The organism is Maridesulfovibrio sp. (assembly GCF_963677005.1).
Taxonomy (GTDB): Bacteria; Desulfobacterota; Desulfovibrionia; order Desulfovibrionales; family Desulfovibrionaceae; genus Maridesulfovibrio.
The window spans coordinates 800514-858184 of record NZ_OY781616.1 but is presented as its reverse complement, the minus strand read 5'-3'; the positions used below and the strand labels follow the sequence as shown (position 1 = coordinate 858184).

Genomic DNA, 57671 nt, shown 5'->3' with positions numbered 1-57671 from the left:
ATCAGTGCCTTACCAATTCCCCTTCGCCTGAAGTCCGGGTGCACCCCGAGATTCAGGACTTCCATTTCATCCAAAACTGTAGAATAGGCCAGATAACCGACGAGCATTCCGTCCTTCTCGCAACCTAGCACCCGGAATGCCTTTCTCTCAAGTCCCAGCTTGAACTGATCTTCCGACCACTGGTAGGCAAAGCAGGATGCCTCCAGAGCCCTGAGTTGAGAGATATGTTCTATACCCAATTCCAAAATTTTATGCATGCCGGTGGTGACTTCCATGTTCTTCATAAATATAGTGAGGCGATGACGCATGCGTTGCGAGGATCGTTTCAAATCGACTAAAACCCATTACACCCGATTCCGGCAAATTGAAAGAACACCTGATGTATAAAACAAATACAGACTCAAAAAAAGCTAAAAAACAAATAAGTCTTATCGAAGTCGTAGACAGCAGCGACCTACCTCTGACCAGCATGGAAATAAAGGAAGTACACCGTCAGTCACTGCCCCACCGATCAGTTATAGTTCTCGTTTACGATGCCGATGAAAAACTCTACCTGCAGAAAAGAAGTGCGTCCAAAAGGCTATATGCCGGACGCTGGGACGTTTCCGCCGCAGGACACGTATATGCAGGTGAAGCCAGATTCGATGCGGCCCTTCGCGAACTGAAAAATGAGCTGGGCATCACGACCGGCGGACTCCGCAAGCTGAAAACTATAAACGCAAGCGCGGAAACCGGTTACGAATTCATCAGTATCTATATTCTGGAAAAAACAACTGCCGCCCCGGTTCCCAACCCGGATGAAGTCGAATCCGGATATTTCTATTCAAAAGATGAACTGGAATGGCTTATCGGGGAATACAGGGAACTGCTCACCCCGGCGCTTGTTTTTCTCCATGACCAGGGATTGCTGTACTCGTTCAGATAGAATCTGCAGCGGATTTCAACAGCACGCTCAGCTTTTCATGAAGTCCGGGTCCGGCGGCAAGAATATCTGGAGCAAACAGGTCAAACCCGCCACCATCGTAACGGGAAATACGCCCTCCGGCCTCTTCCACCAGCAGCCACCCGGCAGCCATGTCCCACGGCTTCAGACTGCTCTCGTAATACCCGTCATACCTTCCGCAGGCCAAATAGGCCAGGTCAAGCGCGGCAGCACCTGGACGTCTCACTCCCTGAGTGGCCAACAGCACGCGACGCAGTGCGGCACCGATGAAATCCACATGCTCCTCGATGGCGTAAGGAAATCCGGTGGCAATCAGGGAATCCTCAAGATTCTCGCATTCGGAAACATGAATGGGGTTTCCGTTCATGAAAGCTCCCTCTCCTCTTATCGCGGTGAAAATTTCACCCAGCAGCGGCAGATTCACTATTCCGAGAACGACCTGCCCGTTTTCCCAGAGCGCGACAGAGGTAGCCACAAAAGGAAGACCGTGCGCAAAATTAGTGGTTCCGTCCACCGGATCAATTATCCATGTCTGAGCGGAAAGAGGAGCGTTTCCGGATGATTCCTCGGCTAGAAAGGTACTGTTCGGCAAGATTTCTGAAAGTTCTGCTTTAAGAAATCCCTCAACAGCAAGATCCGTTTCGGTAACAAGATCAATCCTGCCTTTGTGCCTAATCTGGCGGGGTTTGCGGGAGTTCTCACGGATGATTTCTCCGGCCTCGAGAACTGCTTTAACGGCCTTTTCAAGTAAATTTTTCATAACAGCGGCTAGTTGATGTATACCTTTTCGAAGCCCTTGTCCTTCTGCAGACTCATACCCGTTCCGCGGACAACCGTTGTAAGCGGGTCATCGTCAATAATGACTTTGAGGGAGCTTTCCCGGTTGATAAGAACATCAAGCCCCTTGAGCAAGGCTCCGCCGCCTGCAAGGAGCAGTCCGTTATCGGCAATATCAGCCACAAGTTCCGGCTGTGTCCGCTCCAGAGCGACGCGCACAGAATGTACGATTGCCGCGACCGGGTCGGCTATGGCTTCCCTTATCTGGGCATCGTTGACCTCAATAGATTTCGGCTTGCCGTCTATAAGGTTACGGCCGGAAACGGTCATGGTCAGCGGCTCGGGAAGCTCTATTGCCGAACCGATCTGTATCTTGACCTTTTCCGCGGTATTTTCACCGATCAGCAGTTTGAACTCATCCTGAACGTAACGCATGATCGCGGTATTCATTTCGTCCCCGGCAACCCGGACCGACTGGCTGTGAGCAATTGATGAAAGAGTGATCACCGCCACTTCGGTGGTTCCGCCGCCGATGTCGACAACCATGTTGCCCTCTGGCAGATCAATACCCAGCCCGGCTCCGATTGCCGCAGCCATGGGCTCCTCAATGAGCCGGACTTCGCGTGCGCCGGCCTGTTGCCCGGATTCTATAACCGCCCTCTTCTCAACCTGTGTTATCCCGGTCGGAACGCAGATAACAATCTTCGGCTTGACGAGGTTTCTGCCCTTTATCGCCTTCTTGATGAAGTAGGCGATCATCTTCTTGGTAACTTCAAAATCGGCTATTACACCGTCCTTCATGGGACGTATGGCTCTTATCTTATCCGGGGTTCTGCCCAGATATTCCTTGGCTTCCTTACCCACCGCTATAACCGACTCATCGCGGGCATCAAGCGCTACAACCGAAGGTTCATTAAGAATAATACCGTCTTTGGGGGTATATAATAAGGTGTTGGCTGTTCCGAGATCCATGGCAAGATCCTTGCCCAGAAAACTCATTAATTTAGCCCAGATCATGTTAACCTGCCTATCTGTCGTTTATCAGAACCGGATTTGATTTGGCCGGACTCACCTTTTGCAGCGCGCTCCGAGCCTCGGCCAGTTTACTTTTCAGTGATAGATTCTCAAGAAATTGATTCAGGTATTCAGATACCATAAACAGAAAATCCTTCAAGTCATCATCGATCCTTTTCGGATTTTCATTGGCAAGGACCAGAACTCCGCGTGTCTTGCGCTGAAAAAACAGCGGCATGCAGATAACACTCAAAAAATCGCGGGTTGTCGCACTTGCGCCCAGCAGACTGCTTGAGGCCTGCCCGACTCCGTTTTCCTCAATGAAAATAGGTTCATTGTTTTTATATACCCAACCGACAAGTCCGCTGCCCAGCGGGTATTCCATGGTCTTGGAATCACCCCTGAGCAGTATCTGGCTGTTTTCCCCTTCCACATAGAAAGAAGTTCCGCGTGGGTCCAGCACGGTAAGAAAGACATGGGAAAAGCCGCTGCTTTCAGCTGTCATGTCCAGAAGATTATTAAGGAAGGAATTCCACTTGGGCTGTCTCTTCCTCAAATCGTGCAGCAGCTTCAAGGTTATGAAATACTCGTTTTTACGGCCATCGGCGGCCACGGACCGGATGCAGGAAAGCATGGACGTAATCAGCTTCCCGAACTGGGAAAGAATCTTCAGATCTTTTGTACTGAAGGAATAAGTGCGTTTGCTGTCAAGACAGATGGCCCCCATGGACTGCTCCAGAGGAGTGCCCATGAACGCCTTTACCTTTTCCTCCACTCTTGTTTCATAATAGCCGAGAGTGGTGGAACCCTTGCGATCCATGTTGTTTATGAAAAGCGGCTCGTTCTTGCCGACAACTATACCCGCAAGGCTTTTCTTCTGCAACGGTGTTCCGGTCTTTGAAACATCGTCACCAAGACTGAAATAATTGGCAAGAGAGTATCCGTGCTGACCGTCCGGCAGATACAATACTACTGTATGAGCCTCGAACACATTGCAAACAATGCTTAAAATGTTAATCAGAATTTCATTTCTGGGCATGGTCTATTTGGTCCTGCATTCAATAAAGTAGTCGATATTCCGGTTATATGTTTTTTCCTGCTCAGCGGTGAAATAGCAGGCGGGAAGCTGGTCCTTCCCACGGTGATACGCTACGCATTCGCAGCAGTTTCCATGTCTTGAACAATTCGAATAGGTGCACGGGCAGTTGTTTTTTCCGCTGTTCTGGCGAGCACAGAGACCATCACTCATATATGAAAATCCTCATCTATTTTTAATTGAATATATCTTTTTTCCGGCAAATGGAAATCCGTATCATTCTTATTTCAAAGAAGCTGGACGGTCAACAAGTAGAAGATTTGACCGAAGTTATTTTTTACCAGACCATTTTTTGCTCTACATGGTCAATCTTCAGCAATTCTGAAATATTCATGCTGGCAAAGTCTGACATGCTCATGATCATCATTTGATTACTGTTTTCTGAAAAAAACATGCACATTCTATACAAAATCTAGAAAATTTGTGTTGTAATTAGTCGCAGTTCGGGATATCCATAAACATTGAAAGATGATATTATACGGTTGAGAATCAGCCGGTCGGGGGACATTGATCCGGTGCAAAACCGGAAAGCAGGATGGAAATATGTGGCAGGATGCGTTTTCCAAGTACACGGGTGTTGCCTGTGATCCGGAAGCAGAAAACCGTGAAGAGAAATATAATCTCAATTCTCTTGAAGGTTTACGGTTGTTTCTGGATCACGTCCACATTAAAAACTGCCTGCTTCGTCCCTACTTTGAACAAAAGAAGGAATACCCTCTTGTAGATTCCAGGGAATTGCTTCCTTCCTTTGAAGTTGATTTATACGAGTACAAAAAACTACCCGGCTTCAGCATGGTCGCCCTTGAGCGGCCGCTGAACTATTTTCAGGAAATATTCCAGTTCGACATCCTGCACAATCCTCGGCTTCTTGATCAGGCGGCCACGCCTGATGCATGCCCCCTTTTTGAATCCATCCGCAGGGCCAACATCGAAACCTTTGAAAGCAGGCTCCCTAAAAGATCACACAAGGATTTTCAGGAAGAATACGACGACATCGATATTTCGGACATTGATAATTACGAAAAGATAATTCCCTACCTGCTGGAAATAGAGCGTGCTCACGTAATGGCCAGGGACAATTCCGGGAAATTCTACCTTTCCGGGGTATTCGGTTCTTTCCCTTCCGACCTTGATACCGAACTCAAGCGCTTCGGCATCCAGATCGGCAAATTCAAGCCGGGCGACAACCTGCTCTACGAATACAACAGGCTGTTTGTGTACAACTATCTGATGGAACTGCACGGATTCCCCATTGTTTCGGAGCGGCGCACCTCCTCAGCCCTTTTTGCGCGCAGACTGTTCCGGATGGGTGAAAAATTCATGGTCCGGGTTCTCGGTCAATCGGACAGGACCATTACCTCACTGTTTTCCCACCACAACGCCAAGCATTATCCACGGGTGGAAAAAATCGCTCTGGTACAGGTCAGCCCGGAAAACAAGGAAACCATAGCCGAGCTTAAAAAAGGCGGATTCTTCGTTGATGAAAAACGTCTGGTGGTAATCCTCAAAGTCAAATACCGCCAGCACAAGTTCAACCTTGAAAACGTCCGTGAAGACAGAGCCCTTTCGGTCTACCGTCAGGAAGTAATCCATCCTTTGACAGGAGAATTCTCAACCAGCTTCAATGTGATCAAGGATCCTTCAAGCATGACCCTGTTGCTCAACGACATTGTACGCGGAGAGTATAACGGGTCCATTGTCTACAAACGCAATGAAATTATTGAAGATACCGAGACTCATGAAAAAAGGCTCAAATTTCTGTTCGCCTGGCTTTCAAAACATCAGCGCAGGATAATCGGCTATTCCGACGAATTTTACTCCGGTGTTGTCAAGGTTATGGACAGCTACCTGCTTGCACCGGATAATTACGATCCTTTCAACGAGCTTTCAGACATCTATCAGGAAGTCTGGTCCAAATACAGTTACATCCAGCAGGCCCGCAAACTCAAAACACTTGAAGACCTGAAGGAAAGGAAGTATCGGGGTAAAACCATTTCATACCTTGAAATGCTTAAGCTGATGATCGGAATCCTTAACGATCTCAAATTTGAAATCGTAAACTATTTTGACAGGCTGGTTGAAACCACCTTGAAGATAGGCGATCGGGTGCTCAATGATTCCTACCTGCGTAAAAAATATGTTCTGAAACATGATGAAGAACTGACCGAATACGGAATGAAAATAAAGAAACTGTACGGCAGACTGGTTGTCATACTTGATGAATTCAGGTCCATCCGCAAAAGCCGTTCCCTTTATGAAGACGGGACCAGCATAAGCGGACTGGTGTAAATAACGGATTTGTTATCCGTGCAGGGGCACGGTTACATCCACGATTATACGGAGTTAAAAAAATGTCAGCATTGCGCACAACGCCTCTTACCGAATGGCACCGCGAAAACGGAGCCAAGCTTGTTCCCTTTGCAGGATTCGAAATGCCTGTGCAGTACAAGGGAATTATAGTCGAACATAAACAGACTCGCGAAAAAACCGGTGTTTTCGATATCAGCCACATGGGCGAGTTCAAACTTTACGGCAAGGGCGCCAAAAACGCTCTGAACAAGCTGGTGACCCAGAACCTGGACACCCTGGCTCCGGGCAAGTGCCGCTACGGTTTTCTGCCGAACGACAAAGGCGGAGTTCTCGACGATCTGATCATCTACTGCCTCGGGGAAGATTCATACATGCTGGTTGTAAACGGAGCCTGTGAAGAATCCGACTTCAACTGGATTGACTCGCACCTGCCGGACGGCCTTGATTTCGATAACGTATCCTATGAAACCGCAAAAATAGACCTGCAGGGCCCCATGGCTCTGGATGTTCTGGAATCCGTTTTCGGCCGCGATTTCAAGCATCTTAAATATTTCAATTTCGAAGAAACAGAATTCGATGGGTACGGACTGATCGTCAGCCGGACCGGATATACCGGTGAACTCGGTTATGAATTCTATCTTCCCGCAGACAAGGCTCTCTCCCTGTGGGAAAAACTGGTCGCGGATGAACGCGTGGAGCCCATCGGACTCGGCGCCCGTGACACCCTGCGTCTTGAATGCGGCTACCCCCTCTACGGGCAGGATCTGGATACCGAGCATAATCCCCGTGAAGGCGGTTACGGTTTTCTGCTTCCTGCTGATGCCTACACAGATGTAAAGGAAATACTCATTCCCTTGAGCATTGAAGGTCGCCGTTCCGCTCGTCATGGAGACAAGGTCCTGCTTGACGGCAAAGAGGTGGGCGTTGTTACCAGCGGTTCTTTCTCCCCGACCCTCGGCTACTCCATCGCCCTGGCTTATGTAGCTGCCGATGCAGCCGAAGCCGAAGTCTTCACCGTACAGGGAGCAAAAACCAGCCTTGAAGCCAAGAAAAGCGAACTTCCTTTCTATAAGGAAGGAACCGCCCGTAAAAAAATTGCTTAGTGTTATGACTGAATTCTGACTTCAACAAACCCCGTCGCAAGTTACCGCGGCGGGGTTTGTTTTTGGCTCTGAATGGAGGATGTATCATGTCCGTGAAATTGCTTTTGTCCGCTTTAGCGTGCATCCTGCTGCTTTCCCAGCCGGTTTTCGTTCAGGCCGGATTCATGCCCTACGGCAGAATTTTCAAGGCCACGCAGGACGACAGATCGTACATCACCCAGGCCCATGACAGCAGGCTGCAGCTTACCCTCCATAAAACCCTTCTTTTGGATAACCCGTCAACACTTCTTGAAATCAGCAGTTATGTATTTCTGGGGCACGGTTTTCTGGTGGGAGAAGTCGGCAGCGAAGCAGAGCGCGAAAATCTGATTAATAAAGCGAAAACTATCTCAGAACTTTCAGGGCTCAGCTACTTTCTCCCACTGAAAAGCGAAACGGAAAACAAGACCGGTTCTACCCTTGAAATAAAATTGAAGGGAATTTTCGAACCGGACTACCCCGCTTCCAAACTGACCATAAAAGTTGTTCAGGACACGGTGGTTGTTATGGGCGTTCTTCAGTCCGATGAGCAGGAGCAGGTTTGCGACAAAATCAGACAGATCTCAGGTTCAGATAAGATAATCAATTTTCTGCAGGCCCCGAAGTCGGGCGAGACAAAAAGAAAACGCATACGGCCCTTACGCAATCTTTTTGAGTAATCCGTAAACAGACAAGTACGCCAGATTGACCTATACAAGACCCCCGGATATCATTTCCGAATGAACAAGCTTTAAACAAAACCAGGCCTACCGGTATCTGCACTGCCGCTTTCCGTCTTTCGGAAGGAGAGCAGAAAATATAAGTATTCAACCATGAATATTGAGGTTTTGTTATGTTTAATGCACTAAAAAGAATTGATTCCCGCCCCCTGCCCTTTGAAATATATTCCTCCCCGGACCTGTGGACCGATGACCACATTTCCGCTCAAATGCTCAAGTATCACTTGAACCATACTGTAGACGCGGCCTCTCGCAACCATGAATTCATTTTAAAATCAACTAATTGGATAACAGATCATTTCAATCTCGGACCCGGTAAAAAAATTGCTGATTTCGGGTGCGGCCCGGGTCTGTACGCAACTGCTTTGGCGGAAACCGGAGCAGAAGTAACCGGTATTGATTTTTCCGCCAGCTCCATTGCCTATGCTCGCAAGGTTGCGGAAAATAGGTCTTTAAAGATCAATTATGTCACCACAGACTATCTGAATTACACCACAGACAAGAAATTCGACCTCATACTAATGATAATGTGCGACTTCTGCGTACTGAGTCCGAAACAACGCAGGTCCATGCTGCACAAATTCCACTCCATGCTGAATCCGGGAGGATGCGTCCTGCTGGACGTCTTCTCGATAAACGCATTTACCGGTCTGGAAGAAAAACAGATGTTCGGAAAAAATCTTATGGATGGATTCTGGTCCCCCGGAGAATATTACGGGTTCATGCACAGGTTCAAATATCATGATGAAAAGGTAATTGTTGAAAAATATACTATCGTAGAGGAAAGACGCACGCGCGAGATTTTCAACTGGTTTCAGTATTATCATTCTGAACAACTGACCGAGGAATTCCGCCTTGGAGGATTCTCCAGATCCGTTTTATACGCTGATGTGGCAGGATCTTTGTTCCAAAACGAGAGTAATGAATTTGCGGTTTGTGCATATAAGTAGCTTAAATAATTAAGCAGAGGCATTCTGAGCATATCAGGATGCCTCTGTATAAGCGCTAGCGACGCATATTATGTCTATTTGCCCAGAATTATTAAATTTACCGACATAATCAAACAGACGTTCATAAAATTAATGTTTTATTCAAGCATGTTAAGTAAGCACGACCTTTCCTGCCTTTAACATTAACAACGCAACTCAATTCTTCCCGCCTTATTTTGACAATTCAGACATAAACATCAATTTAGTTTAAGAAATAAGCACGTTAAGGCGTTCATATCTCATTGTGCAAAGAATGACATAAATCGAATTGTGCCATTAACACAACAAGCCGTCTTTTTTTTCAATATCTTCCACCTGCGGATAGTTTGACTCAGGAAGAATGGGATAGACAGATAACACTCTGCCGATCTTTTTCTCCTGAAGGGAAAGAAGCTGATTTGGAAACAGTCAACCATGTCTTGTAAACAGGTCAGAAATGAAAAGCTCTGAACAGACTGCTGGGGAAAAGTTATTTCAGCTGCCCTTCAACGGCCTGGGCATTTCTTTGAAAACATGTGCGGAAGTAGCCGGTAAAATGGTGGCTGTTTATGCCACGGCGGCTGTTACCACCAATCCGGTCCCTGTAATTACGACCGAACATGTTTTCACCGGGTTTTCCGGTTACGAACTGCTTTTGGCTTTAGGGCGTGAAATTCGTGGAAGGTAAATGAACAAAATTTTAGGAGCGATGATGAACATTAATCGTAGAGATTTTGTGAAAATGACGACAGCTGCGGCAGCCGGAATTGCCGTAGCGCCTGCGTTCGGAGGCCTTGGGAAAGCCTTTGCGAACACGGCAGAGGAAAGGGCCAAGCAATTGAGTCCCAAGTGGACAAAACAGACCACATCCGTATGCGCATTCTGCTCGGTAGGCTGCGGACTGCTGGTCAACACTTCGCTTGAGACCAAACGGGCCCTGAACGTGGAAGGAAACCCCGATCACCCCATCAACGAGGGTGCCCTCTGCGCCAAGGGAGCAGCCACCATTCAGATGTCGGAAAACCCCAAAAGGCCCGGCAAGTTCCTGTACCGCGCACCGTACAGTGAAAAATGGGAAGAAAAGGACTGGGATTTCTGCAAGAAACGCATCGCAAGACTCATCAAGAAATCACGCGATGAAAGCTTTGAAGTCAAAAACGCCAAGGGTCAGGTTGTTAACCGTACTATGGGAATAGCCTCTCTCGGTTCCGCTGCGCTGGATAACGAAGAATGTTACGCCATGCACAGCTTTATGCGTTCACTCGGCCTGGTCTATGTAGAACACCAGGCGCGTATCTGACACAGCGCAACTGTTGCGGCTCTGGTAGAGTCGTTCGGACGCGGCGCGATGACCAACCACTGGAATGACCTTCAGAACAGTGATTGTATTCTGATAATGGGCAGCAACGCTGCCGAAAACCACCCCATTTCCTTCAAGTGGGCTGTAAAGGCGCAGAAACGCGGAGCAAAAATTATCCACGTTGACCCGCGCTTTACCCGTACTTCCGCTAGATCGGACGCATACGTTCCCTTGCGTTCCGGTACCGATATCGCTGTTCTCGGCGGTATGATCAATTACATCATCAACAACAAGCGTTACTTCCATCAGTATATGGTGGACTACACCAACGCATCCTTTATCGTGGGCAAGGATTACGGATTCAAGGACGGCCTGTTTTCCGGCTTTGATCACAAGGCCAACGCCTACGACAGTTCCAAGTGGGCCTTCGAACTGGATGACAAGGGCATTCCCAAGCAGGATAAAACCCTGCAGGACCCCAACTGCGTATTCCAGATTCTTAAAAAGCACTATTCCCGGTACACACCTGAAAAAGTATCCTCCATCTCGGGTGTGCCCCTGAAAGATCTTGATCTGCTCTACAAGACTTACTCGGCAACCGGAAAGCCCGACAAGGCTGGAACAATCATGTACGCCATGGGCTGGACCCAGCATTCAGTCGGCGTTCAGAACATCCGTGCCATGGCCATGATCCAGCTGATGCTCGGAAACATCGGCATTGCCGGCGGCGGTGTCAACGCTCTGCGCGGCGAATGTAACGTTCAGGGTTCAACCGACTACGCCCTGCTCTACCACATCCTGCCCGGCTACCTCAAAACGCCCCTGGCAGGACAGGACACCCTTGAGCAGTACAACAAGACCTACACCCCGGTCAGCCATGATCCGGAAAGTGCCAACTGGTGGCAGAACTATCCCAAGTACTCCGCCAGCCTGATCAAGGCCATGTACTCCGATGACACTCCGGAACAGGGTTATAACTACCTGCCGCGCCTTGATAACCACAAGGCCAGCGTATACTCCTGGATTCCGCTGATCGACCGCATGTATCGCGGCAAGTTCACCGGCGGACTGATCTGGGGAATGAACCCGGCCTGTTCAAGTTCCGATTCATTCAAGACCCGTACGGCAATCTCCAAACTGGACTGGATGGTCAACGTCAACCTGTTCCGCTGCGAAACCAGTGACTTCTGGAACGGCCCCGGAATGGATCCCAAAAAGGTCAAGACTGAAACCTTCTTCATCCCCTGTGCTTCTTCCATTGAAAAGGAAGGCTCCGTGTCCAACTCCGGACGCTGGATGCAGTGGCGCTACAAGGGGCCGGACACCTTTGAAGATGTGAAGACCGACGGTCACTACTTCCACGAAATATGGGAAGAACTGAAAGAACTGTATGAGAAGGAAGGCGGTGCATACCCCGAACCGATCACCCATCTCAGCTTCGAAAACATGTGTGAAGAAGACGAGCACGGGCACATGCAGTTCAGCGCACAGAAAACAGCCAAGCTCTGCAACGGCTGGTTCACCCGCGATGTTGAAATCAAGGGCAAGAAGTTCAAGAAAGGACAGCAGGTTCCGAGCTTCGCATACCTGCAGGCGGACGGTTCCACGACCTCCGGCAACTGGCTCTACTGCAACTCGGTAACCGATGCCGGCAACATGGCCGAGCGCCAGGACGCCACCCAGACCAAGGAACAGGCCAACATCGGACTCTTCCCCAACTGGACATGGTGCTGGCCGGTCAACCGTCGCATCCTCTACAACAGAGCTTCCGTTGACCAGAAAGGAAAACCATGGAACCCGGCAAAGGCTGTTATCAGCTGGAACGGCTCCAAGTGGGTCGGCGACGTACCCGATGGCGGATGGAAACCGGGAACCAAGCATCCCTTCATCATGCGCAAGAACGGTTACGGACAGTTGTTCGGTCCCGGACGGGCTGACGGTCCCCTGCCGGAATACTACGAACCGCTGGAATGCCCGGTCAAGGATCATCCGTTCTCCAAAACCCTGCACAACCCGACTGCGGTACAGATCAAGAGTGAAGAAAAAGCCGTATGTGATCCCAGGTATCCCTTTGTCGGCACGACCTATCGAATCACTGAACACTGGCAGACAGGTTCCATGACTCGTTGGCAATCCTGGCTGGTCGAGGCCGAACCTCAGATGTTCGTGGAAATCAGCCCGCAACTGGCCGAACTTCGCGGCATTGAAAACGGCGAAAGAATTATCCTCGAAAGCGTACGTGGATCACTCTGGGCCATCGCAATGGTTACTGAACGAATTCAACCATACAACATCAACGGATCTCAGGTTCACATGGTCGGCATGCCCTGGCATTACGGATGGATCACTCCTATAGACGGTGGTGATTCCGCGAACATCGTAACCCCCAACGTTGGTGATCCGAATACCGGAATTCCCGAATACAAAGCCTTCATGGTCAATATTCGCAAGATGAAGGAGGGTGAAATCTAATGTCAGGTAAAAGCTTCTTCGTAGACCTCACCCTTTGTACCGCCTGCCGAGGATGTCAGGTTGCCTGCAAGCAGTGGAAAAAACTGCCAGCCGAGCATACCCGTAACGTCGGTTCTCACCAGAACCCGCAGGACCTGTCCTTCAACACCATCCGTCTCGTGCGCTTCAATGAAGCCCGCGATGAAGACGGCAAACTGAACTGGCTGTTTTTCCCTGAACAGTGCCGCCACTGTCTTGAACCTCCCTGCAAGTACATCGCAAACATGTACGCACCGGGGGCCGTGGTCCAGGACCCCAAGACCGGCGCAGTGGTAATGACCGACAAGGCCGTTATCCGCAAGGGAAAACTCGAAAGCTGGGAACTGTGTCCATACAACATTCCGCGTCAGGACCCGAAAACCGGAATGTGGGACAAGTGCGACATGTGTATCGACCGGGTGGAAATGGGAATGCTTCCGGCATGCGTCCAGAGCTGCCCCACCGGAACAATGAACTTCGGCGACCGTGAAGACATGCTCAAGCTTGCCTACGAACGCCTGGCTGAAGTCAAAAAGACAAAACCGCACGCCTACCTCGCCGATCCCGAGGATGTGCGTGTGATCTACCTCTGCGAATCAAAACCCGAGAACTACCACAAAACACTGGTAGCCTCGGCTGGACAGCGTGAGGCTATAATGGCCCGCCGGGCAACCCCGGCCAAAAGTTCGAGACGCGGCTTCCTCGCAGCCGTAACCGGACAGAAAAACGAAGCCTAGCAGGCAGGGAGAAATAAGATGAAAAAATTATTGATCGTATGCCTGTGCTGCATGGGCATCATGTTTGTGGCACTGGGCGCCGGTGCCAAGGAAGAATTCACCGCCCCGGACGATGATCTTGTCATCAATTTCATCAAGGGTAAAAGTGACCGCAACCTTGGCGTGACTTTCAACCATTCAAGCCACTCCGGCTACGAATGTTCCGACTGTCACCACAACATGAAAAAGACGGGCGAGCCCACAAGCTGCGCAACCTGTCATGACAACTTCGAACCCGTGCCGACCAAAGGCTATAAGTCCTACTTCAAGGCAATGCACTACAAGCGCAACAACCAGAAGCGGCCTTCATGCCTCGGCTGTCACGTAAGAGAGTTCGGCAATGACAAGGAAATGACCGGGTGCATCAATTCCGCCTGTCATCCTGAAGGAATCAAGTAACCGAAAACAGTCTACATTCTAGTCCCGGGCCCTCCGGGTCCGGGAACTCCGTGAAAAACCCCGCCCTTGAAAAAGAGCGGGGTTTTTCTTTGCTATTCCGAGGTCCCTCCGGGGGGCCTACCGGCAGTCCCTCCGGGGGCCAGAGAAACTTTTTGGAAAAAGTTTCTCTGGACTCTTCAAAAACTTTTAATATGCTTCGCGTTAGCAAAATATAAGACATCAAACTATTAGGGTTTCCAAAGGGGATTATCCCCTTTGGCCGTCGGAGCCAAAATCAGATCATCAAAAGCGCGAAGCGCATCAAATTACGATCAGTCCGGTCAGAGACCGGCCCTATTCGTTTACAGTATTGTCCTCTACTTCCACTCCTTTCGGAGGGGAGAACACGAATTGATCATCTGATACTTCCGGATCGATTTTGATATTATTCATGGAAACCTCATTTCCGTTTCCATAAAAATCAACCACAAGCACCTTGGTAAGCATTTTTTTTGCCGGATCAACCCAAACGTAAGCCAGAACAAGTCCGGTCTCCGGTTCAAGCGGTATGAGTTTCAGCTTTATGAGTCCATTATCATCGCCCTGATTCTCAACTGCAAAATCCTCCTCAAGCCGGGCCTGTCCGGAAATAAACTTGAGCATTGTCTTGGAATTGAAAAGCTGTTTTGTTCTGTACTTGAGTGCCAGTTGGTCTTCCGGGAAATAATCCCAAACAACGGACTCACCGACAATAAGCAATTCCTTTTCGGGTGTTATAGAATCCCAACGCAGCAAAGAAGGCTGCTTGAAAGTTATCTTTCCGGTCCGAACCTCCTGTTCCTTGCTTGCAGCATTGGTCAAAGTCTGGGTAAAATCAGCCTCGAAGGTTTTGATGGAATCATATGTTTTCTGAATTTCCGCAGTCAGTTCATCTGCACATGCAAAAGAACAGAAGGACAGAAATAATGAAATCGTCAATATCAAAATCCTGAAACGCATTTTTCTCCTCGTGGATTTATTGTTTATCTGCAAAATATTCTTAACTCTTTTGGATGGATTATGAAAGAACAACCTGTGTCACAGATAACCCGCCGCCTCATTGAAGCCGAATTGTACGGTCAGATGTATGAAACAATGACCAAAATTCTTGGGCAGCAACAAGCTTTGGAAATCATAGAAAAAAACCTTCACGATGCAGCTGTCGTAGCGGGAAAGGGGTTTGCCGCATTAGTCCCGGTTCCAAATCTGGAACACTTTTCCACTGTTGTGGAACTCTGGAAAAAAGGCGATGCGATTGAAGTCGAAAATCTTTCGATAGATGGAAACCGGCTGACAATCAAGGTTGTGCGCTGCAGCTATCAGGAATCATACCGCGAAATGGGACTCCCGGAAGAACTCTGCCGGATCCTCTCCTGTTGCCGGGATGAACCGTTTGCCAAAGGATACAGCGAAAGGCTGAGCATGGAACGGAGCACCACTCTTGCCGAAGGCGGGAGTTGTTGTCCATTTGAATTTTATTGGGAATAGGTCTTGGATTAGGTAATAACCATGCTTGATTAATCACAGATTATGACATCCACAGGCCCGTGAGGCGGATAGAATTAATTCAAGTCTCAGGGCCGTAGACAACATATATGAACAGACCTTTTGTCAGTTTTGACGGAATCAGACCGCCACGGACATATTCGCACCAAGAGCAACCCCGCTACCACCAGGAAGAGCGCGTGCATCAAGGCTGTCAGCGGGTGATCAGCAAGATATCCTGATGATTGCGGGCCTGCCGTCCGCACCATGTTCCGTAACGGATTTCCTGAATTTTAAAATCGAATTGCTCAAATATATTACGCACAAAATGTTCATCATACCCTACGGCATCCATAGGGTCTTTGGGATCGGAGGTATAAAAAATCCCGTATTTATGAAAATCATGAACACTTTTTCCTTCGTCCATCAATCGGCGTGATTCTTCGTTGACGAGAAAAAATGTTACGAAAATCCCCCCACCGCTGTTCAGCACCCTGTCAATTTCCTTGACGTAATTAAGGATATCGTCCGGCATCATGTGCGTGAAAACGGAATTGAGCATCACCAGATCAAAGCTGTCATCTCCATAGGGAAAAACTAATTCTGACGCTTTGGTCTGCGCATACGGATTGTAAGTGGAGTTATAGATATCCACCAATTGGAAATTGAAATTCGGAAATTCCGGGGTGATGTTCTCGGAGCACCAATTCACCCCGACAGGAAAGGTATCAAAGCCTTCATACCCCCCTTTCTCGGTCAGATACTCGAGCAGCGGAAAGGCGAGACGGCCTATTCCGCACCCGATATCAAGCACCATCCCATCCGGGGTCAAGCCGAGCTTGTCCCGGCACAGGCCGATCATTCTTCCGCCGATACCTTTAAAATCTCCACCGCCGAAGCAGATATGCAGATCTGCAGGCGGCTCGGGGACATTGGCTATATTGCGCAAGAAGTCCTCCCGTTAAATCTTGTTAAGGCAGTCCTCGCAGACTTCGCCGTCATCCTGATCTGCACCGGATGATTTTTCAAGGATCATATCCACAGTCGCGTCGAAACGATCAGCCGGAAGATATCCGAGCACGGGAACCCCGTTTATGAGAAAAGTCGGGGTGGCATCAAGACCGAATTTTTCCGCTTCACGCCCGTCCTTTACAAGCCTCTGTGTTATAACCGGGCTTTCAAGATTCTGCTGCAGCTTTTGCGGATCGATCTTCAGTTCGGAAATGATCTGCCCCAAAACCTTTCCGTCCTTGTCCTGATAAAGTTCCTTCTGCTTTTCAAATGCCATATCATGGAATTTATATGCAAGCTCTGTATCGATCATGGCTACGGCTTCAAACACAGCCGCCAATTCTCTGGAATTCTTATGCAGGGGAAGGTGCTTGAAAACTAGTTTGTACTTTTCTGGGTGCTCGGCAACGAGCTTGCGTACGACCTTCGCGCCCTTGCTGCAGTACGGGCAGAGAAAATCACTGTATTCAACTACAGTAACAGTTGCCTCCGGCTTTCCCAAAAACACACGATCCTTGATATCCGGCGTGTATGGATTTTTAATCGCGGATTCAAATTTCTCTTTGCGTCTTGCTTTTTCCCGTTCGTTGACGCCCTTCTCTACAATCTCCAGAACATCAATACTGTTTTCGCGCATGGCTTGCAGAACTATCTGAGGATTTTCTCTTATAGCCTTTGCTATCTGCTCCGAAAGGCCCTGTCTGCTTACACAACCGCCGAGAAGAAATACAACTGTAAGAACGCAGATGGCTTGTTTTATCATGCTTATACCCATAATTCTGACAATGATTTAAAGAAAAAAACCTCCACGGGGAACACCCTGGAGGTTTTAAAACACTCGTCTAAAAAACTATTACTCATCAAACCCGGAAACATCCTGATATGTTGCATCTCGGTTGTCTACCTTCTCCACAAAATCGGAGGAGATAAGATCCGGGTCCATAGTGGGCGCCGAAGGCCCGCCGAAAGGCGAGGTAACTATGTCATACATACCGGAAACCATACGGCCTGTTCCGTATGCCAAGCCTACAAAAATACCGCCAAGGTATCCTGCGGCCTGTTCAGCAGGCTCGTTTGATTCTGCTGCGAGGTTGACCGGCTGGTTTACTATTTCCAGAGGAGCACTGAATATATTGGTCATCCCCCTTCCCAGCTTACGCGGAGCCCTGTCCGCATATGAATCCTCACGCCCGACATAATTGTTTGAACTCATGGAGCATCCGCCGAGCAGCATGGAAACCAGCGCAAGGATAATTAAAAAAATATATATCTGCTTTTTGGTTTTTATCATTTCATCTCCTGTCACGTTCAATATATGCCCTCGCACCTATTGTATGTCAAGGATAACGGCCCGATGCACTGTCGGATTCGGCCCGGACAAAAGAAAAAGCCGCTCCAGAGGAACGGCTTTATCATTTTTATACGGGCAGGCTTTTACCAGTTCTTTGTGCGCTGTTCCTGAAGGGCGGCTTCCTGCTCTTCGAAGGTAGCAAAACCGGCATGGTGCATTGCATCTTCAACCGTTCTGCTCCAGTTCCAGGCCGAGTAAATGACCGGCTTGTGGAATGTTCCCCGGAAGGTGTCCATCTCCTGACGGTAGAATTGTTCCTTGGGGGTATCAATATTGTCGCGAAGCTGCTCGTTGAGCCTTCTTATTTCACCTTCGTACCAGTCTTCGAGATCTTCGGGAGTCTTGTACTTCTTGATGATGTGGCTGTATCCGTTATCTTCCATCAGCGAAGCCAGACGCTCGAAATGGCGGGCGCGTATCCACTGCCCAAGCTCACTGACTTTGATGTTTTCAGCTTCCACGGCAGCCATATCCAGCTTGGTCTGCAGGTAGGTATCCGGCACAACGGAAGCCGAAACAATGCCTGCTATGCAGACTACTCCGCGCAGAATCACGCTGTTGGAGACTCCCTGACCGCAGAAACCGATCTTTTTACCGAATTTCTGTCCGGTAAAGATAGCGGAAAGGATAGCCCAGACAACTGCCGGGTCCTCTTCATCATATATATGCTGCAGGGCGGAGTTATCACGGTCGGTTCCGAGAACCAGCTGAGTCATGTCATTGGAACCGATGGAGAACCCGTCCACTTCCCTGATGAATTCCTTGCTGAGAATTGCGTTGCTTGGAATTTCGGCCATGAGGATCAGTTTAAGACCGTCCTTGCCGGATTCAAGATTGTGTACCTGAGACAGGTAGCGCTTCATGCTGCGCGCTTCTTCAATGGTCCGGACAAAAGGCAGCATAATATGCAGATTCTTACCGCCGAATACCCCGCGAGCCAGTTTAAAGGCTTCCAGTTCCCAGTCGTGCACGTTTCTGGAAACACCGCGATATCCGAGCATGGGGTTGTCTTCATGATGCTCGAAAAGCAATCCGCCGAGCAGGTTGTGATACTCGTTGGTCTTGAAGTCGGTGGTTCTGTACACGATATCCTTTCCGTAGAAGGCCATGGCAAAAAGTGCCAACCCCTGGGAAAGGGTCTGAATGTAGTTTTCCTTACCGGTCCGCAGTCCGCGGGACCTGATTATATCCGAAATGCGCTGCCTGAGAGTTGTGACTTCGTCCATTTCGGACTTAAGCCCCATCTTAAGAGCGACTTCTTCCCTCAAAGCCCTGATCTTCTCAATGTATTCCAGAACAATGGGGTTATTCTTTGCCTTTTCAAGAATTTCAGGAAGTTCATCTATGGATTCAGAACGCTTGTAAATGAATTTTGAATCGGCATATTCGTCGGCCAGCACTCCGACTATAGCCCTCACATGTTCTTCAACCTTGACTGAAGTTTTGAGGGTGTAAAGACTTTCGGTAGCATGCTCAAGGTAGTGGTCAAGTTTCTTGTCCAGTTCCCTCAGCTTGCGGTGCATGGCCAGAACCTCTTCGGTTCCGCGGGCAGTGTTGGCATTGGCAAGGGAATCCATTTCTTCGGTAAGACCGGTCACGGCACCGACATATTCCCTTAATTTCACGTTGAGAGTGATCAGGCCGGAATCAAGCTGCGATTTCATTACCGCAGTAAGGCGTCCGTCCAGTTCATCCAGCTTGTCCTGCACCAGCCTATCCAGAGAACCGTTGTCGTATGCTTCAAGCGCAAGCGGATGCACCCCGACGTTGCCAAGCATGAACTCGGCACGGAGCAGCCCCACTTCGAAATCGGGAACGTCCCTGAGCCTGGAAAGGAACAGCGACTGTCCCACATCGGCAAGGATAAGCCCGACTTTGGTCTTGGTGGCGGGAAGCTTTGAGGTATCAATGGTTCCGCCAACCTCGGTGAGGGGCAGAAGTCCGCGGTAGACCTTTCCGCGGGAACCGTCGACGGTTATTTCCTGTCCGTCAAGGGAGCGCAGAATTTCAAGACGCTGAATACCGATAATTGCCGGGATTCCCAGCTCACGGGAGGTAATCGCAGCATGGCTGGTATCTCCGCCAACATCGGCAAGAATGCCTGCGGCGATACGCATGCCCGGAACCATATCCGGATCGGTACGCTCGGCAGCGAGAATGTCACCCTTGTGAACTTTGTTCAGTTCAAGAGCCGAACGCAGATATTTGACAGTTCCCTGCCCGGCTCCGCGTGAAGCTCCGTTCCCTTCCAGAAGGACTTCTGCGGTAGACAGAGCTTTCGGGGAAACCTCAAGCCTGCGCATGAAAATGGAATGCGGATGCTGCTCGAACTCTTCATTCCAGCGGGTTTCAGGACGGGCCTGTACAAACCAGAGTCTGTCGGCAGCATCAAGGCAGAATTCAGTATCCATAATCATGCCGCCATAAGCTCTGCTTATGGAGCGCACACCCTTGGCTACTTCTTCAGCCTGCGCAAGGGAAAGCGCCCAGCGGTAGACGGCACCGGACTGAACCTTCTCGACCTTGGTTCCGCCCTTTTCGCTGTAGACGATTTTCTTGTCCTTGCAACCCATATTGCGGACAACAACCTCGGAGCCGTCGTCACGCTGAAATACGTAAAATTTATCCGGAGTAACCATTCCGCCGACAACGGCTTCACCCAGTCCGTAGCTCGCATCAATGGAGACAAGGTCCTTGCGTTCGGTTCCGCGACAACCGGTAGCTGTATCGGCACTGAAAGCTGTTCCCGAGATAACCGGATTGATCATGCGCATTATGCACACAGAAAGCGAGGTATTCTCAATAGCCCACTCTATCTTGGCATTTTCCGCAATGGATGTATCACCGGTATTCTCTGCAAGGGTAACCGCATCGAGAATAGCTTCACGCCGGTAGGTCATGCTGCGCAGGTTGTATGCTGAAGCACAATCCCAATGGTACGCCGTTGCGCAGTTGTCCTCACCGACAATGTTCAGGTAGGTATCCTGAAGTCCGGCAAAAGCCTTCTTGCGACTGTCTTCACCGGCGGCAGAGGAACGCACGGCCACGGGTTCGTTTTCCAGCCCTGCATCCTTGCAGATGGACAGGTAGGCGTTTTTAACCGCTTCCTCCACTTCGGCAGGCAGTTCAACGGAAAGGATCGCGCACTGAACCAGAACGGAACGCTTGCGCAGTTGGTCGATTCCTTCTGGTGAAGTTGCAAAGCCTTCAACAACGTTATTAATGAATGTCCGCAGCTGAATCTGGGTTTCGTCTGAATGCTTTCTGACCTCTTCACGAATAACCTCGGCAATCGATCTAACGAATTTCTGCAGAAACTCACTGTCGCTGTTTACTTCTTCGCTGGTCCAGTCCACTGCGTTGTATTCACTGTCCACGACAGTGCGCACAACCCCGGCGTGCACTTTTGTTTCATCCAGAAGTTTATGAAAAGCTATAGAAGAGACAGCCCTGAACTGGGGAGACCTTATACCCTCTACCTGACTGATCAATGCGGTGTTGTAGTTCTTACCGCCAACCAGCAGCTCAGCCTCTTCGCCGATAGCAACGATATCGGCACCGGTCAAAACCAGTTTACTCTCAAGCTGTTTCTTCGCCTGAGCCTTTTTGGGAGCTGCGGCTTCCGCTTTTTTGGCGGAGCCGGTTTCTTCCGTCTTCCCAGCCATCGCTTCCTCCTTACGCATCGTAACAGGTTGCAGCAGGACCTTTAAACCTGGCGGTCCTTCTGAATCTGGATATCGTATTCAAGCTAAATTTAAAGAGTGGTTGATAAATAGGAATAACACCCTGCCCGGAAAAAGAACAGAGGTCATACAAAAAAGACTTTCCAAAAGATATCCCGGAAGAACTCCGGATAACGCTTCCCCTTCCCGGGAAGAGGATAAGACTGCCTGAAAGCAGTCTTATCCTGTAGAAGACCATTTCCTCAGCATGGCTCGCATGTCAAGGAAAAAACAGGATTTACAATGGACAGGTCGCTTTTTAAAGGGGCATTACGGACCCGGAATAAACGGTATGTTTTTCTCCGTCAGCCTCAACAACCAGTCCGCCGTCAGAACGCAGGCCGCAGATTACGCCCTTTTCAAGCCCGTCCGGGCCGTCAACAATTCGGACTTCCTCACCGAACCAGACCAACTGGTCAGCAAGTTCGTAGATAAAATTTTCAGCGTGCTGTGAAGAGACGATGGAATCAAACTGACTGCGGAAATACTTGATCATTTCGATCCAGGTCTCAAGAGGACCAAGCTGCATTTCCTCGGTATTGATTTTACCGGCCGGGACAGCATGATCAGGTCGCAGCAGTTCGCGTTCCGGGGCGTAAGTAAGGTTAAGGCCGATCCCGACCATAACCGTTCCACCGCGTTCCTCAATAAGAATTCCGCCGACCTTCGTTCCATCAATAAGAATATCGTTCGGCCACTTGAGCTGAGTTTTCACTCCGATGTCATCAAGGGCCTTGCAGGTAAGATAGCCCACGATCAACGGCAGAATTCGATTCCAGACCGGCCGGGGTTCTCCAGGCTCACCCATGGGCAGTACAGGCCAGCGGACAGTTCCGTAGATATTGCCGGGAGGAGATATCCATTCCCTGCGAACCTGCCCGCGTCCGGTATTCTGTTCCATTGCTATTACGCTGCCCCATTCCGGAAGATCCTCCAGAGCGTTGAGCCTCCAGGCCACATCAAGAGCGGAAGCGCATGAGCCGCATACGGCAACAGGTATCCCGGTCCTGGAACCTGAAAGCCATGTGGAATAAGTCCTGTACTCGGCATCTTCCATATTCCAGGGACTGAAGTTCTCAATGTCTCGGGCCCACAGGGGGTGTCCCTGAAAAAGCAGTTCAGGAGAAGTCTTGGGCAGAGGACTGCCTTCTTTTCCGCTTATAATCGTAATTCTCGTAATCATGATTCATTATCCCGTGGCAGATGTTTAAAAAAACAGAGTTCGACAATTCAATAATACACGATTTTAAAAATTTATACAGCGGTATACATAATCAAATATCATTTCAAGCAGTAACGGTGTTATTCTCCCCCGGACTTGATCTCCCTGATCATCTCGATGAGTTCTTCTTCAACATCATCTATTTCGCTTTGATTAATGGCTTCTGATGATTTTGCGTCTTTCATTATCGCTGCGGCAATTTTCTTGGAAATGGACATCAATATCCGTTTTTTGGCATCATCCTCAGCTACGGCCAACAAAATACCCAGTTTATAGTATCCCAACCGCTTAAAGACTTCTTTGAGGGTTCCGATATCCACAAAGACAATATCTTCGATACCTTCCAGCTCGTCGATGGTCTTGCGTTTGCGCTTGGCTTCCTTGAAATAACGGTCTCCCTTTTTCTCGGCCCACTTGGATGAAGCATCCTTGTGCAGTACGCAGATATCTTCCGGGAACTCACCTACCCCGACCTTCTTGTAGATCATTTCCGGATTCGACTCGACCATCTCCGCAAAATCATCAATATCCATATAATCGGCGAGGCTGACTTTCCCGCCGAATTTATTGATATCTCCGGAAATATTCTCGGCAACGACCAGAAAATTGTCCGGATCGGTAATGCTCACGTAAGGATGGGTGGCAACCTTGGTCATATGAATCATATTGAAACCGGTTGCAGTTTTCACAAACCGGTCTATCTCGGATTTGGGCATGTTTGTTATGTCCAGCAGTTCCTTGCAGAACTCTTCGTAACTGATGCCCAGCGGCCGGACATCCGGCGGACTGGTTTCCACAATACGGTTCTTAAGATGCAGCAGACGGCAGAATGTCATCCAGGAGTTATCACTTCTGTTTTCGGAAACAGTTCTGTTTGAACTCGCAAGTCTCGAAGCCAGAATTCTTGTCAGATGAAAAACCGTGGGATGACTTTTCTTGAGCAGAAGAAGAAGCAGCTTGGCGGTAAGAACCATCACCGTACATTCAGATGAAGCCTCGGCCCCGGCAACTCTGGGAGCCTTGGAGATGATAGCCATTTCACCGAATATTTCACCGGGCCCCAAGGTGGCCAGCACGCTTTGCTTGCCGTTTATATTCTTGATTATATTGACTGTTCCGGACTGAATCATGAAAGCGAGATTGCCTTTATCCCCTTCCCTGAAAATGACGTCCCCCTTGTTGTATGTCTTGGTCATAGGTTTCTGGGGACTCATTTCCTTTCTCCTCTGCGCAAGTCTGTCCATAACGTCATCCTAGCTGGCACCTTTGAGTTTTCTAACAGAATCAAGCAGTTCATCACAACATTCAAGAACTTCCGGATCGGACATGGAGCGATCCCTGGGAGGTTCGCTGAGAAGAATTGTAGCCATTTTACGTCCGATATTGCGCTTGATCTTTTCCTTGTTCTGGGCATCTCCGGCAGAAAACAAAACAGAAATCTTGTAAAAATCCAGTCCCTTCAAAGCTTCTGCAAGGGTGGCATTGTCTATGTAGATAAGGTCGTCCACATTTTCCAGATCCTCAAGGGCCTTACGCGGTCGCTTGAATTTCTTGAAGAAATTTTCATCCTTATCCTTGCTCCACTCAACGGCCTTTTCGCGATTGAAAAAGAGCAGGGTTTCCGGCATCTCTTCCTTGATGACTTTCTTATAAATCAATTCCGGCTGGGTTCCGGTTTTCTGGGCAAAATCTGAAAAGGTCATATAATTCATACGGTACTCGACATTGGCACCTATTTCTTTCATCTGCTTGTAAAGTCCATGCAGCGACGTCATGAACTGATTGATATCCGCAATCTGAATATACCTGTCCAGAAATGCCCCCTTGTCACCCTTCTTTGGTGTTTTCAAATCAATCAACCTCAACTTGTAAACATTTTCAAGAAAGGCATCGATCTCAAGGGTTGAAAACATGGTCAATCCCTTAACCGTTTCGGTAAAGGATTTCACGGACAGCCCCAAAGCGTAATTTTCAATCTTGGCCTGCTGTTTTTTGGGCGTGTAAGCGTATTCCTTGTAGGCAAGGTTCAGCATGGTGGCGAGGGAGATGAACGAATCGCTCTGCTGGGAACCGGAAGATTTGCCATCGGTAGCCACTACCCGCTTGGCCAGCAGCTCGACAATTTTCTTTACTGTTCCGGGTGAAGAATTAAGAAGCTTGTTCATCATTTCTTCGGTAAGCACTACAAGCTCACAGAAACTTGATGCCTCGGCATAGGCCGTCCGTTTCTGGTCCGTAAGCAAAGCCATTTCCCCGAAGATATCTCCCCTGCGCAAAGTGGCGAGAACTGTTTTCTTGTTCTCCAGCTTACGGAAAATATCCACTGTTCCCGCCTTGATCATGTAGGCGACCTTGCTTTCCTGCCCTTCCGCAAAAATGAGTTTGCCTTTGTGAAAAGTGCGAATACTGGGTGAAGTTCTTGGAATCATAACTACTTTTTGTATTTATTGATTTTTTGAAATTGCTTGAAAGACCTTACACATTTCTGCGGGCTTTGACAAAAGAAACAGCCTTGCGCACCACCAGAGGAAAAATGCCCAAAAGAACGAACGCGGCGATGAGTCCGGGCTGAACTATCCCGGAGAGGGAATCTATTTTTCCCAGTTCCTTGCCCGCATTCACGTAAACCATGGTTCCTGGCAACATACCGACCTGAGATACCCAATAAAATGTTCTGAGCCTCATTGAGGTCAAGCCCATGACCAGATTGATTACCACAAAGGGAATTGCCGGAATAAGCCGCATGCAGAACAGGTAGAATGCTCCTTCCTCAGCAATGCCACGGTTCACTCTTTCCAGCCTGTCGCCGAATTTCCTCTGCACATATTCCCTGAAAAGATAACGTGAAAAAAAACAGGCGATAAGAGCACCTAGAGAACTGGCAAAAGAAATTATAACCACACCGGCCCAAAATCCGAAAAGCGCCCCTGCCGCCAGCCCGAGAACTGTTGCCCCCGGCAGACTCAGCCCTACAACAATCACGTAGAGCACAAAAAAGCCCAGCACGGTAGGTGCGGGGTTTTCAGCATAAAACAATTGAAAGTCCTGCCTGGAACTTTTCAGGTATTCCAAGGTGAAAATTCTATCCAGATCAAAATAGAAAAAAAGTGCAACCACCACCCCGATAAGGACCAAGAGCAATATTTTATTTTTCATTGCGTTCAAGATATCATTAACGGTAAATATAGCAAGAGCGGAGCTTAGCATTATTACTGAATAAACCCTAAAGAAACAACATGGTAACTTCCCGTAAAAAAATAAAAATAATGATTGTCGGTGGAACCGTCAGAGACATGCTCATAGGCAGGGTCCCCAAAGATATGGACATGCTCATCGCTTCAGGATCAGCTAAGGATTTCATGGCTGAATTTCCAGAAGCCCGACCTGTGGGAAAATCACATGAGATTTTTTTTCTGAAAGGGCTGGAGTTTTCTCTTCCCAGAAAAACAGGCAGAAATATTGAGGAAACGGTTGATCTGGATCTGGGCGCGAGGGACTTTACCGTAAACAGCATGGCCCTTGACGAAAACGGAGAACTGTATACCCACCCTAATGCTCTCGAAGATCTCATGAACAGGAAACTTCGTCCCGGCTTCCGGGAGAGTTTCAGGGACGACCCGCTAAGGGTATTCCGGGCAGCGACCTTTCTTGCCCGATTTCCGGAGTTTTCAGCTCATGCGGAATTACTGCACGGCATGGCGGAAGCGGCTAAATCCGGCTGGATAAAAAATATTGCCCCGGACCGCGTGGGCGTTGAGTTGCGCAAAGGACTCGGAGGGGCAAAACCGGGCAACTTTCTGCGGCTGCTGATAAAAACCGGCTGTCTAGCATACTGGTTCCCGGAGCTTGAAAAAGCGGACAGCATACCTGCCGGGCCCGAACAATACCACGATAAATCAGTCGCCGGACACACCGCAGAAATCATGGACCTGACTGCCGGAAATCCGCTGACCTGCTGGATGGCCATGTGTCATGACCTCGGTAAGATGCTGACCCCGGCGGAACATCTACCTTCCCACCACGGACACGACAAGGCAGGGGCATCTCCGGCGGTTGAACTGGGAAAAAGACTGCTGCTGCCGACCAGATTCATCCGGGCCGGAGAAACAGCCGCACAACTGCATATGAAAGCCGGGAACTACCGGGAACTGCGCCCCGGAACACGGGTGGATCTGCTGATGAAGCTGCATGTAAGCGGCCTGCTTGAAAACATGTGCGAGCTGTGCCGGGCAGACCGGAACGCGGATGTATTGGCATCCGCCCGCGATGATCTGGCAGAGATACTCAAGGTATCCCTGCCGCTCAAAGACAGAAATCTGGGAGAAAAATCAGGCGAAAAACTTCGCACCCTGAGAGCGTCCAGGCTCAAAAGCCTGACCAGAGGGCGCAACTGGCAGAATCTACTCAAATAGATATTTGTAATCCTGCGCAATCCTGTCCGTAAGATTCATGAGCCCCGCCGCCCTGCTCTCCACATTTGCCGGAGCCACGAGTCCCAATTCTTCGGAAAGATAAAAAGGGACTACATCCTGACTTTCCGCAAAAGTCCAGACAACTGCGTAAACCGATCCTATTTCAGGACGTTCGCTGAACTCACTGCGCGAAACAACCTTTACGTGCACGGCCTTGGCATTTTTATCAGCCAGCTTGAACAAAACCGATTTCCTAAAGTTCTCCTTTAACTTCAAGGCAAGAGTCCCGCCAAGCTCGTCATTGCCCGAGTGCTCTACTAAGACCGGGACCCCGGCCTCTTTTGCCGCCGGCTCGGATGCGGCAACTTCAGGCTTTGCCTTGGCTTCCGGGGCACTCTTCTTATCCTGAGCGTAAACGGCAGAGACCGCGCAGAGCACCAAAACCAGCACAAAAAAGATTCTAACGGATTTTTTCATCACAACGCCCTACCTCAGTTCGGATTTCAATTCTTTGATCAGAGCCTTTACCCGCACTTTGTCTTTTGCATAATTCTCGGAACAGAACTCGGAAATATAGGATGAAATTTCCTTTCTTCCGGGAAGGTCCGGGAATTCCGGGAAATCTATGTCCTTGATCGCAATCAGGGTGAAAGCCATCTCATCATCTATGTCTTTGCACTGCGGGCCTACGCACCCTGCAATATTCTCCTTTCTCATCCCCTCGGGATCAAGGGACTTGGTAAAATTAAGCACGTCCGAAGCAGTAACATTTCTGTTCACCTTCTCAATCTTCAAGTTGATTTCATCCGCCATACGGAAAAAATCCTCGCGATTGGAACTGCGAACCTTGCGCCCTGTTCCATCGTCCTTGAAAGATCCGTGCATGTATTCGGCCACCCGTTCCGCAACCATTTCATACGCTATGGTAAACCATTTTACATACTCCCCCTTCGAGGTGAGCGACATGGCCGGACCAGTCATCAGCGCTGCGCATTCAACGCCTGCCGGATAATGGAAAACCTCACGGTTGATCCCGGCGGACAGCCAGAAATCATCGAAGCCCGAACGGCCGAGGCAGACCTTTTCCAGCAGCACGCAGGCCCTGTAGACCCTGTACAACTTTGTGTGGAGCCGTTCGGAGACATCATGAAAATATTCCAGAGCCTTATCCACATCTACACGTGCTCCGAAATATGATTCCGCCATATCGTTCAGCACTTCATCCGTCAAAGCGTCGGAAAATTCTTTAAAATCTGCCATAATATTTCCTGAAATCATCAGATAAAAAATTATTTACTGAAAAATATTTGTTTTATCCCGCCGTGTAACGTACTTCCCGCAAAAAAACAGAAGCAGGTTCAGGGGATTAATTCGTCAATTGAGCTTGAGAGTGCCATATAATTGAATTATATGCTATGGGCACAAGTATCATCGGAAAACAGAACTACAACGATAACTCAAACATTACGATGCGTTAAACCACCTGCTCATTTAACCGTACTTTTTGAGGACAATCCAGAAGTTTCCGCCGGTGATTGTCACAAAATTCAACTGTAGACATATCGGAGGGAGTATGCTGCTCAACGAACATCTTAGTAAGACGCTGCTCAAAGAGGCTGCCGGGCTTCCGGTTCCCACGGGAGTGAAAATCACCATCGATGACCTGCCCGGTCTGGAACCATACTTCCCGTTGCCGTGGATACTCAAGGCGCAGGTTCCCGTAGGAGGAAGAGGCAAGGCCGGAGGAATCCGGAAAGTGGATACCAGAGAGGAATATGAAAAAGCAGCCCGCCAGATTCTGGAAATGGAGATCAAAGGCAACAAGGTCCCCTTTCTGCGAGCCGAACCTGCAATCGATATCCGCAAGGAGTTCTACCTCTCCCTGACTCTTTCCCGCCAGCGCCGCAAAGTAATCATGACCGTCGGACGCGAAGGCGGCATGGAAATAGAAAACATGGGCCCGGAAAACCTGCTCATACAGGAAATCAGCCTGCCCGGAGGTTTGCAGCCGAACCAGATACGCGCCGCCTTTTTTCACATCGGCCTTGCCAAAGAACTTTTCGTGGATTTCAGCACCATTGTACGCAATCTGTACAGAACCATGATTGATTACGGGCTGCTGCTGGCGGAAATAAACCCCCTGGCCCTTACCGGATACGGCAAGCTCCTTGCCCTGGACGGTAAAATAGAAATGGACGACAACATCGTCGACCTCAATCCCGCCTATGAAAAATACTATCAGCCGGAGCACTCCACCCCGGTTGAAAACATAGCCCGCGATGCAGGCATGAGCTTTGTTTCCCTCAAAGGCTGGGTCGGTCTCATTGCCAACGGCGCCGGTCTGGCCATGGCCTCCATGGACGCCCTCAACTTTTCCGGCCTTCCGGCGGCCAACTTTCTCGACCTTGGAGGTGCTGCCGACCAGAAACGGATTGAAACCGCCCTGCGGCTTCTTTTCGATGACAGGCAGGTAAAAGCCATCCTGATCAACCTTTTCGGGGGTATCCTTTCCTGCGAACTCGTCGCCCGTGCCCTAGTGGCCGCCCTTGGAGGCAAGGAACCGGAAAAGCCCATTGTGGTCCGCATGTCCGGCAACAGCGCGGAAGAAGGCCTTGCGGTACTCAAGGAAATCAAGGGCAACAGTCTTTACAGAGCCAGAAACATGCAGGAAGCCCTCGACATGCTGGCCTCCCTTAAGCCCGAAAACGCGCCGAAAATAGAATTTCCGGCCCCCATTGCCGCCACCCCGGACTTCAAACCCGCAGATGTCGGTTACAAATCACCGCACACCTTCGGTATAAACAAGGATACGCCAATTCTGGTGCAGGGCATAACAGGACAGGAAGGCAGGCTGCACACCAGACTCATGCTTGAATACGGATCAAACATAGTAGCCGGCGTAACGCCCTTCAAAGGCGGGCAGGAAGTCCTCGGTGTACCGGTCTACAACAGCATCAAGGAAGCTCAGCTGCATCATGAAATAGGAGCCAGCATAATTTTCGTTCCCCCAAAACTGGCCACGGATGCCATTCTGGAAGCAACTTCATGCGAAATTCCATGGGTGGTCTGCATAACCGAAGGAATAGTCCAGTCGGCCATGCTCAATGTGCTGGAGCAGGTCAAAGGCGGCAAATCGCGCATAATCGGGCCCAACACTCCGGGGCTCATAGTTCCGGGGCAGACCAAGATAGGCATTCTGCCCACCACTCCCTTTTCGCCCGGACCGGTTGCCGTGCTCTCCCGCTCCGGAACGCTGACCTATGAAGTAGCCGATCGGCTCAATCAGGTAGGCATCGGACAATCGCTTTCCATCGGCATCGGCGGAGACTCCTACATCGGAACCACCTTTGCCGACATATTCGAAATGCTGCGCAACCACGATGAAACCAAGGCCGTCATGGTTCTCGGCGAAATCGGCGGAACAGCGGAACAGGATCTGGCCGATTACGTTATCGAAACAGGGTTTGACAAACCCGTACTTTCCTTTATTGCTGGTCAGACGGCGCCTCCGGGCAAACGTCTGGGCCATGCGGGGGCAATCCTCAAGGAAGGAACCGGGGTTCAAGGCAAGCTCGAAAAAATGCGCAAGGCCGGATTTACCGTCTGCCCAAGCCTGGAATCCATACCACAGCTCACTGCAGACGCACTCGGACTCAAACTACGTGAATAAAAACATATGCTTCTTCAACAGCAATAAAGCCTGGGGCGGCGGGGAAAAATGGAATCATCATTTTTCCCTGCTGCTGCGGGACAAAGGATACAAAGTCTTTGTGGTAACCAACAACCGCTCGGAATTGTATCAAAGACTGCAGAACGAACCCGGAATAACACTTCACAGTGAACGCATCGGCAATCTATCCTTTCTCAATCCGTTCCTGATGCAGCGCCTGAAATCATTTTTCCGTGAAAACCGCATTGAAACCCTGATAACCGCCCTGCCATCCGACCTCAAAAGCGGCGGCTTCGCCGCAAAAAGAGCCGGAGTCAAGCGGATCATCTATCGCCGCGGAATAGCCGTTCCGGTAAAAAACAGCGCCCTTAACCGCTACGTATTTTCCAACATTGCAGACCGGCTTATCGTGAACTCCCTTGAAACAAAAAGGACAGTCCTGGCCAACAATCCCGACCTGATTGACGAGGCAAAAATCCGCCTGATCTACAACGGATTCGATGTATCCGAATTCGATTCCCAACCTTTTGAACAGCTATATACACCGCTTGAAAATGAAATAGTGATAGGAAATGCGGCCCGGCTTACAGCGCAGAAAGGACAGAAATATCTCCTTGAAGCCGCAAAAATTCTCAAAGAAAAGAACCTTAATTTCAAAATCCTGATTGCCGGAAAAGGTGAAATGGAAGGTGAATTAAAAGATTACGCCGCAAAACTGGGCGTGAGCAATGTCGTAAAATTTCTCGGTTTCGTGGAAAACATGAAATCATTTCACGCTTCACAGCATATTTTCTGCCTGCCATCTCTCTGGGAAGGATTCGGCTATGCCCTTGTAGAAGCCATGACCCTGCGAAAACCAATAGTCGGATTCAACATAAGCTCCAATCCCGAAGTTGTAAGCGACAACAAAACCGGCATTCTCGTGCCTCCAAAAGACTCCGAAAAACTGGCCGTCGCGCTGGAAAAACTTATACTGAATGCTGAATTGAGAACGGAAATGGGCACAAACGGAAGAAAAAAAGTGCTCGAAAATTTCAATACACCACTGGTTCTCGGTAAACTCATCGATGTTATAGAAGAATAATTTCTAGCGACAGTCCCTTCGGGGAGCCTACCGGCGGTCCCTCCGGGGGCCAGAGAAACTTTTGCAAAAGTTTCTCTGGACTCTTCAAAACCTTTCAATAAGGCTTCGCCGCTTTCTAACATTATAATTTTAAACAGGTTAATTTTTCTGGTTTATGAGGTTCAAATAAATTTTCAGCCTCAAAATTCCCTATCAAGCAGCAGGTGGGAAAAATAGCCTGTCACAAAGGCAAGATAATAGGGCAACAATGTGGGAAAATCCTGCCCGTAGACGTAATATGGAAGAACAAGCATAGGCATGGGTACTATCAGCATGGCCCACCATGTATGTGTCCAGCCTCTATGAGCGCTTATACCGGGCAGCATGGCAAGAATGCCTAAATATGCCGCCCACTTAAATTCCTTGAAATAGATAAGGGCCAGGGAGAGGACCAGCATTCCGGAATAAAAAAGCCGCTTCCCTTTGGAATCAGTATCGATATCCGGGAAAAGCGCCCCGAGAATGCAGAGCACCAGCAGAACGGCGACCTGTTGCGGATCAATTACATACATACCGATATTAACCAGAATCAGCAGCACCAATATACCGGCCACAATTGATCCGGAAACATGAACCTTATATCCGGGCATTACTATAACTCACTATTTTATAAAGATATTAACTCTAAATATTTTCTAAACTTCCGCCTTTCCATATATTTGAATGCAGAAATTTTGTCCATCATGGAAAAGGCTCCCCTCTCCTGAACAAATTCGTAATTTTGGCTACACCAGCCTGTAGTTCTCAGGCTCATTAAGACTTCAACGCTCCAATAAAAAACGAATTTGGCCATCCCCCAAAACATCTTCCCAACAAAAATACGTTTGTTAACGACGACCCACCGCGAAGCGAAATTAAAAGGTTTTGAAAAAGGGGAGTCCAGAGGGGAAAAAACTTTTGCAAAAGTTTTTTCCCCTCTGGACGCCGGAGGCAACCAACAAAAAAAGCGCCTTCCCGTGGGAAGACGCTTTTGAAAAAAACAATGCGAACAAAAAACTACATGGATTCGCCGGAATCGAGTTCTTCAATCTGGCGGTCGATTTCCTTCTGAAGTTTTTCAGGCAGTCCCATGATGTCGACATTGAGAAAGCCGCGGACGATGGTGGAAGTTGCTTCATCCTCGTCCATACCGCGAGCCATGAGATATTCGATTTCTTCCTGGGCAATCTTGCCGACTGCTGCTTCGTGGGAGAGCTCGACACCTTCGACGGTTCCTTCAAGTTCAGGGATGGCGTGAATGCGCCCTCCTCCGAGGATGAGACCTTTGCATTCGATATGACCGCGGGCGGGAACCTGATTACCCTGAATATGACCACGGGCGATGATTGTTCCGCCGGTGGTGATTGTTCTGGAGATTACTTCACCTTTGGTGTTGGGCGCGTTCTGAATGATGCGCGTTCCGGTATCGAGAAGCGAACCTTCGGGCGCGACCAGAACGGAATTGAATCTGGCAACGGCGCCTTCACCGTTAAGGAAAATCGTGGGGTAGGACTGCAGGTCCTTGACCCTTTTGAGCAGCACGTAGTTGTTAAGCAGCACGCCGCCCTCTTCTACGATACCCACGGTACGGGGACGAACGGTAACGTTTTCACCCCAGTTGTGAACCATGGTAAAGGTCAGCTTGCCGCCCTTTTTAACGTAGAATTCGGAAAGACCGAAATGCGCACCGGTAAATTTATCATGCGCGGCAGCGCATCCGGTGATGATGTGCAGTTCGGAATCCTCTTCCACAACAACTATGTTGTGAATGTTCTGGCCGGACTGTTCGGCTTTGAGGAAAAGGCAGGACTGAACCGGGCGCTCAATTTTGGCACCCTTTTTGGTGCGGACAAAATAACCGCCGTGCAGCTTTTCGGCTGCGGCACGGGTAAATTCGTCCTTGTCCTTGTCAATGAGCTTGAAATAGTAATCGGGAAGGCCATCATATTTTTCAAGAGCCTTCTTGATGTCCATGACTTCGACATCCTTGTCGGGAGAGCCGCAATGAACATTTGAGTGGTCAACCTGCAGAAAGGTTCCGCTTGTATCTTCGGTATCGACATCAATACCTGCCATGAGCAGCTGTTCCTTGTCCTCTGTGGAAATAGTGCGCAGATCGGCTATTTCCGAATGCTCCAGACCTTCAAATTTATATTGGCTGAGATCAACTTTATTCATGATTTTCCTCCGTGGATTAAACAGCTAGTGCAGGCACCTTACACATTCCTGGTATCCGTACTTGCGGATGTGTTCCAGAATATCGCGGGGTCTGGCTTCACAGCAGAGATGTCCGTTGTAGAGAACCTGTCCACGGTCTGCGTTGATATAGTCGAGTATGTGGCCGGTATGGGTGATGATAAGACCACAGGTCTTGGATACGCGCTCTTTCTGTTCCTTCATGCTGAGATCAAGGTCGGGCTTGATTTCACCATCAAGGAGAGTACGCACCATCTTGCCGATCAGATGCATATTTTCAAGGTCGACACCGGATTCCGGTTCATCGAAAAGCAGCAGCCCGGGATTCTGAGCCATAAGCTGCAAGAGCTCGGAACGCTTGATTTCACCGCCGGAGAAACCGGAGTTGATGTCGCGATCCAGAAAATCAGTCATGTTCACACGCTCGGCCAGCCTGTCTACATCGACATTGGAACCGTTGCCGCACATTTTCACCAGATGTCTGGTCTTGAGTCCGTGAATGGTAGGAGGACGCTGGAAAGACATGCCGATACCGAGACGGGCGCGTTCGTATATGGGAGCGTAAGTGATATCTTCACCCTTGAAGGTGATCTTACCGCCGGTAACCGTATAATTGCTGAATCCCATCAGGGTCATGAGCAGAGAGGTCTTTCCGGAACCGTTGGGGCCGAAGAGAATGAAGGTTTCGCCTTCCTTTATATGCAGATCGAGGCCCTTGATAACCTCTTTGTCGCCGATATTGACGTGCAGGTCTTCTATCTTAAGCATTGAAATTCCTCACTTTATAAGCGAAAAGACAAAAATGGAGTTATTTGGTCGAAATAAGTACGCCTTGAAGAGCTAATAAAAATCACTTTTCAAGTCCAGAATAAATGGTGATTAATTCAACAAAATCCGACAAAAGGCGTATGCGATTACAAACAGGTCTATCAGTAGTCAATGCTGGAACAGGGCTTGACATATTCATCTTTTACTGGTTCTAGCCGGGTCTTGTTCCGAAGCTACGACGTTATGTAAAAATGGTAACGAGACGGAAAAAGTCAAGCCTTGAAAGCTGAAAACCGCATTTAATCAAGCACAAAGATTTACTTCACCGGGTTTTATGACTAATTTAGCAGTTCACTTCAGGAGATAAAGATATGGCCCGCAAAAAAATGAAATCCCTATCGGACCTCAAGGGAATAAAATTCAAAGATAATGAGGCGAAAGACCCCAAAATGCCCAAAGCGGTGAAAAAAGTGCTGGAGGCGATGAAAAAGAAGCCTGAACCGGTAGTCGAGGAAAAAAAAGAGGAAGTTGACGACGATCAGGCTTTCATGGACGCAATGTCCGGGGTTACAAGGCTGGATAAATCAACGGTTGCCCTGCAGAAACCGAAACCGGAACCGGCCCTGCTCAACATAGATGAAGACGACGGAAAAGAATACTTAAGCAGCCTTGTTGCCGGAACCATTGAATTCGAAATAGAATATTCGGACGAATACATGTTCGGTTTTGTACGCGGAACCGATTCCAAAATCTTTCAGAAACTGAAAAACGGCGCGTTCAGCTACGAAGCACACATAGATCTGCACGGCATGAATTCTGAACAGGCACTGGACAGCCTGCTGTTTTTCATCCGTGAATCTTTTCTGCAAAGCAAAAGATGCGTTCTGGTGGTTACAGGACGCGGCAAGAATTCCCCCGGAGGTCAATCCATCCTCAAGCGCGAAGTACAGGACTGGCTCACCCGGGAACCGTTCCGCAGAGTTGTGCTCGCCTTCAGCACCGCACAACCCAAGGATGGAGGAACCGGAGCCATATATGTTCTGCTGCGTAAACAGAAAAAAGTCCGGGGCAAGGTTGCATGGGACAAAGGGACCAACTGGGGCAAGGACTTCTAGTGGAAAATCATCCTGACAACAATGAGGTCAGGCTGGCCTTCGGTCTTCCTTTCCACAGCATGGATTTCAACGATCTGATGCTGACAATCGGAAAACTCCCGGACCAGAACCGATGCCGCATGTTCTTCACTGTTTCACGCCCCTGGCTCATGGCTTATGCCGGAAATCCCCTGCTCTGCCCGTCCGGGGCCGACCTCATTCTGGCGGCAGATTCCAACCTTGCCGGAATGCTCGCCCAGGTAGGCGTGAAAATAAAAATGCCCCTTGAATATTTCGAATTCCCGGAACAGATCGCACGTATCTGCGCCCATTACGGATTCAGCATGCTGCATGTATCCGACACGGCCCTTAAAACGGATATTCTGGTCAGCGACGGTTACGTACCCCTTTCATGGGAATTATTCACCAATTTCAGGACATCCGGCAAACTTGATCAGGCCGATGCGGAATCAATCACCGCCAGCGCCAGAGACCTGAACCCGGATATAATACTCCTCTGCGCTCCGCCGGAAAGTCTTGGGCTCTACGCCGCCTCGATTTTTAATAATCTGAAAAAAGGCATTATGATATGCGTGCCTCAGGATACGGACCGGAACAGATTTCTTGAAAAAATGGAATACATCCTCACCCCGTCACTGCTGATCCGTGAAGAACAGAATTTTATCGCCAAACTTGAGCAAACAACTACTCTCCCTCTACCTTCATCCATACTCGCTGATTCCAGCCAGCCGAACATCATAAAAATATCCGGAATACTGGACAGCAGCAACAGCGAAGACCTGATCCAGGCCGTGAAACCGGCACTTGAGCAACACAGCTCGGCAGTACTTGATTTCAGCGAGACAACAGCCCTTTCCAGACAGGGACTGGAAAGCATTTATTCCGCCCTGAGGCTGGCTGCCGAAACGGGTTCAAGCCTTGAGGCACAGGCTGTACCTGAACAGATACAAAACACGCTGCACCGGGCCGGGCTCGCACATTTCATGGAAGGGATTCCCGGAATTCTGTCAGAAACATAATTGATGCGCTTCGCGCTTTTGATAAACGGGTTTCGCCCCCGGCGGCCTCGCGGGGCGCCCTGCCGGGAGCCTTAAACCCTTTGAAAAGGGTTTAAGAATCCTAAACTTTTTTAATAAGGCTTCGCCGCGCATCATGACTAAACGTCATATAATAAAAATGAACATTTCAATACTTAACTAATTGTTTTAAAAATTTAGAGTAGACTGCAGACTTGTAGTTGAGGCAATATATTACTAACAGTTTATTTCTAATATCCCCTCTCCGTTAAGTCTTCGACAAAAGACAGAAATAATCTCACTCCAAAATAAAACAAGCCCCAGTCAGTAATATACCGGCTGGGGCTTTCGCTATTCTTGCAACTGTGCCTTACAACGATGCGAAGCACCGTTAAAAAGTTTTTGAAGAGTCCAGAGAAACTTTTTTCCAAAAAGTTTCTTTGGCCCCCGGAGGGCCGTCGGAGACAATCTTCCTGATCAATCTCGGGTAACAAGCACTATGCGCGGCTTGCTGCCGTCCTGAGGACCGAGAATGCCGTCCTGTTCCATCTGCTCTATGTAGCGGGCTGCGCGGTTGAATCCGATGCGGAATCTTCTTTGAAGCAGTGAAATGGATGCTTTGCCCTGCTCCATAACAAACTGGACGGCCTCGTTGTAGACGCTGTCTTCGGAATCACCGGAGAAATCACTTCCTCCTCCTGAGGAACTTGATGAATCTTTCCAGTCGGTAAAATCAAGTTCGAAATCCTGCGGATACTTGGTCTTCCAGAAATTAACCACTTCCTTGATCTCTTCATCTTCAACCAGGGCGCCGTGGAGCCTGCGCAACTGGCCTCCGCTGGGCTTGAAAAGCATATCACCGCGACCGAGCAGCTTTTCGGAACCGATGGTATCCAGAATAGTGCGCGAGTCGTGCTTGGACGTTACCTGAAAGGAAATACGGGTCGGGAAGTTGGCTTTGATCAGACCGGTTACAACATCGACCGAGGGACGCTGGGTAGCGATGATAAGATGAATCCCCGCTGCACGTGCCAACTGCGCAAGGCGGACAATGCTCTGTTCCACGTCCTTGCCTGCGGTGAGCATAAGGTCTGCCAACTCGTCCACAATGATGACGAGAAACGGCATGGGCTCCAGATCTTCAAGATCTTCGGGCAGGGAACCGTCCATTTTGGCAAGCTTGGTGTTGTAGCTTGCTATGTTACGTGCTCCTAAGCGGGCCATGTTGTCATAGCGTTTGTCCATCTCGTAAACGGCCCATTCCAGAGCACTTTTCGCCAGAGACATGTCTGTGACCACGGGATGAACAAGATGCGGAAGACTGGCGTAAACAGCCAGTTCAATGCGCTTCGGGTCTATAAGAAGGAGCTTGAGTTCTTCGGGACCTGCCTTGTAAAGCATGCTCATCAGCAGGCCGTTGAGGCAGACGCTTTTACCTGCTCCGGTTGCACCGGCCACGAGAAGGTGGGGCATTTTTGCAAGGTCGGCGGAAACAGGAACACCCTGAATATCCTTGCCCAACGCCATGGTCAGCACGGATTTGGACTCGGTGAAACAACTGTGCTCGAAAATTTCACGCAGATAAACGATCTGGCGCTTGTCGTTGGGAATTTCTATGCCCACGGTATCCTTGCCGGGGATAGGAGCTTCAATCCTGACGGACACGGCCTTAAGGGCCATGGCAATATCGTCTGTAAGGTTGGCGATCTTGCTGACTTTGATTCCCGGCGCGGGACGAAATTCAAACATGGTGACAACGGGCCCCGGCGTTACCTGCTGAATTTCACCTTCAATGTTGAAATCATTGAGACAGGCCTTGAGGCTCTCCGTCTTGACTTCCAGCACTTTGGGATCAAACTGAATTCCTGCAACCGAAGGCTCGGCCAGCATATCGAGAGGCGGAAAATCCGTGCTCGTATCAATTTTTTTGGCTTTGGGCTTCGGTTTTTGTGCGGGCTTCTCTTTTTTAGCCGGTCCTTCCTCAAAAGGCTTCAGGAGAATGACTGTCTCATCCTCTTCGGCAATTTCGGAACCTTTTTCCTCTTCAACTTCGGCCTTCCTGGAGGCCTTGGCTTTGCGTTTTTCAGCTTTCTTGATAGCCCGCTCGGCCTGCATGCGCTTGGATTTTCTTTCGATGCGTTCCCGGTTTTTGCACCAGCAATCAATAAAGATGGAGCGCAGTTTCTTGCCGATTGCGGCCCAGCTTAGATTTGCGGTGAGCTGAATACCGGCAAGTGTGGCGAAAAGCCAGAAGAGGAACGCCCCTACCGGCTTTAGGTATTTAAAAGACCATTTTGAAAGGATTGCGCCGACAAAACCACCGGCATGGATGGCCAGCGCTTTCTGATACTGCGCAAGCCATGGATGCGATGCCCAGGCCAGTACGCATACGTAGAGCAGTCCCAGTCCCAGCCAGCGCCACCATGGTTGTTTCAGGGAAGTAAAAAAAGATGTGACACCGAGAAAAAGCACATAGAACGGAATAACCCAGGACCCCATCCCCAGCAGATCGACCAGCAGTCCGGCGGTATAAGACCCGGCCGGACCGATCAGGTTCCTGACCTTCCATCCGGGGCTGACAGCCTGATTGAGTGTAGGGTCTCCCGGATGAAACGAGTACATGCTGATAAAAAGAAAAACGGCCAAAAAAATCCAGAACATGCCGGAAATCTCTTTTGCGAACTTTTCGCCGGGCAGTGTCTCATCCTCCGTTTGATGCCTCAAGGTACAGGCGGTAAATATGTTCCGGGGGGCAGATTGCCCCCCGGACTTCATGCTAAAAACGAATTATTTTTCACGGCTTAGATACTCGCCGGAACGGGTATCAACCTTGATTTTATCTTCTTCGTTGATGAAAAGCGGAACGTTGATAACCAGTCCGGTTTCCAGAGTGGCAGGTTTGGTGGCGTTGCTCACGCGGTCACCCTGAACACCGGGATCAGTCTGAGCTACGGTCAGAACAACGGAAGCAGGCAGTTCCATGCCGATTACTTCACCGTTGTAAAGAAGAGCCTTGTTTGTTTCCCCTTCTTTCAGAAAACCTCCGGCTGTTCCGATAACATCTGAAGACACGTGCATCTGTTCGTAGGATTCCAGATCCATGAGGACAAAAGCATCACCATCTTTATAGAGATACTGCATATCCTTGCTGGCCATATCGGGTTTTTCCACTTTTTCACCGGAGCGAAAGGTCTGGTCTACAACGCGCCCGTTGAGCATATTTTTGAGCTTGGTCCGTACAAAGGCGCCGCCTTTGCCGGGCTTGAAGTGCTGAAACTCAACGATTTCATAGGGTTTGCCATCGATTTCGACCTTAAGTCCGTTTCTGAAGTCTTTAGTGGATATCATTTTTCCTCCGGTAAAATTATATTGCAGGGCCGTGTAGGCCGCCAGCGAGAATGCCCCGCTGCCTTCAATCAAGGTTGCGACAGCTGTTGCAATTGAAGTTCATGCGCCTGCCGCCATATCCGGCAGATAACAGGCCTGATATTCAGGATATTCCGGTCAACTTTACAATCAGTTCCCGGCAGTATGTGCGAACAGTGCTTGAACGGCCAAGGCATAGCTCATAATTCCGAATCCGGCAATTACTCCAATGCACTGTTTCCCCATAAAACTTTTCTGCCGAACAGGATCTTCTGTCCGGGCCCATATGTTGCTGATATGAACTTCCACACAGGGAACACCTATCCAGGCCAGACAGTCGGCTAAGGCAAGGCTGGTATGGGTATATGCGCCGGCATTGAAAGCAACCCCGTCTATACCGTCCTCGCGGGCCTTCTCCAGCCTGTCGATGAGGGCGCCTTCGGAGTTGGACTGGAAAAACTCCAGACGGATCTCCCCGGCCTTCTCTCCCATCAGCTTTTTCAAATGTTCGGGAATATCCTCTATTTTGTCGGAGCCGTAAATCTCCGGCTGTCTTTTTCCCACATACCCGAGATTCGGTCCGTTTAAAATCAGAAAGGTTTTCATCATTACACCGTTATTTTTCAGGTTGACCGGAACAATTTCTTGAAACAACATGAAACTTGACTGGCTTTGATAAATAAGTGATCAGTCTTCGCTGCACCTAATAAATCAAAAATCAAGGATTGTTCCTTATGAATAATACACTGAAGTTAATTAAAACCGTATACGAGATCAATCAGCTTGAAGAAATGCCCGCTCCGCAGATAATTCTGGCAGGACGCTCCAATGTCGGCAAATCCTCACTCATCAATGCTCTCGCAGGCCAGAAAAAACTGGCCAAAATAAGTTCCACTCCGGGAAAAACCAGAAGCCTGAACTATTACGAAGTAGTGCCCCACGGCTATTATATAGTGGACCTGCCCGGTTACGGCTATGCCCGCTGCTCCAAGTCCGAAAGAGCAAAATGGGGACAGCTCATCGACAGATACCTGCAGGGCAATCACTACATAACTGCAGCCGCAGTGCTGCTGGACAGCCGACTATCCCCGCAGAAAAACGACCTTGAAATGATATCCTATTTCAAGCACTCCAACATACCGGTTCTACCCATAATGACCAAATCGGATAAAACCAAGCAGAAAGACCGGGTGAAAATACAGCTCCAGTGGCAGGATATCCTTAAGGTAAAACCGCTGTGCACTTCAAGTAAAAGCGGAATGAACCGCACAAAACTGTGGGCCATGCTTGATGCTACAGCCATGCCTGAACTTGCGGAAACAGAAGATGCCCTAATTCAGGACGGCGAAGAGTAATTATACGAAAAGTTATAATTCAGCGAACTGTTTAAACTTACCCCAATTAAACAACCCGGGATTCCAAAGGGTCGCGGACCCTTTGGCCACCGGAGGCGAAACCGAATCGTCAAAAAAAGCAAAGCGCATCAAATTCCATCTTCCAGCGTTCTACACCCCATGACCCTATATCCCCGGCAGGGAAAGCTCTAATTTCCTCTGAACCGAGTTATATACTTCCCGGCCGATTCCGGCACCAGCACCCAGGCAATACGGGCCAGAGCCAGAACACTGATCAGGATATTGCCCAGCCATGCGGCAACCATGGGCGGCAGCACGCCCGAATCCCCGGCTGACGCCCCGACCATGAAAAGTGCGTAATAGGCAAAAGTCAGAGCCAGCCCCAGACCGATATTCAGATAGATATTCTCCGTGACGGTGACCAGCGCCAGCGAAACAAGGGCCATGGTCAGCAGGGAAAATGCATAGGCCCACTTGGAATGCCAGGCGGTAACCAGCCGGTCCACATTTGAGCCGGACTTTTCCAACTGCGAGATAACCTTGTTCAACTGCCATAGCGGTAGCTGCGCAGGGTCTATGCCGGGATCAACGACCTTGAATACTTCCAGATTCAGCTTGATCGGTATGGTGAAGATCGGATGCCTGTGCGATGCAAATCGGTCGGGGCTCAATTCAACGGCATTTTCAAGCTTCCAGCCGTACTTATCGCTGACTTCGGCACTGTCCGAGGTGATCACCCTGATAATCCCGCTGTTGTCATCGGCAAACTCATACATGGTTATGTCCTTGGCCCTGTTGGCAAAAGGCATAACCTCCCCTGCTTCAATGACGTAGCGCCCCTCTTTCAGCCAGATATTGTGCAATACCCGGCGGTCCAACTGGCTTTTACGCACATCCTCCTTCCATATCCTGAAGGCTTCCTGTTCACCGTATACACCGATCACCTGTGAAAAAAGCATCTGCCCCAGTGACCAGATGATCGCGTAGACCACGAAAAACCGGAAAAACCAGGCCAGAGACAGCCCGCCGGTGCGCAGGGCCAGAAGCTCCTTGCTGCGGGCCATTACGCATAGCTGCACGGTCATGGAGATCAGGAATACCGCAGGCAGAATCTGTGAAAAAATCAACGGCATTTTCACGATGAAATAGCGCAGGATGGTCCCGGCTCCGAGTCCGGCTTCAATAAAATCGTCCAGACGGTCAAAGAGATCGGAAAGCAGGTAGATGCCGGTCCCGACTCCCAGTGTCACGCACATGAGGAACAGATTCTGTTTCAATACATACGCGGACAGGTGCCCCGGCAGGAGTCTGCGAATCATGCCGCCCTCCTGCGCAATTTCTTCAGAATGCCGAGCCTGAAACTGAAAGAATGTTCCTTTACAGCCATTCTGAGCAGGACAACCGAAATAATGGCAAAAGACAGGTTCGGCAGCCACAACCCTACAACAGGGGTAAGCAGGCCGCTTTCACCGAAAGTGACTCCAAGAGACAGCATGGTGTAGTACACGAGGAAAAGTCCCATGGAGATAAGCAGCCCGTACTGCTGCTTCAATCCGCGAAAGATACAGGCTATGGGCATGGCGAACATTCCAAGCACCAGACAGGCCACCGGCAGAGCTATCCTTTTCTGAATCTCCACCAGCACCTTCCGGAAGAATGTCGGATCGATTTCTCCTGCCCTATCCCCGGCTCTGCTGATGCGCACAAGTTTCTCCCAGGACATTTCCTTGGGACGCAGTTCATCAACACTGTACCCTTTGAGGATGTTGGCCAGCGGAATGCGCACATCGTAATTCTTGAATTTAAGGACGCTCAATTGTTCCTTTTCCTGCTGATAAATACGGCCGTTTTCAAGATGGATGAGCAGACGCCCTTGAGAGGGATCGGTGAGAATCTCACCGACAGGAGCAACGATGGTGGCTGTCATGCCTTTTCTGGTACTGTCCCGCACAAAAACAGAACGCATCACCCCGTTCTCATCGTCCACTTTGTCCGCATAAAAAACCAGCCCCGGGAAATCCGTATTGAAAACTCCGGGCTTCAGGGCCAACTGGCTCTGGGTTCTGGCGAATTCCATAAGGGCGCTGCGAAAATTTTCCGTTCCCCAGGAAAGACCGTACATGGAGAAAAAAATATCCGCCCCCGTGCACAGCAGGCAAAAGATAAGCGGAGCAGGCAGAAGCCTGTAAAGGCTGAGTCCGCCGGATTTGAGTGCGGTTATTTCATTATCTGCATTCATCCTGAGAAATGTGAGAAAAATTGAAAGCATGGTGGCAATCGGCGTAAGGATGAGCAGAAAAAAAGGACAAAGATAGATGAAGAGTTTCGCCATTTCCATAATGCCGATACTCTGCCCCATGAAGAGATCCCTGAACTGCAGAAGTCTGCCGATAAGGATCAATCCCATAAAACCGCAGATGCTCAAGGTGAATATGGATATCAGTTCTTTAAAAATCTGTCTGTGAAGAAGCTTCAATTGGATTCCCGTAAAAATGAACAGCGGATAACATAAGGCGGACGACAATCAATCACAGCTGAAAACACGACTTCTGATGCGCTTCGCGCTTTTAACAGTCTGATTTCGCCGCCGGCGGCCAAAGGAGAGAATCCCCTTTGGAATCCCTAACAGTTTAAAACGGTTCCTTAATCACAAGGGGGAATATCGGTGGAATTCTCTGCGTAAAACCGCTCCATGAACTCCATATCCCTGGGCGAGAGATTGAACCTCATGGCAGCTTCTTCAAGCAGGCTGTCCAGAGACCGTCCTGTCTCCGAACGCTGTTCGGAAATCCACTTTACGGCCTTCCTGGTCAATTCGCACGGAGGAATCAGGGTGCTCATATATTTTTCCTTGTTTGACAGGTCGTTGCAAAAAATAGAAATTACGTCATCAGTAAAAAAACCAACAAACAGACATGCTGCAAACTGCATGTCCGGATGTTATGTCACTTCAGCACATTTTCCTATTTCAACGCCCTACTGATTTTATTTTTTCAAATCCGAAATAAAGACGCAGGTTATTAATTTTTAACAGTACACCAGCTTCACGGACCTTGCAACTTTGTGCAGGCTGGCATACCAATTTTCGGTCTGCCCCGATTATGAAGTTTCCAACAAACAGTAAAGGTATTTTTTATGACATCTCTTTTTACCGCCGCCATTCTGGGCATAGTAGAAGGTTTGACCGAATTTCTGCCGGTTTCCAGCACCGGTCACCTGATCATCACCGGACATCTGCTGGGATTCACGGGAGAAAAAGCCGCAACTTTCGAGGTTGCCATCCAGCTCGGAGCCATTCTGGCCGTTGTGGTCCTGTACTGGCCGCTCTTCCTCGGGCTTATTATGCCGCAGCAGCGCAAAAGGTTTTCCGGTGTGAGAGGCCTGTATATGCTCTTTCTTACGAGTCTGCCGGCGTCACTGCTCGGTCTTCTGACTCACGACTACATAAAAGAGTATCTGTTTACCCCTTACACCGTTGCCTGGGCTCTGGGTGTAGGGGCCATAATGATCCTGATTGTTGAAAAGAAAGAACGTAAACCGGTTTACTTCACTATTGATGAGATCACGCCGAAACTGGCCCTTGGAATAGGCTGCTTTCAGTGTCTGGCGCTCTGGCCCGGTTTTTCCAGATCCGCCGCCACCATAATGGGGGGCATGCTGCTTGGAGCAAAACGCAAAGTGGCCGCGGAATATTCATTCATAGCTGCAGTTCCCATCATGTTTGCCGCTACTGGGTATGACATGCTGAAAAGCTACCAGTTGTTCAGTTCTGCGGACATACCGTTTCTGGCGGTTGGATTCATTGTATCGTTCATCTCGGCCTGGGCGGCGGTAAAGGGCTTCATCTACCTGCTGGGCAAACTCACCCTGCGCCCGTTCGCATGCTACCGGCTGATAATTGCTCCGCTGATTCTGTTCTTCTGGAGCTAACAAATCGTAATCAATTAATTAAAATCCTGAACAAGCTACTTATTTTCATAAAAATTGACAAAAAATGAAATTTTTACTTGCAAAGGACAACCATTCCAGATAGAAACACTCCTCGTTGGACGGCGGTCCACATCATGGCGAGGTAGCTCAGTTGGTTAGAGCATGCGGCTCATATCCGCAGTGTCGGGGGTTCAATTCCCTCCCTCGCTACCATGAACATTCAAGCCCTGCATCTGCAGGGCTTTTTTTTATGCAGTATATTTTTTAATATTATATTGTAATTTAAGTCATTTTTTACTTGCCAAGACCAAAAGGAATGTATAGAAACACTCCTCGTTGGACGCGTTCCACATCACGGCGAGGTAGCTCAGTTGGTTAGAGCATGCGGCTCATATCCGCAGTGTCGGGGGTTCAATTCCCTCCCTCGCTACCACGATCATTCAAGCCCTGTATCTGCAGGGCTTTTTTTTTATCCCAACAAAAATCGAAAGCCCCGGACCTGATTTTCCGGGGCTTTTTTATGCACCTATGCGCATTATAATATACCTCAAGCTCATTTTCAAAAGCTTACCTTTCTGCTACAACTTGATTAGAACTATAACGTTTTGCATCCCAAGGTTGTATAATTAATGCATGGACCGCCGCCCCTACCCCGCAGACCGGAAAAAAAATTCTGGCCGCGTATCGTACTGTTTCTGATAGCATATTTCATATCATTTACTCCCCATTCCATTGCCGCCCAGCTGGACTCGGTCACACTGCAGCTCAAATGGTTCCACCAGTTTCAATTTGCCGGATACTACGCAGCCCTTGAAAAAGGATTTTACGAAGACGAAGGTCTGGACGTCACCATCCTTGAAAGGGACCTCAACTTCAATCCCGTACATCAGGTTCTTGAGGGCAAGGCTGATTTCGGAGTCAGCAATTCGGCTATCCTGCTCCACTATCTGAGAGGAGACAATGTTGTCCTCCTGGCATCCGTTTTTCAACACTCCCCGCTTGTGTTCATCTCAAAAACGCGCCCGCTTATTCACACACCCCAGGATTTCGCAGGTAGAAAAATACTCATGAGCACAGCTTCGCAGGACATAGAACTGCTGGCCATGCTAAACAAGGAAGGGATTGACCTGGGAAAATTGAATCTCATCGACCGGTTTGCAACACCGGAAGACTATTTCAATTCTGAAATTGATGTTGCGGCTGCGTACATAACCAATGAACCGTACTATCTTGATTCAAAGGACATACCTTATTCAGTAATATTTCCTGCAACCTACGGCATAGATTTCTATGGAGACACTCTTTTCACTTCAAGATCGCAGGTCGCGCATCATCCTGAACGGGTAAGAAAATTCCTAAGAGCAAGTCTCAAAGGATGGGAATACGCCCTGAACAATACTGATGAACTGATAGAAATCATCGTGAATAAGTTCGGCTCGATCAAGACGCGCGAGCACCTGAAATTCGAAGCCGAGGCAATAAAGAAACTCATTCAGCCGGAACTTGTCCGCATAGGACACACAAATCCGAACAGATGGGAAACCATCGGCAATATCTTCCGGAAACTGGATGCCGAAATTAAACCCAGTGGGCTGGATGAATTTTTCTATGATCCTTCGGCAGACAGATTTGTGGTCAGGAAAGAAACGGTTATTTATATCACGGCACTGTTTTCAATAGTTATCCTGATTCTTTTCTTCACCATATATGTCGCCCGCAAGCTCACAGCCGAAATACAGAACAGAAAACTGTTTGAACAGCAGCTTAGAGACAGCGAAAAATATTACCGGGGACTTTTTGAAAACACGGGAACAGCAACGGTAATCCTGAAAGATGATTTTACCATCGCGCGCTGCAACAATAACTTTGTCGAGTTGGGCGGTTATGAGCGCACTGAAGTTGAAAACAAGAAGAAATGGACGGAATTTGTTGCTGAGGAAGATATTCCCAGAATGCGCGGCTACTCGCTTTCCAGAGGAAAGAAAGACGTTTCATCTCCAACGTCCTACGACTTCAAATTTATCAGAAAGAACGGCGAAACGAGAAACATCCATGTATTTGTGGAAATAATTGAAGGAAGTCGGGACCGCATTGCCTCGCTGATTGACATGACGGAAAAGATCAAGACACAGGAACTGCTCATTCAGATGGAGAAAATGCTTTCTGTAGGCGGCCTTGCTGCGGGAATGGCGCATGAGATAAACAACCCTCTTGCCGGAATTCTTCAGGGCACCCAGAACATCAAACGCCGCATTTCTCCTGAAGCTAAAAGGAACGATGAACTGGCCACAAAATTCGGATGCAGTTCCGTGCAGATCCACAAATATCTTGATGAACGCGGAATTATAAAAATTCTGGACGGAATTCAGGATTCAGGGGAACGGGCAGCAGCTATAGTCAGAAACATGCTCGATTTCACTCGTAAAAATGAAACCGGCCGTACCGCTTGCGACATCAACAGACTGATTGAAGGGGTAATAGACATCATTTCATGTGATTACGACCTTCGCAAAAAATATGACTTCAGGCATACCACAATAATAAAGGAATTTCAGGAAAAAATGTCACCGGTTAAGTGCTACCGGGTGGAGATAGAACAGGTGCTGCTGAACCTTATTAAAAATGCGGCATACGCCATGTATGAGACATCGGAATCCCGTCCTCCATGCCTGACCTTGCGAACCTGGCAGGATCCGGACTATACTACTGTGGAAGTTGAAGACAACGGTCCGGGAATAAACGGCGAGGTGAAAAGGCGAATCTTCGAACCGTTTTTTACCACCAAGTCTCCCGGATTCGGGACAGGACTCGGCCTGTCAGTTTCGTTCTTCATAATCACCAGAAACCACAACGGAATATTCGAAGTTGAATCCGATGTGGGTATGGGTACAAAATTCATATTCAAATTACCTACAAACTGAATAAAATGAATACATCTTTATCGCTGAAAACATTGTTGATAATTCTTGCCGTACTTGTTGTTATTCCCGCATGCAGCAAGAAACCGGCCCTCTACCCCAACGCCCATTACAAGGAAGTCGGGCAGACCAAGGCGTCGGAAGACATTCAATACTGCCTTGACCTGGCTGAACAAAGCGTGGGCAAGAAATCCAGAGGGAAAACAGCCGCCAAGGCAGGAGCACAGGGCGGACTGATCGGCGGAGCTATAGGATTGGGAATCGGGTTGGTGACCGGCAGCCCGGGATCATCGGCTCTGGCCGGAGCAGTCGGCGGCGCGGCAGGCGGAGCTGCGGGTGGAGCCGTCGGAGACACAGAAGACGCTGTTTACAGAAATTTTGTTGAGCGCTGCCTGCGCGAAAAAGGATATGATCCTATCGGCTGGAGGTAGCTGTGCTGTTCACAATCCTTCATGCAGATCGATATATTTTTTGATTATCGCTTTGTAACTGCCGTCCTTCTTCATTCCCACAATCCCGGCATTAACCAGATTGAATGCCAGCGGATTTTTCTTTCTGGAAAAAGCAAGGAAGGTATCCGATTTGGAATAGATCAAAGGAGTGCCTGTTTCCGGATTTGAAATTATCTCCACTTTGTCCAGCATATTGCTATCGCTCAGCGACTTCATCACCGGGTAATAGTCGGCAAAAAGGATATCTATCCGCCCCAGCAACAGTTTTTGGATGTTCTGGTCAATGTTCGGAACCTCTTCGATCCTTTTGAACAGCCCTTCCGCAATAGCCTGCTGTATACGCGAGCCATAAAAAAATCCTCTCCCGACACCGACCACCAGATCAGCGGCACCTGAGAAGTCATAACCAAGATATGCTTTGGAACCGGCTTTACGGATAGCGACAATTTTTTCGGTTATCAGAATAGTCTCGGGAAACCGCAGGTATTCATTTCTACGCTGATTAAAACCGGCATTGAACACTGCGTCAGCCGTGCCTTTTTCAGCCATGGCCAAAGCCCTTCTCCAGGGGACAATCCTTACCTTGGCCTCATAACCGGCCCTTCGCGCCGCCTCGACAACGATCTCGGTCAAAAAGCCAACCGGTTTCCCGTCCTCTATGTAGGCCTGAGGAGCATTATCCAGAGTAACGAACAGCAGTCCTTCCGCCATTGCCGGACAGGGCAGAAAACACATCAAAAAGATCAAGACCGCCACGCACCTGAACATCTTCTCCTCCTTGCTTCGGATAGAACAGTGTAGCACCAATTCTGACAGATTTACAGTGGAGTCTGATATTAAATTACCTTAAGAGCGTGTTATTATAATAACTAACACACTTTAATCTGCCCGGTCATCATTGGGCCGGGCAGTTCTCCTGTCTACTGCATGACATCAGTAACAGTTATTGCGGCTCTGTCACCGCCTCCCATAGCCTCCACAAACGCTCCGAAAGCATCATGACTGCCGAGAACGGCTCTTGCTCCGTTCAACCGGCCCGGACGGGTTCCGGTAAGCAGGCAGCCTTCGGTATCGAGCACAGTATTGCCGGTGTGGATACGGACATAGCTGCGTCCGGGCACATCCTTCACAGTCCACAACCGGCGCTTTCGGGACGGAGAAAATTCGAGCATAAGCGGGTAATTCCCGGCCGGAATACAGGAAATGTCAGGCAAATTGTCCCGCCACGGTTCTTCCAGAGTCCAGCACACGGCCCTTCCGTCAACAAGCAGTACCCCAAGAGTTGCTTCATCCGAACTTTCAACCCGCTTCAATTCTACAATCTTCATATCTGTCTCCTTTTATTTACTTACAGCACGCATTCATGCCTGCCATGCAGGAGACATTTACCCAAAAAACGGACCCGCAACAGTTTGACAGGGTCCGTTTTGAAAGAATCAAAAAAGCGGGTCTCTGAAATATATCTCAGAGACCCGCTTTACAGAGAAACGATTATAGCGTCACACGTATATTAAGACTGTCAACCGGCCCACTCCACTCTGTTTATTCTGGCCGGACCACGGTCTACAGTACGGGCATATTTTAAGGCCGGTTTTCCGAAAATCATGGCATAACCGATCTCATGATCTTCTGGAATTCCCAGTTTTGTTTTGAGTTCCGGAAAAATAAGCCGGAGTATGCTGTGTAAAAATCCGTTCCACAGAGTTCCGATCTTCATGGAATTAGCCATAAGTTCAAAATACGAGAGGAAAATGATGGTGTCGGCAGTCGGTGTCGGGGCGTCTTTTGGTGCGGAAGCAATTATCAGATGCGGAGCCTCACGGAAAATGACATCCACTCCGTTCTCTTTGGCTTTCAGAGCCCATTCCAGATAACTGGAAACGGAAATATCAGGCATTGTCCCGTTCCTGATGGCTACATCAAGCAGACCATATACATGGTCACTGAAGGCCCGGACCTGAGCGGGATCATCCATCAGCGTAACAAGCACACTCTGGGAGTTTACTCCCGTAGGCGCATTCCACGCGGTTTCCACCAGCTTTCCAATCCGCTCCGGAGCAATCGGTTCCGGCCTGTACATACGGACCGAACGACGGCCTCTGATAAGCAGAGACATCTGATCCTCATCCGGCAGGGTTCCCTTCAGGGAGTCACAATCCTCAGCTGATTTACCCATAATGGAAATCGCCCCTGTGGGACAGACAGCAAGACAATGCTGGCAGCCGATACAGCGGCTTTCATCGGCAATCGCAGGAAAGCCGTTCATTTCAATAAGCCCGAAAACACAATCCTGTGTACAAAGCCCGCACTGTATGCAAAGCTCTTCATCCACCGCAAAACCGGACATTGGGATTCTCCACTTTATTTGGGTTAAACCTCAGGTCCGAACAGGGCTTCCGGAAAATCCGGAAACTCTGCCCGAAACCACTACTTCATAAAACGTTTACCGGGATTAAACCCTTTTTCGACAGGCGAGCCGATAGCAAGATAATTCTTGCTCGTAGAATCATAAGTGAAGGTCTCTACCTTGTTCATGTCGGGAAGTCCGTTTTCACCCATTACGTTCTCATCGGCCTTGATTCCGACTATCTCGCCCACAAACTGGGTATGCAGACCTATTTCCAGAGTATGAATAAGCCTGCACTCGAAAACGACCGGAAATTCGCCCACATAAGGAGCGTCAACAAGCTCGGATCTGACAGGTGTAAGACCTGTGGCCGCAAATTTGTCCACATTCTTACCGCTGGCCATGCCGAAATAATCCGCTTCAGCAAGATACTTCACCGAGGGAATGGATACGGTGTAGGCTTTATGTTCCATTATGCAGCCGTAAGTGTAGGTCGCTTTACGCAGGGAAACCGTGAGGCAGGGAGGAACGGAACAGCATATACCGCCCCAGGCAATAGTCATGACATTGGGTTTTTCTTCAGAATCGTAACTGCCTACGCACCAGATGGGTGTCGGAAACGCAATGGTTGCCGGCTCAAGACTCTTCATCATATGCAAACTCCTGTATGATATTTATCATTTGTCCGATCTGCACTTAGTGAAAATGCAGCTGGACTTATACTTGCCCTGTTTCTTTTCCAAAAGACCCCAGATTTCCACCTGCGGGTCCCCGGCCAGCATGCCGGATGCCTCATCCATGGTCTTGCGCAATGCGGCGCTGTCCAGATACATTCTGAATGAAGCATCGGACGAAAACTGTTCGTAAAGCATGAACGTATCAGGGTTGTTCCTCTCCTGATGCAGAAAATAAACAAGAATTCCTTCCTGTCCTGCACAGGATTCAACAGCATTTCGCAGGATGGTCCGCAACCGTTCCATACAGCCTTCCGCGGCCTTAAGCCGGACAGTGCGAATAAATGGGTTTCCGCAATACAAATCAGCCCCCAACTTTATCTATTCTATCTTTCTTGCCTGTTTGACCTGATAATATGCGGGACCGAACCGGACGACATCGGATAGAAGGCTGAAAATTTCTGTACTCGTGTCGATATTTAATATGACCGTCATAATACAATTGTCGCAGGCTGAAATTTTTCTTTAAAGTTATTAGCTAGCTCCACAAAACATTTGATTAAAGAGACTGCTTCAATTTAAACCAATTAACCCATTAGGGATTCCAAAGGGGATTATCCCCTTTGGCCGCCAGCGGCAAAATCAAATTATCAAAAGCGCGAAGCGCATCAAATGAGAAATTACTCAGTGCTTCTTTAAAGCGAAGCTATTCCTTCCCGCAGGGCATATAGGGTCGCTTCAACCCGGTTTGCCAGATGCAGTTTCGAAAGGATGCTGGTCATATGGGTGCGAACTGTTGCCTCGCTGACAAACAATTCCTCTGCAATGAGCTTGTTGCTTTTGCCCTTTGCCACCAGCTTCAGGGTATCCAGCTCCCGTGGGGTCAAAGGTTCCGGCGTGGGTTTTGACTCTCCATCGGAATTGGACAGCTCGGAAAGCACCTTGCGGGCTATGTCCGGAGCAAGGGACGGTTCCCCTCTGTAGACCCTGCGTATGGCCTCCAGCAACTCGTCCGGAGTGGAATCCTTGAGCAGGTAGCCCATGGCCCCGGCCTTTATGGCCGGAAAAAGCTTGTCATCGGTGGCGAAACTGGTCAGGGCTATTATCCGCCCGCCCAGCTTGCGGTCGCGTATTTCCCGGATGGCCTCAATTCCGTCCATCACCGGCATAAGCATGTCCATGAGGATGATATCCGGGGCAAGCTCTGCCGTAAGGTCAACGGCCTCACGACCGTCCGCCGCTTCTCCCACAACTTCGATATCGTCAAAGCCGCCGAGAAAACTGCGCACTCCTATACGCACGATGTCATGATCATCCACAAGCAGGACCCTGATCACACTGCTCACTGTTCTTCCTCCTGTACGGCTGTTTTATCGTATAAATCTATTCTGACGGAAGTTCCCTCACCGGGGGAACTGTTCATGCTGAGTTTCGCGTTAATGCGTTCCGCCCGTTCGCGGATTCCCCGGAGTCCCATGCCTCCGGAAGGCAGTGTCGTGAAATCGAATCCCCTGCCGTTGTCGACAACCTGCAGGGAAGTGTGTCCATCCCAGAAATCTACTGAGACGGTCACCGATTCGGCTTTGGAATGCTTGGTGGAGTTATTCAGTGCTTCAATGGCAATACGGAAGACTTCCTCTTCCACCCGCAGGGGAAGACGTTTCTCCTCCCCGCCGACCAGCAGTTCCGCGCTTAGCCCGGAACGCACTTCAACGGAATTGAGTCGTGCCTGCAATGCTCCTACAAGCCCTTCGCTTTCCAGTTCCGGCGGATGCAGGTCGAAGATCAGCGATCGCATATCGCGCATGGCCTGCTGCGCCATGCCCTGCAGGGCCTTCAACTGCTCCACCGCTGCTGTCTCACGGCCGGATTCAAGGGAACGCGCAGCCGCATCGGAACAGAACGTTATGGCGTACAGTGCCTGGGTTACGGAGTCATGAAGTTCACGGGCCAGACGCTGACGTTCATCCTGAACGACCAGTTTTTCACTCTGTTCGAACATGCGGCTGTTGCGCATGGCCAGAACAGCCTGCGCCGCAAACATCTCCATGATTCTCCTGTCGGTTTTGTCAAAGCCGCCGGGTTTATCTGAAACGAGCAGGAGCCCTAGTTTGCGCTCACCTTCCTGCAAAGGAACAATGATCAGCGTCTTTATTTCCGGGTGGCACTGCCCCGGAGGAATCTCGGCCTGAGCATCACGAACAATGACAGTGACACCGAAACGCAGAACTTTTCCATAAAAAGAAGACTCCACGTCATAGTATTCGGAAGTAGGCTGCGGACTTCCTGCACCGTAAACATAATGCAGCCTGCTGCCCTCATTGACCATAATGGCACTGCCGACTCCGTTGACAATCAACCTTGCTTCTTCGGCAATAAGCGACAGCACTTCTCCGTTCCTGCCGTCGGGACGTTGGAGAAGAATGTTCGCCACTCTGCGCAGGCTTTCGCTTTCCTCCAACTGTCTACGGGTCTGCCTGGCTGCCGCAGCACTTTCAATGGCAACAGCAACCGTATTGAGAATGCCTTCAACGAGTTCCCGCGTTGCCTCGTCAAAGGAAAACCCTACCCGGAGTGAAGAAACCAGCGCGACACCGACCATTCTGGTTCCGTTATTGATAGGAAACAGGGAAACGCTGCCGGAACGTACGGCTTCCGGCAGAATATCCGCAAAGGAGGAACCGGCCTTGTTGACGGAACAGAACCCGTAACTCTTACCGTCAACACCGCTGATGGCGTTGCCGGAAGGGCAAAGTCTCAACCCCCGCAGAGCACTCTGGCATTCATCGCTGGCATAGCCTGAACCGGCGCTTGGTACGAGCACACCGGTCTCAGGATGCACGAGAAAAATAGTACAGCAGCCGTCATCCACGGTTCCTGCAAGAACCTCGGCCAGCCTTTCCAGCACCTCGTCCGGATCAAGGGCGCTGGTCACGGTGCGTGAGGCTTCAAGCAGCAGCCTGTTGCGCACATGCTCGGTATCCAGCCGGGAAAGAAGCATGGCCGAATAACGATCCGTGGTTATGATCAGAACCTCAAAATAAAAATCATCAAGCTCTTCCAGAAATTCAATATAGTCTTCGCGGTTGGTAAAGAATTCGCGCCCGTACTCCCTTACTCCCCTCTTGCCCAGCAGGGTTGCCTCAACCACATCACGAATGCCCACACCCCGATCAAGTTTTACACCCGCGCACCCTTTCATATGTTCTTCCAGAACATCCAGATCTCCGCGAATGAAACATTCCATGGTCATTTTCACGCCATCGGCAACTCCGAGCGCCAGTTCTTCGGGATCAACTGATCCATACCAGCGCGGCTGATATTTCCTGAGCTGCCCGGCAAAATAAACGGAAACAACGTCCAGTTTATCCAGCAGATATTCACCGACGATTTTCAACTTTTCATTCTTCATATTTATTCCGTCCGGCCCGGACCCGGAACCGGTTTGACATCAAAATTCAATTATTCCGTTTCACTTTAACACAAAAGAAACAGCGAAGTGTTCATACTTATGGATGAAAAAGCAAGTCATACCCTGACGCAGAAAAGCAGCCAACATTTTTAAAAATTAAATACTGTATTTACAATATGTTATGGACTAAAAAATATTTTTATATGTCGAACGTTTTGTTGTGGACAGAACAATGTTTTGAGCGCATAGGAGGAAAAAAATGTAAGGAGCCCCATTCATCCATGAATGAAGAAAATGAGCGAAAAAACATTCCCGGAAAAAAAATCGCCATCCGGGAAGCAACCATTGATGACATCGATTTTCTGGTAAAGCTTGAAAAGGCATGTTTCCCTGCCCATAGATGCAGTTCACGCAGATGCCTGCGGCACAGCATAACAAGCCCGAACCAGGTTGTTCACATAATTGAAGCGGCAATTGATAAAAAAAACAAAATTCCTGCCGGAGCTTCAATCTGTTTTCTTCATAAATTCTCCATGCGCATCTATTCAATAGCCATCCTGCCGGAATGCAGGATGCTGCTGCTTGGAGAAACACTGATGGATTACCTCATAGCCTACGCGGATAAACGTGGATTCCAGAAAATTTCTCTTGAAGCAGATTCGGACAACCAGAGACTGATCAACTGGTACCGCAAAAAAAGCTTTGAGATAACGCACTGCCTGACTGATTATTACCGGGAAGGCGAAGCCGCGTGCAAAATGGTCCGCAAACCAGCCAACGGCCGTAATACACCGGACCGGATAATCATTGTCGTGGATGACAATTACAGAAACAAACTCGACATTCCCGGGCTGAACATATGTACGGCATCCGAATACCTTTCGGAAACCCATTACTCGAATTCAAACAGATTTCACGTGGTCAACCTGTGTTCATCATACAGGACCCATTCAATGGGGTATTACGTTTCACTGCTTGCTTCGGCCCGCAACCAGCGCATCACCCCATCCGTAATGACGGTAAAAGACGCCTCCAATATATACATCGCCCAGAGTCTGCTGGATGAAATCAAGGATTTCATCGAAGAAAAAGCAAAACACATAACCGATGAATCTTTTGAACTGACCGTCATCATGGGCAAGGCCTCAACAAAGAAATTGGAAGAACTTGGCAAAAAACTGTTTTCCATCTTCGAAATTCCATTTTTCCAGGTCTGTTTCAAAAAAAGAAACGGATGGCAGCTCAAAAAACTGCACATCATGAGCCTCAAGCATGTGCAGGCCGGATATCCGGAAATTCTGGCACAGGCCATGACCGAATACTACAACAGGAAACGTTACTCCAGAACCCGGCTGAAAAATTACACTTATGATCTGGCCATACTTGTAAATCCGGATGAAAAGACTCCACCGTCATGTCCTGTTGCGCTTGAAAAATTCCGAAAGGCAGCTGAAAATCAGGGATTCTTCGTGGAATTCATCACCAAAGCTGACCGCAGGAGAATATGTGAATTCGATGCCCTGTTCATACGCGAAACAACGGCCATCGAAAGCCATACCTACGCCATGTCCCGACATGCCTATACGGAAGGACTGGTAGTCATAGACGACCCTTGGTCCATCCTGCTCTGCTCGAACAAGGTTTACCTTCAGGAGCGGCTTGCCAACGCATGCATCCGGCAGCCGCAGGGCTGGCTGTTGACCAGAAAAAACAGCACTCCGGCATTTCTGTCCTCCCTGCCCCTTCCGCTGGTGCTCAAACTGCCTGAAAGCTCATTCTCACAAGGAGTCTTCAAGGTAAAAAGCTACGCGGAGTTGAAGGAAAAACTAAGCGTCATGTTTTCGGGCAACGCACTGGTCATAGCCCAGGAATATCTTGTTTCGGAATACGACTGGAGAATCGGCGTACTGGACAACCAGGCCCTCTTCGCCTGCAAATATTACATGGCTGACGGCCACTGGCAGATATACAACTGGTTGAGTAAGGAACAGACCCAGTTCAGCGGCAACTCCGAGACCGTTGCAATAAGCGAGGTTCCGGCTCAGGTTGTACAGGCGGCGGTTAAGGCTGCGTCGCTCATCGGCAACGGCTTTTACGGGGTGGACCTTAAAGAGATTAACGGCAAGGTCTACGTGATAGAAGTGAACGACAACCCCAATGTCGATGCCGGGGTGGAAGACACTCTGCTCGGTGAC

The 57671-nt window shown here is 49.2% G+C and carries 52 protein-coding genes and 2 tRNA genes (2 of these 54 cut by a window edge); 22 read left to right on the top strand and 32 right to left on the bottom strand.

The features are described 5' to 3' along the window. Positions 1-257, bottom strand: partial view of a ribosomal protein S18-alanine N-acetyltransferase gene (gene rimI / locus ACKU4E_RS03890; RefSeq protein ID WP_320169778.1) — the 5' portion only. 181 nt of this gene lie to the left of the window's left edge; 257 of the gene's 438 nt are visible here — the first part of the coding sequence; it begins with the start codon at positions 255-257; the stop codon falls past the left edge of the window. A 122-nt stretch (positions 258-379) separates the two neighbouring features. On the opposite strand from rimI, the gene ACKU4E_RS03885 reads away from it, so the two are divergent. Further along, positions 380-925, top strand: a complete 546-nt coding sequence (locus tag ACKU4E_RS03885) for an NUDIX domain-containing protein (RefSeq protein WP_320169777.1) — start codon at positions 380-382, stop codon at positions 923-925. On the opposite strand, the gene ACKU4E_RS03880 is transcribed toward ACKU4E_RS03885, so the two are convergent. The 4 genes from ACKU4E_RS03880 to ACKU4E_RS03865 are packed head-to-tail and all read right to left on the bottom strand — an operon-like array spanning position 918 to position 3983. After that, positions 918-1703, bottom strand: a complete 786-nt coding sequence (locus ACKU4E_RS03880) for an inositol monophosphatase family protein (protein WP_320169776.1) — start codon at positions 1701-1703, stop codon at positions 918-920. The genes ACKU4E_RS03885 and ACKU4E_RS03880 overlap by 8 nt on opposite strands. A gap of 8 nt (positions 1704-1711) precedes the next feature. Beyond that, positions 1712-2737 carry a rod shape-determining protein gene (locus tag ACKU4E_RS03875; RefSeq protein ID WP_320169775.1) on the bottom strand — a complete coding sequence of 342 codons (1026 nt, stop codon included), beginning with the start codon at positions 2735-2737 and terminating at the stop codon, positions 1712-1714. A gap of 10 nt (positions 2738-2747) precedes the next feature. Continuing rightward, positions 2748-3773 (bottom strand): GAF domain-containing protein, encoded by a 1026-nt coding sequence (locus ACKU4E_RS03870; RefSeq protein WP_320169774.1) that lies wholly within the window; start codon positions 3771-3773, stop codon positions 2748-2750. A gap of 3 nt (positions 3774-3776) precedes the next feature. Continuing rightward, entirely contained in the window at positions 3777-3983 is a 207-nt protein-coding gene (locus ACKU4E_RS03865) for a DUF6485 family protein (RefSeq protein ID WP_320169773.1), read from the bottom strand. A gap of 390 nt (positions 3984-4373) precedes the next feature. Here ACKU4E_RS03865 and ACKU4E_RS03860 point away from each other — a divergent pair, with 390 nt between their 5' ends. The 8 genes from ACKU4E_RS03860 (at position 4374) to ACKU4E_RS03825 (ending at position 13934) form a co-directional block, all read left to right on the top strand. Further along, positions 4374-6119, top strand: a complete 1746-nt coding sequence (locus tag ACKU4E_RS03860; protein ID WP_320169772.1) for a hypothetical protein — start codon at positions 4374-4376, stop codon at positions 6117-6119. A gap of 62 nt (positions 6120-6181) precedes the next feature. Further along, positions 6182-7243, top strand: a complete 1062-nt coding sequence (gene gcvT, locus ACKU4E_RS03855; protein WP_320169771.1) for a glycine cleavage system aminomethyltransferase GcvT — start codon at positions 6182-6184, stop codon at positions 7241-7243. Between the two features lie 86 nt (positions 7244-7329). Next, positions 7330-7941 (top strand): hypothetical protein, encoded by a 612-nt coding sequence (locus ACKU4E_RS03850; RefSeq protein WP_320169770.1) that lies wholly within the window; start codon positions 7330-7332, stop codon positions 7939-7941. Between the two features lie 173 nt (positions 7942-8114). After that, entirely contained in the window at positions 8115-8951 is an 837-nt protein-coding gene (locus ACKU4E_RS03845) for a methyltransferase domain-containing protein (RefSeq protein ID WP_320169769.1), read from the top strand. Positions 8952-9426: 475 nt separating this feature from the next. Continuing rightward, positions 9427-9657, top strand: a complete 231-nt coding sequence (locus ACKU4E_RS03840; RefSeq protein WP_320169768.1) for a hypothetical protein — start codon at positions 9427-9429, stop codon at positions 9655-9657. 24 nt (positions 9658-9681) lie between these two features. Continuing rightward, on the top strand, positions 9682-12741 hold the full coding sequence (gene fdnG, locus ACKU4E_RS03835) for a formate dehydrogenase-N subunit alpha (RefSeq protein WP_320172611.1): 3060 nt from the start codon (positions 9682-9684) through the stop codon (positions 12739-12741). Then, positions 12741-13496: a 4Fe-4S dicluster domain-containing protein gene (locus ACKU4E_RS03830; RefSeq protein WP_320169767.1), complete on the top strand. Its 756-nt coding sequence runs from the start codon at positions 12741-12743 to the stop codon at positions 13494-13496. Before fdnG ends, ACKU4E_RS03830 begins: the two co-directional genes overlap by 1 nt. Before the next feature lie 18 nt (positions 13497-13514). Further along, positions 13515-13934, top strand: coding sequence for a cytochrome c3 family protein (locus ACKU4E_RS03825; protein WP_320169766.1), 420 nt, complete (start codon positions 13515-13517; stop codon positions 13932-13934). A gap of 333 nt (positions 13935-14267) precedes the next feature. Here the strand turns inward: ACKU4E_RS03825 and lolA are convergent, their stop codons facing one another. Beyond that, the gene (gene lolA, locus ACKU4E_RS03820; RefSeq protein WP_320169765.1) at positions 14268-14891 is read right to left on the bottom strand and encodes an outer membrane lipoprotein chaperone LolA; all 624 of its coding nucleotides are present in this window, start codon (positions 14889-14891) and stop codon (positions 14268-14270) included. Positions 14892-14972: 81 nt separating this feature from the next. On the opposite strand from lolA, the gene ACKU4E_RS03815 reads away from it, so the two are divergent. Beyond that, a complete protein-coding gene (locus ACKU4E_RS03815) occupies positions 14973-15440 on the top strand; it encodes an L-2-amino-thiazoline-4-carboxylic acid hydrolase (protein WP_320169764.1) in 468 nt (155 codons plus the stop codon). 211 nt (positions 15441-15651) lie between these two features. Here ACKU4E_RS03815 and ACKU4E_RS03810 read toward each other — a convergent pair whose 3' ends face one another. The 8 genes from ACKU4E_RS03810 to ACKU4E_RS03775 all read right to left on the bottom strand — a co-directional run bounded on the left by ACKU4E_RS03810 (position 15652) and on the right by ACKU4E_RS03775 (position 25899). Next, positions 15652-16386, bottom strand: coding sequence for a methyltransferase domain-containing protein (locus tag ACKU4E_RS03810; protein WP_320169763.1), 735 nt, complete (start codon positions 16384-16386; stop codon positions 15652-15654). Positions 16387-16398: 12 nt separating this feature from the next. Beyond that, positions 16399-17211, bottom strand: a complete 813-nt coding sequence (locus ACKU4E_RS03805) for a thioredoxin domain-containing protein (protein ID WP_320169762.1) — start codon at positions 17209-17211, stop codon at positions 16399-16401. A gap of 90 nt (positions 17212-17301) precedes the next feature. Continuing rightward, on the bottom strand, positions 17302-17739 hold the full coding sequence (locus ACKU4E_RS03800) for an exosortase system-associated protein, TIGR04073 family (protein WP_320169761.1): 438 nt from the start codon (positions 17737-17739) through the stop codon (positions 17302-17304). Positions 17740-17882: 143 nt separating this feature from the next. Beyond that, a complete protein-coding gene (locus ACKU4E_RS03795) occupies positions 17883-21464 on the bottom strand; it encodes a PEP/pyruvate-binding domain-containing protein (RefSeq protein WP_320169760.1) in 3582 nt (1193 codons plus the stop codon). A gap of 316 nt (positions 21465-21780) precedes the next feature. Further along, positions 21781-22704 (bottom strand): biotin--[acetyl-CoA-carboxylase] ligase, encoded by a 924-nt coding sequence (locus tag ACKU4E_RS03790; protein ID WP_320169759.1) that lies wholly within the window; start codon positions 22702-22704, stop codon positions 21781-21783. 119 nt (positions 22705-22823) lie between these two features. After that, positions 22824-23957 carry a cyclic nucleotide-binding domain-containing protein gene (locus ACKU4E_RS03785; protein ID WP_320169758.1) on the bottom strand — a complete coding sequence of 378 codons (1134 nt, stop codon included), beginning with the start codon at positions 23955-23957 and terminating at the stop codon, positions 22824-22826. Positions 23958-23996: 39 nt separating this feature from the next. Continuing rightward, a complete protein-coding gene (locus tag ACKU4E_RS03780; RefSeq protein WP_320169757.1) occupies positions 23997-25172 on the bottom strand; it encodes a cyclic nucleotide-binding domain-containing protein in 1176 nt (391 codons plus the stop codon). A gap of 46 nt (positions 25173-25218) precedes the next feature. Further along, entirely contained in the window at positions 25219-25899 is a 681-nt protein-coding gene (locus ACKU4E_RS03775; protein ID WP_320169756.1) for a TVP38/TMEM64 family protein, read from the bottom strand. 80 nt (positions 25900-25979) lie between these two features. Between ACKU4E_RS03775 and ACKU4E_RS03770 the strand changes: the two genes are divergently transcribed. Next, positions 25980-27155 (top strand): polynucleotide adenylyltransferase, encoded by a 1176-nt coding sequence (locus ACKU4E_RS03770; protein WP_320169755.1) that lies wholly within the window; start codon positions 25980-25982, stop codon positions 27153-27155. Here ACKU4E_RS03770 and ACKU4E_RS03765 read toward each other — a convergent pair. Both ACKU4E_RS03765 and ACKU4E_RS03760 read right to left on the bottom strand, forming a co-directional pair. Next, the gene (locus tag ACKU4E_RS03765; RefSeq protein WP_320169754.1) at positions 27144-27632 is read right to left on the bottom strand and encodes a hypothetical protein; all 489 of its coding nucleotides are present in this window, start codon (positions 27630-27632) and stop codon (positions 27144-27146) included. The genes ACKU4E_RS03770 and ACKU4E_RS03765 overlap by 12 nt on opposite strands. Positions 27633-27641: 9 nt before the next feature. Further along, positions 27642-28415 (bottom strand): hypothetical protein, encoded by a 774-nt coding sequence (locus ACKU4E_RS03760; RefSeq protein ID WP_320169753.1) that lies wholly within the window; start codon positions 28413-28415, stop codon positions 27642-27644. A gap of 313 nt (positions 28416-28728) precedes the next feature. On the opposite strand from ACKU4E_RS03760, the gene sucD reads away from it, so the two are divergent. Together sucD and ACKU4E_RS03750 are read left to right on the top strand one after the other, a co-directional pair. Further along, positions 28729-30825 carry a succinate--CoA ligase subunit alpha gene (gene sucD / locus ACKU4E_RS03755; RefSeq protein WP_320169752.1) on the top strand — a complete coding sequence of 699 codons (2097 nt, stop codon included), beginning with the start codon at positions 28729-28731 and terminating at the stop codon, positions 30823-30825. Continuing rightward, complete coding sequence (locus ACKU4E_RS03750) at positions 30818-31909, top strand: glycosyltransferase (RefSeq protein WP_320169751.1); 1092 nt, start codon at positions 30818-30820, stop codon at positions 31907-31909. Before sucD ends, ACKU4E_RS03750 begins: the two co-directional genes overlap by 8 nt. A 179-nt stretch (positions 31910-32088) precedes the next feature. Here ACKU4E_RS03750 and ACKU4E_RS03745 read toward each other — a convergent pair whose 3' ends face one another. The 3 genes from ACKU4E_RS03745 to ACKU4E_RS03735 form a co-directional block, all read right to left on the bottom strand. Next, positions 32089-32538 carry a metal-dependent hydrolase gene (locus ACKU4E_RS03745; protein ID WP_320169750.1) on the bottom strand — a complete coding sequence of 150 codons (450 nt, stop codon included), beginning with the start codon at positions 32536-32538 and terminating at the stop codon, positions 32089-32091. Positions 32539-32944: 406 nt separating this feature from the next. Then, on the bottom strand, positions 32945-34105 hold the full coding sequence (locus tag ACKU4E_RS03740) for a SufD family Fe-S cluster assembly protein (RefSeq protein WP_320169749.1): 1161 nt from the start codon (positions 34103-34105) through the stop codon (positions 32945-32947). 24 nt (positions 34106-34129) lie between these two features. Further along, positions 34130-34891, bottom strand: coding sequence for an ABC transporter ATP-binding protein (locus ACKU4E_RS03735; protein WP_320169748.1), 762 nt, complete (start codon positions 34889-34891; stop codon positions 34130-34132). Between the two features lie 371 nt (positions 34892-35262). On the opposite strand from ACKU4E_RS03735, the gene ACKU4E_RS03730 reads away from it, so the two are divergent. Continuing rightward, a complete protein-coding gene (locus tag ACKU4E_RS03730) occupies positions 35263-36006 on the top strand; it encodes a Smr/MutS family protein (protein ID WP_320169747.1) in 744 nt (247 codons plus the stop codon). Beyond that, a complete protein-coding gene (locus ACKU4E_RS03725; protein ID WP_320169746.1) occupies positions 36006-37025 on the top strand; it encodes an STAS domain-containing protein in 1020 nt (339 codons plus the stop codon). The genes ACKU4E_RS03730 and ACKU4E_RS03725 overlap by 1 nt, the downstream gene beginning before the upstream one ends. Before the next feature lie 474 nt (positions 37026-37499). Here the strand turns inward: ACKU4E_RS03725 and ACKU4E_RS03720 are convergent, their stop codons facing one another. The 3 genes from ACKU4E_RS03720 to ACKU4E_RS03710 form a co-directional block, all read right to left on the bottom strand. Continuing rightward, positions 37500-39797 (bottom strand): DNA translocase FtsK 4TM domain-containing protein, encoded by a 2298-nt coding sequence (locus ACKU4E_RS03720; RefSeq protein WP_320169745.1) that lies wholly within the window; start codon positions 39795-39797, stop codon positions 37500-37502. Positions 39798-39809: 12 nt separating this feature from the next. Next, a complete protein-coding gene (gene efp / locus ACKU4E_RS03715; RefSeq protein ID WP_320169744.1) occupies positions 39810-40370 on the bottom strand; it encodes an elongation factor P in 561 nt (186 codons plus the stop codon). 168 nt (positions 40371-40538) lie between these two features. Next, complete coding sequence (locus ACKU4E_RS03710) at positions 40539-40994, bottom strand: type II 3-dehydroquinate dehydratase (protein WP_320169743.1); 456 nt, start codon at positions 40992-40994, stop codon at positions 40539-40541. Between the two features lie 128 nt (positions 40995-41122). On the opposite strand from ACKU4E_RS03710, the gene yihA reads away from it, so the two are divergent. Continuing rightward, on the top strand, positions 41123-41743 hold the full coding sequence (gene yihA / locus ACKU4E_RS03705) for a ribosome biogenesis GTP-binding protein YihA/YsxC (RefSeq protein WP_320169742.1): 621 nt from the start codon (positions 41123-41125) through the stop codon (positions 41741-41743). A gap of 188 nt (positions 41744-41931) precedes the next feature. On the opposite strand, the gene ACKU4E_RS03700 is transcribed toward yihA, so the two are convergent. The 3 genes from ACKU4E_RS03700 to ACKU4E_RS03690 form a co-directional block, all read right to left on the bottom strand. Beyond that, positions 41932-43062 carry an LptF/LptG family permease gene (locus ACKU4E_RS03700; RefSeq protein WP_320169741.1) on the bottom strand — a complete coding sequence of 377 codons (1131 nt, stop codon included), beginning with the start codon at positions 43060-43062 and terminating at the stop codon, positions 41932-41934. Further along, positions 43059-44219 carry an LPS export ABC transporter permease LptF gene (lptF, locus tag ACKU4E_RS03695; RefSeq protein ID WP_320169740.1) on the bottom strand — a complete coding sequence of 387 codons (1161 nt, stop codon included), beginning with the start codon at positions 44217-44219 and terminating at the stop codon, positions 43059-43061. The genes ACKU4E_RS03700 and lptF overlap by 4 nt, the downstream gene beginning before the upstream one ends. Positions 44220-44386: 167 nt before the next feature. Then, positions 44387-44584 carry a hypothetical protein gene (locus tag ACKU4E_RS03690; RefSeq protein ID WP_320169739.1) on the bottom strand — a complete coding sequence of 66 codons (198 nt, stop codon included), beginning with the start codon at positions 44582-44584 and terminating at the stop codon, positions 44387-44389. Between the two features lie 294 nt (positions 44585-44878). Here ACKU4E_RS03690 and ACKU4E_RS03685 point away from each other — a divergent pair, with 294 nt between their 5' ends. The 5 genes from ACKU4E_RS03685 to ACKU4E_RS03665 all read left to right on the top strand — a co-directional run bounded on the left by ACKU4E_RS03685 (position 44879) and on the right by ACKU4E_RS03665 (position 49022). Continuing rightward, positions 44879-45673 (top strand): undecaprenyl-diphosphate phosphatase, encoded by a 795-nt coding sequence (locus ACKU4E_RS03685; RefSeq protein WP_320169738.1) that lies wholly within the window; start codon positions 44879-44881, stop codon positions 45671-45673. Positions 45674-45809: 136 nt separating this feature from the next. Next, a tRNA-Met gene (locus ACKU4E_RS03680) sits at positions 45810-45886 on the top strand. 143 nt (positions 45887-46029) lie between these two features. Beyond that, positions 46030-46106, top strand: a tRNA-Met gene (locus ACKU4E_RS03675). Between the two features lie 196 nt (positions 46107-46302). Continuing rightward, positions 46303-48594 carry an ABC transporter substrate-binding protein gene (locus ACKU4E_RS03670; RefSeq protein ID WP_320169737.1) on the top strand — a complete coding sequence of 764 codons (2292 nt, stop codon included), beginning with the start codon at positions 46303-46305 and terminating at the stop codon, positions 48592-48594. A 5-nt stretch (positions 48595-48599) separates the two neighbouring features. Next, on the top strand, positions 48600-49022 hold the full coding sequence (locus tag ACKU4E_RS03665; RefSeq protein ID WP_320169736.1) for a hypothetical protein: 423 nt from the start codon (positions 48600-48602) through the stop codon (positions 49020-49022). A 9-nt stretch (positions 49023-49031) separates the two neighbouring features. On the opposite strand, the gene ACKU4E_RS03660 is transcribed toward ACKU4E_RS03665, so the two are convergent. From ACKU4E_RS03660 to ACKU4E_RS03630, 7 genes are all read right to left on the bottom strand, one after another. Beyond that, the gene (locus ACKU4E_RS03660) at positions 49032-49811 is read right to left on the bottom strand and encodes a transporter substrate-binding domain-containing protein (RefSeq protein ID WP_320169735.1); all 780 of its coding nucleotides are present in this window, start codon (positions 49809-49811) and stop codon (positions 49032-49034) included. Between the two features lie 152 nt (positions 49812-49963). Next, on the bottom strand, positions 49964-50371 hold the full coding sequence (locus ACKU4E_RS03655; RefSeq protein WP_320169734.1) for a DUF5675 family protein: 408 nt from the start codon (positions 50369-50371) through the stop codon (positions 49964-49966). A gap of 191 nt (positions 50372-50562) precedes the next feature. Beyond that, positions 50563-51390, bottom strand: coding sequence for a nitroreductase family protein (locus ACKU4E_RS03650; protein WP_320169733.1), 828 nt, complete (start codon positions 51388-51390; stop codon positions 50563-50565). An 80-nt stretch (positions 51391-51470) separates the two neighbouring features. Then, a complete protein-coding gene (locus ACKU4E_RS03645) occupies positions 51471-52043 on the bottom strand; it encodes a flavin reductase family protein (protein WP_320169732.1) in 573 nt (190 codons plus the stop codon). Between the two features lie 24 nt (positions 52044-52067). Then, positions 52068-52427 (bottom strand): putative quinol monooxygenase, encoded by a 360-nt coding sequence (locus ACKU4E_RS03640; RefSeq protein WP_320169731.1) that lies wholly within the window; start codon positions 52425-52427, stop codon positions 52068-52070. 332 nt (positions 52428-52759) lie between these two features. Then, complete coding sequence (locus tag ACKU4E_RS03635) at positions 52760-53410, bottom strand: response regulator transcription factor (protein WP_320169730.1); 651 nt, start codon at positions 53408-53410, stop codon at positions 52760-52762. After that, positions 53407-55476 carry a GAF domain-containing sensor histidine kinase gene (locus ACKU4E_RS03630; protein WP_320169729.1) on the bottom strand — a complete coding sequence of 690 codons (2070 nt, stop codon included), beginning with the start codon at positions 55474-55476 and terminating at the stop codon, positions 53407-53409. The genes ACKU4E_RS03635 and ACKU4E_RS03630 overlap by 4 nt, the downstream gene beginning before the upstream one ends. Before the next feature lie 281 nt (positions 55477-55757). On the opposite strand from ACKU4E_RS03630, the gene ACKU4E_RS03625 reads away from it, so the two are divergent. Beyond that, positions 55758-57671, top strand: partial view of a GNAT family N-acetyltransferase gene (locus ACKU4E_RS03625; RefSeq protein ID WP_320169728.1) — the 5' portion only. The gene runs 78 nt beyond the window's last position; only the first 1914 of its 1992 coding nucleotides appear in the window; its start codon is at positions 55758-55760; its stop codon lies off the right edge, out of view.

What these genes read in the sequence shown, in the direction of transcription:
- ACKU4E_RS03885 (WP_320169777.1), top strand. Translation starts at nt 380, where the DNA reads ATGTATAAAACAAATACAGACTCAAAAAAAGCTAAAAAACAAATAAGT.
- ACKU4E_RS03880 (WP_320169776.1), bottom strand. Translation starts at nt 1,703, where the DNA reads ATGAAAAATTTACTTGAAAAGGCCGTTAAAGCAGTTCTCGAGGCCGGA.
- ACKU4E_RS03875 (WP_320169775.1), bottom strand. Translation starts at nt 2,737, where the DNA reads ATGATCTGGGCTAAATTAATGAGTTTTCTGGGCAAGGATCTTGCCATG.
- ACKU4E_RS03870 (WP_320169774.1), bottom strand. Translation starts at nt 3,773, where the DNA reads ATGCCCAGAAATGAAATTCTGATTAACATTTTAAGCATTGTTTGCAAT.
- ACKU4E_RS03865 (WP_320169773.1), bottom strand. Translation starts at nt 3,983, where the DNA reads ATGAGTGATGGTCTCTGTGCTCGCCAGAACAGCGGAAAAAACAACTGC.
- ACKU4E_RS03860 (WP_320169772.1), top strand. Translation starts at nt 4,374, where the DNA reads ATGTGGCAGGATGCGTTTTCCAAGTACACGGGTGTTGCCTGTGATCCG.
- gcvT (WP_320169771.1), top strand. Translation starts at nt 6,182, where the DNA reads ATGTCAGCATTGCGCACAACGCCTCTTACCGAATGGCACCGCGAAAAC.
- ACKU4E_RS03850 (WP_320169770.1), top strand. Translation starts at nt 7,330, where the DNA reads ATGTCCGTGAAATTGCTTTTGTCCGCTTTAGCGTGCATCCTGCTGCTT.
- ACKU4E_RS03845 (WP_320169769.1), top strand. Translation starts at nt 8,115, where the DNA reads ATGTTTAATGCACTAAAAAGAATTGATTCCCGCCCCCTGCCCTTTGAA.
- ACKU4E_RS03840 (WP_320169768.1), top strand. Translation starts at nt 9,427, where the DNA reads ATGAAAAGCTCTGAACAGACTGCTGGGGAAAAGTTATTTCAGCTGCCC.
- ACKU4E_RS03830 (WP_320169767.1), top strand. Translation starts at nt 12,741, where the DNA reads ATGTCAGGTAAAAGCTTCTTCGTAGACCTCACCCTTTGTACCGCCTGC.
- ACKU4E_RS03825 (WP_320169766.1), top strand. Translation starts at nt 13,515, where the DNA reads ATGAAAAAATTATTGATCGTATGCCTGTGCTGCATGGGCATCATGTTT.
- ACKU4E_RS03815 (WP_320169764.1), top strand. Translation starts at nt 14,973, where the DNA reads ATGAAAGAACAACCTGTGTCACAGATAACCCGCCGCCTCATTGAAGCC.
- ACKU4E_RS03805 (WP_320169762.1), bottom strand. Translation starts at nt 17,211, where the DNA reads ATGATAAAACAAGCCATCTGCGTTCTTACAGTTGTATTTCTTCTCGGC.
- ACKU4E_RS03800 (WP_320169761.1), bottom strand. Translation starts at nt 17,739, where the DNA reads ATGATAAAAACCAAAAAGCAGATATATATTTTTTTAATTATCCTTGCG.
- ACKU4E_RS03795 (WP_320169760.1), bottom strand. Translation starts at nt 21,464, where the DNA reads ATGGCTGGGAAGACGGAAGAAACCGGCTCCGCCAAAAAAGCGGAAGCC.
- ACKU4E_RS03790 (WP_320169759.1), bottom strand. Translation starts at nt 22,704, where the DNA reads ATGATTACGAGAATTACGATTATAAGCGGAAAAGAAGGCAGTCCTCTG.
- ACKU4E_RS03785 (WP_320169758.1), bottom strand. Translation starts at nt 23,957, where the DNA reads ATGAGTCCCCAGAAACCTATGACCAAGACATACAACAAGGGGGACGTC.
- ACKU4E_RS03780 (WP_320169757.1), bottom strand. Translation starts at nt 25,172, where the DNA reads ATGATTCCAAGAACTTCACCCAGTATTCGCACTTTTCACAAAGGCAAA.
- ACKU4E_RS03775 (WP_320169756.1), bottom strand. Translation starts at nt 25,899, where the DNA reads ATGAAAAATAAAATATTGCTCTTGGTCCTTATCGGGGTGGTGGTTGCA.
- ACKU4E_RS03770 (WP_320169755.1), top strand. Translation starts at nt 25,980, where the DNA reads ATGGTAACTTCCCGTAAAAAAATAAAAATAATGATTGTCGGTGGAACC.
- ACKU4E_RS03765 (WP_320169754.1), bottom strand. Translation starts at nt 27,632, where the DNA reads ATGAAAAAATCCGTTAGAATCTTTTTTGTGCTGGTTTTGGTGCTCTGC.
- ACKU4E_RS03760 (WP_320169753.1), bottom strand. Translation starts at nt 28,415, where the DNA reads ATGGCAGATTTTAAAGAATTTTCCGACGCTTTGACGGATGAAGTGCTG.
- sucD (WP_320169752.1), top strand. Translation starts at nt 28,729, where the DNA reads ATGCTGCTCAACGAACATCTTAGTAAGACGCTGCTCAAAGAGGCTGCC.
- ACKU4E_RS03745 (WP_320169750.1), bottom strand. Translation starts at nt 32,538, where the DNA reads ATGCCCGGATATAAGGTTCATGTTTCCGGATCAATTGTGGCCGGTATA.
- ACKU4E_RS03740 (WP_320169749.1), bottom strand. Translation starts at nt 34,105, where the DNA reads ATGAATAAAGTTGATCTCAGCCAATATAAATTTGAAGGTCTGGAGCAT.
- ACKU4E_RS03735 (WP_320169748.1), bottom strand. Translation starts at nt 34,891, where the DNA reads ATGCTTAAGATAGAAGACCTGCACGTCAATATCGGCGACAAAGAGGTT.
- ACKU4E_RS03730 (WP_320169747.1), top strand. Translation starts at nt 35,263, where the DNA reads ATGGCCCGCAAAAAAATGAAATCCCTATCGGACCTCAAGGGAATAAAA.
- ACKU4E_RS03720 (WP_320169745.1), bottom strand. Translation starts at nt 39,797, where the DNA reads ATGAAGTCCGGGGGGCAATCTGCCCCCCGGAACATATTTACCGCCTGT.
- efp (WP_320169744.1), bottom strand. Translation starts at nt 40,370, where the DNA reads ATGATATCCACTAAAGACTTCAGAAACGGACTTAAGGTCGAAATCGAT.
- ACKU4E_RS03710 (WP_320169743.1), bottom strand. Translation starts at nt 40,994, where the DNA reads ATGAAAACCTTTCTGATTTTAAACGGACCGAATCTCGGGTATGTGGGA.
- yihA (WP_320169742.1), top strand. Translation starts at nt 41,123, where the DNA reads ATGAATAATACACTGAAGTTAATTAAAACCGTATACGAGATCAATCAG.
- ACKU4E_RS03700 (WP_320169741.1), bottom strand. Translation starts at nt 43,062, where the DNA reads ATGATTCGCAGACTCCTGCCGGGGCACCTGTCCGCGTATGTATTGAAA.
- ACKU4E_RS03690 (WP_320169739.1), bottom strand. Translation starts at nt 44,584, where the DNA reads ATGAGCACCCTGATTCCTCCGTGCGAATTGACCAGGAAGGCCGTAAAG.
- ACKU4E_RS03685 (WP_320169738.1), top strand. Translation starts at nt 44,879, where the DNA reads ATGACATCTCTTTTTACCGCCGCCATTCTGGGCATAGTAGAAGGTTTG.
- ACKU4E_RS03670 (WP_320169737.1), top strand. Translation starts at nt 46,303, where the DNA reads ATGCATGGACCGCCGCCCCTACCCCGCAGACCGGAAAAAAAATTCTGG.
- ACKU4E_RS03665 (WP_320169736.1), top strand. Translation starts at nt 48,600, where the DNA reads ATGAATACATCTTTATCGCTGAAAACATTGTTGATAATTCTTGCCGTA.
- ACKU4E_RS03660 (WP_320169735.1), bottom strand. Translation starts at nt 49,811, where the DNA reads ATGTTCAGGTGCGTGGCGGTCTTGATCTTTTTGATGTGTTTTCTGCCC.
- ACKU4E_RS03655 (WP_320169734.1), bottom strand. Translation starts at nt 50,371, where the DNA reads ATGAAGATTGTAGAATTGAAGCGGGTTGAAAGTTCGGATGAAGCAACT.
- ACKU4E_RS03650 (WP_320169733.1), bottom strand. Translation starts at nt 51,390, where the DNA reads ATGTCCGGTTTTGCGGTGGATGAAGAGCTTTGCATACAGTGCGGGCTT.
- ACKU4E_RS03645 (WP_320169732.1), bottom strand. Translation starts at nt 52,043, where the DNA reads ATGATGAAGAGTCTTGAGCCGGCAACCATTGCGTTTCCGACACCCATC.
- ACKU4E_RS03630 (WP_320169729.1), bottom strand. Translation starts at nt 55,476, where the DNA reads ATGAAGAATGAAAAGTTGAAAATCGTCGGTGAATATCTGCTGGATAAA.